This window comes from Glutamicibacter sp. (genome assembly GCF_050701915.1).
In the GTDB taxonomy this organism is placed as follows: Bacteria; Actinomycetota; Actinomycetes; order Actinomycetales; family Micrococcaceae; genus Glutamicibacter.
Window position 1 is genome coordinate 1 of record NZ_JBOGEG010000020.1, and the last position, 57113, is coordinate 57113.

Genomic DNA, 57113 nt, shown 5'->3' on the forward strand with positions numbered 1-57113 from the left:
CTTCAGCGCTGGGCGGTCCTTTGGCGTGCCCCGTGCGATGATCAGAGGTTAATTGATCCTTCCGAGGGTGAAAGTGGGACTGTCCTTGCAGGGTCCTGGCGTGCGGGGTTCACTTGAGTATCGAGAGTCCATCACTTCGGCTTGGGGACCGGGCAGAATTGAGAAACGAGCACCACGTGGCACAACGCAAGACCGAACGGAAGAACCTGCAGGGCGAGGAAACCCGAACCAGGATTCTTGAGAAGACCATGCGTCTGGTCGCGGTCCACGGATACGCCGGAACCAGCCTCAGCATGGTGCGCAGGGCCTGCAATGTCTCCGCAAGTTCCATCTACTGGCACTATTCGGGCAAGGAAGAGCTGATCGCTGCAGCCCTGGACTACGCCTACCGCACCCAGGCGCAGCGGCTGCCGAACTGGCTGGATACCCCGCCCTCCTCCTCCCGTGCCAACGACCTGTACTCGCAGCTCATGCGCTCGCCCAGTGGCGAAGGCGAAATGGGGTACTGGCGTGCTGGGCTGCAGCTGGCGCTGACCAAGCCAGAGGTCCCGATCCTGGCACGGGAGCATTTCCTGCAGATCCGTGCCGAAGGTATCGAATGGACCGCTGACTGGTGGGAGCGCACCTTCCCGGAGAACATGCCGCAGCGGCGCGCCGCGGCTGTGCTCATGGGTACTCTGACGGTCGCCGAGCGAGAAAGCAGCTTCCTGAAGCTTCGCGGACCGCGGGCAACAGACACCGCCCGGCTGATCCGGATGAACGCCACGGCACTGGATGCGGTGGCAGGGCAGCTGGTGGCCCTGGCCGAAACCAGGGATCTTGCGCCAGCTAGCCCGGCTCCGCCGCAGATCACGCTGCTGCCGTCGGCCGATGACCCGGAATCCGGCCGTGAAGCGATCATTCGCGCTGCGCAGGAAGTCATTGGCCAGTCGGGATATGACGGGGTGAGCATCGCCAAGGTCTGCGAACGCGCAGGGCTTCCCGCCAGCTCGTTGTACTGGATCTTCAAGGACAAGGACGCGCTGATTTCTACCGTCATCTCCAACGCCTGTGCGGGATGGAAGCTGCTGCGTGAGAAGGAATTCGCGTTGCCGCCGGGGGAGCACTGGGCCGAGCAGATCCGCGCATTCATCCTGCCTTCCCTGGACGGGGCAGAGCACCGGCAGGGCGCGGTGCCGATGAGCCTGCTGCTGCTCCTGCAGCGTGCAGAGCACGTCCACGCCGGGCGCAGCGAATTAGAAAGTGTCCTGCAGGAGACCTTCGAAGCGACCGTCGACTGGTTCGATGCGCTGATGGGCCATGGAGCGGCAGCTGAGCGCCGGCATGCCCAGGATGTGGCCACCTGCCTGTTCCGCATGCTTGACGGGATGCTGATCAGCCGTCGCGTCGCAGAACAATTTTACGATCCGCAGCTGCTCGCCTCACTGATCAGCAACGCCATCGTGCAGATCGCGCGGCAGGGATCCAAGGCCGCCTAGGTTTGCCGATAGCGAACCACTCGATGTCCGGTTGGTGCAATGCGAAAGCCCTCGACGGAATTTTCCGCCGAGGGCCTTCGCCAATGGTGCAATCGGTAATGCAGGCAGTGGCCTAGTCTTCCGCTCCGCTCATCTGCTCTGCGGTGCATACCAGCTCTTGTGCCCAGGCGAGCACCTGGCGGCCGGAGGCGCCTTGCGGCAATCCGGAGGCGCGCAGCACCAAGCGGACCTTACCCGCGGCATCGCGGACCGGGGCCAGCAGCGAATCCACGTCGTAGCTGCCGGAATCGGCGAAATCCACCGGTGCGTAGCCGGAAGAAGTCTGCGCGATGATTTCGCGCAGCCTGCGCTCCTGGGCCGGGGTGTACAGGCCTGAGGAGTATTCGCGCAGCACCGAGTAGACCTCGTCGTCCGCGTGGTCCCCGCGCATGGTCACCGACCAGCCGCGGTCGCGGGCCACCTGCAGGCGGGCGCGGTAGTCTTCGGCGGTGCATTCATCCGTCGGCAGGGCGCGAGCCAGCCAGCGCTCGATGGTTTCCTCGTCCTCCCAGGCCAGGCACATTTCGCCCATGGGCGGCATCAGCGGGATGCGTTCGCCCAGGCGCTGTCCGTCATGGAATTCCCTGGTGCCTGCCACGATGACCGCCATCTCGTCGCCGATGACCGCCATGGTAGAGATTTCTGCGTCCATTGATGCCGCGAGCTGCTTCATTTTCGGGCGGTGGCGTTCGGCGCGGCGCACGCCGCGGATCAGGTCGGTCTCGAATGGCGCATGCAGCGACAGCGGGGCGAAGCGTCCGTAGCCGCCCTGGAAGAACAGCAGCGGGGCCACCGGGGAGCAGACCTGCAACTCCTGCACCGCACCGACCACGATGTGGTGGTCGCCGGCGTCGGTAATGGATTCGAAGGTGCAGTCGATGTAGGCGACCGCGCCGTCCAGCACCGGCGCGCCGGAGGGAGCCGGGCTCCACGCAATGTCCTCGAACTTGTTCGGCGCGCGGCTGGCGAAGCGGCGGCACAGCTCTTCCTGGTCGGCAGCCAGCACGTTCACGCAGAACGAGCTGGCGGTGCGCAGCTTCTTGAAGGTGGAGGAAGCTACCGTGGGCAGGAAGCCCACCAGCGGCGGATCCAGCGACACCGAGGTGAAGGACCCGACGATCATGCCGACCGGCTCGCCGTCCCCGGTGAGGCCGGTGATCAGCACGACGCCGGTCGGGAAGTGCCCCAGGACGTTGCGGAACTCCATCGGATCCGAGACGGGCGGGGTCTGTGCCCCCAGTGCTACTGCATTCACGGTCTTTTCCTTTCAGTACGTCGCTGGCGCAGCTACTTTTGGCCGATGAGGTCCAGGGCGACGTCAACGATCATGTCCTCCTGGCCGCCGACCATGCGGCGCTTGCCCAGTTCCATGAGGATGTCGGTGGTCGGGATGCCGTAGCGCTCGCTGGCGGCTTCGGCATGGCGCAGGAAGCTGGAATACACCCCGGCGTAGCCCAGCGAGAGGGTTTCGCGGTCGACGCGCACTGGCCGGTCCTGCAGCGGGCGGACCAGGTCATCGGCGGCATTCATCAGGGTGGCCAGGTCGCAACCGTGCTCGAAGCCGTACTTGTCAGCGGCGGCGATGAACGCCTCCAGCGGGGCATTGCCCGCGCCCGCACCCATGCCGGCCAGCGAGGCGTCTAACCGGTTCGCGCCGTGCTCCACGGCGGCCAGCGAGTTGGCGATGCTCAGCGAGAGGTTCTCGTGGGCGTGGATGCCGATCTCGGTGGCCGGATCCAGCACCTGGCGGAAGGCATCGATGCGTTCGGCTACCCCTTTGGGGGTCATCGCTCCGCCGGAGTCCACCACGTACACGCAGGTCGCTCCGTAGCTTTCCATGAGCTTGGCCTGGCGGGCCAGCTCGGCCGGCGCGGTCATATGCGACATCATCAAGAAGCCCACGGTGTCCATGCCGAGGTCGCGCGCGGCGGCGATGTGCTGCGCGGAGACGTCGGCCTCGGTGCTGTGGGTGGCGATGCGCACGACGGTGGCACCGGCCGAGTTGGCGGCCCTCAAATCCGTGATGGTGGCGATGCCCGGCAGCGCCAGGGTGGCGACCTTGGCGTTCTTCACCGCGGCGGCCACCGCGGAGATCCACTCCAGGTCGGTGTGGGCGCCGAACCCGTAGACGCAGGAGGAGCCGTTGATGCCATCCCCGTGTGCGACCTCGATGGAAGCGACCCCTGCCTGGTCGAGGGCGGTGGCGATGGCGACCGCCTGTTCGACGCTGTACTGGTGGCGGATGGCGTGCATGCCATCGCGCAGGGTGACATCTGAGATGTAGAGCTTGCTCATGCCCGGGCCTCCTGGAGTTCTGGGTTTTCGGCGGTGGTTGAGTGGTGCTGCGCCCAGCGTTCGGCCACGGCCATGGCGGCCGAGGTCATGATGTCCAGGTTGCCCGCGTAGGCCGGCAGGTAGTGCGCGGCGCCGGTGACCTCGAGCATCACGGTGACGCGCACGCCGGTGAAGTTTCCGGATTCCGGCTGGTACAGCGGGTTCTGCTCGGTGAAGGTCTCGAACTGCACAGCCTGCTTGAGCTGGTAGCCCGGGACGTAGCCCTGTATCTTGGCGGCCATATCGAGGATCGAGGATTCGATCTGGCCCAGGTCCGGATCTCCCTCGACAAGCGCGTAGACGGTGTTGCGCATGAGCATCGGCGGCTCGGCGGGATTCAGGATCATGATCGCCTTGCCTCGTCCCGCGCCGCCGATGTCCACCAGCGCCTGCGAGGTGGTCTCGGTGAATTCGTCGATGTTGGCGCGGGTGCCGGGGCCGGCGGACTTCGAGGAGACCGAGGAGACGATCTCCGCGTAGGGCACCGGGGCGACGGCGCTGATGGCCGCGACCATCGGCACGGTGGCTTGGCCACCGCAGGTGACCATGTTGAGGTTCGAGTCATCCAGATGGTCCTCCAGATTGACCACCGGTATGCAGGACGGACCGACGGCAGCCGGTGTCAGATCCAGCACGCGTACCCCGGTGTCCTTCAGCTTCTCCCAGTTGGCGCGGTGCGCGCCGGCGCTGGTTGCGTCGAAGATGACCTTGATGTCCTTGAAATTCGGCAGGGCCAGCAGCCCGTCGATGCCCTCGGCGGTGGTGGCCACCCCGAACTTGGCCGCGCGGCGCAGGCCGTCGGATTCCGGGTCGATGCCCACCATGGCACCCATTTCCAGGCGCGTCGAGCCGCGCATGACCTTGATCATCAGGTCCGTGCCGATATTGCCGGAGCCGATGATGGCCACCGGCCAGCGATTGCGCTGTTCCATTAGTTCTCCTCGTGCGTGATGCGGACCTGTCCGAGGCCCTGGATGGTTGCCACCGCGTTGGCTCCGGCGGGGAAGTCGACCATCGGGCCCAGTGCCCCGGTCATCAGGATTTCTCCGGCACGCAGCGGCCTGCCGAGCGAAGCCATCCGGCGCACCAGCCAGAGCGCGGCGCGGTACGGATGGCCTAGGCAGGCGGCGCCTGACCCGACTGAACGCACCTTGCCGTTGACTTCCATGGCCATGCCGGCGGCCGACAGATCCAGCGCCGTGGGCAGTACCGGGACCGTGCCGGTGACGATCCGCCCGCAGGAGGCGTTGTCCGCGATCGTATCCAGGATCGAGATATCCCAGTTCTCGATCCGGGAGCCGACGATTTCAATGGCCGGAAGCAGGTGGTCGACCGCGGAAATCAGCTCGTTGATGGTGGTGTCCGGGTGCGGCAAGTCCTTGTTCAGGACCAGCGCGATTTCCGCCTCGACGCGCGGCTGAAGCACCGCATTGGCGGCCAGCGTCTCGCCGTCGGCCAGGCACATGTCTGCGAACAGCGCCCCGAAGTCCGGCTGGTCCACACCCATTTGGGCTTGGACGGACGGCGATGTCAGCCCGATCTTGCGGCCGATAACCCGTCGTCCTGCGCTGATGGCATGGTCCTCGTTCAGGCGCTGGACCTCGTAGGCGGCGTCGATGCCGCCGGCCGCCAGCTCGTCCCGGATGGGGTTGATGGCAATGCCGTTGAGCTCAGCTTCGCGCAGACGCAGGGCGAGATCCGCCAGTTCTTCTGGCCGTGCGCGAACCGTTTGAGTGTGTGTGGTCATCCGTCCTCCAAAGTGAAATCCCAGTATCTACAGCTTTGTTTCGGCCGCGATCGGGTTGTCTCAGAGAGCGGGATAAAATTAGGAATCTAGTTCTAGTTTTTGCCTGTAGTGAGGTGTACAGTGAATGAAAGCAAATAGTGGCCGACGTCACACATGAGGCTAGTGATGGCTTCGGGACCGTTGGCAAACACGCAAACCGCACGAATTTGCGTACCCAAAGATTTGAATCCCTTTACCCCAGGAAGGTTTCCAAATGAGCATTCTGACCTCTGCCCCTGCCACTGAATGTTTGCCGGCATCCCCGTCGAACTCGCAGGCACCGTCCATGGTTTCCCGGATGACAATGATCATGGAGGCCTTTGAACCGCAGGACGCGCGATTGCTGCTGGATGAGATCACAGTTCGCGCGGGCCTGCCGAGATCAACCACCCACCGGATCCTCGACCAGTTGGTACAGATTGGGTGGTTGGAGCACAACCCCGACGGTTATGGCATGGGCTGGCGTTCGCTGAAGTATCGCAACAATGACTCAATCAGCAGCCGGATCCGCACCGAGGCGGCCCCCTTGCTGCATGACCTGCATATCCGAACCGGCAGGGTGGTGCACTTGGCGGTCTTGGAAGGGGCGAATATTCGCTACCTCGACAAGCTGGGAGGCGCAAACGCCACGGCAGTACCTTCCCGCGTAGGCGGGATCAATCCTGCCCACACTACCGCCTTGGGCAAGTCGATGCTGGCGTGGATGGATCCTGAGGACCTCGACGAGATTTTCTCCAATGGGGTGGGCCAGAAAGCTGGCAAGACGTTGAATGATTCGAGCTTGCTGTATTCGGAACTAGCACGAATCCGCCGTCGCGGAGGACTGGCCTACGAAACTGGAGAAAGCTATGAAGGCATCACTTGCGTTGCCTCGGCCATAAAAATCAGGCGTAATCCCGTTGCGGCGCTGTCGCTCGTGGGACGCGGACGGGATGCCATGGAGTTGCTTGCCCCGCTGGTGCAGCAGGCCGCGCGCAGAATCTCCGAATCGCTCAGCGCCCCGGCATCGATGACTGCCTGACCGGCAGTCGTTGGCATTCCGCCAGCTTCGCGATGCGAGCGCGGGAACTGACCGCGAACGCATCCGGGAAGCAGCTATCTGCTGGTGTCCTGAGAGGAGCCCAGAACCACAGTTTCGATTCTGATCGCCGAATCGCTTGCCCGGGCGGGCATGAAAACTCCCCAAAGGGCGGGCTGCAAAGTTGCAGTCCGGCCTTTGGGGAGTCAATAAGTAGGGACGACTGTCGAACTAGCTGCTTGCTCAGCCGGTCCTAGACTTCCGAGCCTCCGTCAAGCGCGGCCCCATCTGGAGTCGCTCCGCCTTCATCGGTCCAGTCCTGGCCAACTTCATCATTCAAGGCAGGGTCGGAAATGGTATCGGGCTGTTCAGCTTCTGCCTTGTGCAGCAGGGCTTCAGGGTTGTTCTCGCTCATAAATCCATCCCTCTCGTTGCTTGGAATGCCAACCTAACAAGGATCAGCGAGCTTCAGGACCCGGCTGGAGCCTTTTCCAGCAAGTCTTGAGCTATCCATCAGTGCGCACTAACCGGCTTCACGGCCAGGACAAACTTCCTCAGGCTTTGCGCTGCACGAATACCACGGCATCGTCCAGGGTTGCCGGATTACCGTCGGGCCCGATGACGGTGCGTTCGCGGACCTCGGCGCACAGCACGTCCCACTGCGCCGGATCCAGAGCCAAAGCTTCCAGTTCCTCTTCGGGGCTGGGGAACATCGGCATCTGGTGATCGGGCTTGTTGGCAAAGGACGGCATGGAGGCATGGGACAGGGCAAGCAGGTGGCCGCCTTGCGCGACCAGCGTCGCCGCCTTGCGCAGGAAGTCAGCACGAGGGAATTCAAAGGGTGCCTGGAAGAAGCTCAAGGTCACCAGATCAAAGGTTTCCCCGGTATTCCACGCAGCCAGATCTGAAGCGATGAAGCGGGTTTGCCCCGCGTCCAGGCCATGCTTGGCGGCTTCTTCCTGCGCGCGCTTCACCGCGGTGGGCGAGATGTCGACACCGGTAGCCTTCCAGCCATTGGTGGCCAGCCAAAGCGCATCGCCTCCCTCGCCGCAGCCGATATCCAGCGACGTGCCGGGGGCCAGCGGGGCAACAAGGTTCTCGATGACCTGGTTGACCTTGCCTGACCAGACCCGCTCGGACTGGCCGTAGTGGTTCTCCCAGAAGGCGACGTCGTCATGTTCTTTGGTGTGGTGTTCGTGGTGGTGGCTCATTTTCGGTGTTCCCCATTCGTCAGTAAGGCCGTTGTTAAAGACCCTACTGACGATGGGCCTCATGCGCGATCACTTTTGCGCCAGAGGCAAGAATCGCTGCTATTACCTTGCGCTGACCTTGCCGAAGAGCCGGGCAATGGATGCAAGAATCACTGGCCGGCAGGCCAGCCAAGCTCCGGCGATTACCAGCAGCGAGAGTGCGAAGAAGAGCAGTCCGGTCCAGTTATCCGCATACTCGGCTGGGTCTGTGGAACCCTGTGCCGCGTACATGTGGTTCAGGTTGCGCAGCGCCCCGGTAGAGAACACCAGGATCACGTGCACGAGGATGAACAATACGAAGTACAGCATGGTTGGGAAGTGCAGGGCGCGCGCAACCTCGATCGGGTACTTCCTGGTCAGCGCTGGCATGTTCTTTGGCCAGAATGCACTGAGCCGGAAGCCGGTAATTGCCGCTACCGGGGCCGCAATGAACACGGTGGTGAAGTAGGCCAGCTGCTGCAGCGAGTTGTAGTTCACCCAGCCGTTTTCGGTCGGCCAATCCAGCGTCAGGTACTGCAAGGCCGCCGAAATCGCATTGGGGAAGACCTCCCACGACGTCGGGACGATGCGCATCCAGTGGCCGGTGGCGAACAGCAGCACGAGGAACACCAAGCCATTGATGATCCACAGCAGGTCAAGGCCCTGATGCAGCCAGAGGTTGATGCTCACCTTCGGGCTGCGCTTCGAGGACAAATAGGCAGGCGGCTTCTTCTGATGCCTGACCAGCATGCCAGAGCGGATGATCAGGACCATCAGGAAGAAGTTGAAGAAGTGGTTCCATGCCAGCCAACCGGGGAAGCCAATGGGTGCCGATTCTGGCAGATGGTATTCGCCCGGGTAGCGTTCCAAGAAGGACTCGACCGCGTCGATGCCGGCAATGCCACGGGCAATGAGCACCACGGCGGTGGCCAAACCCAGTGCGGCGAACGCGCCGACGATTGCAGCGAGCACCCATTGCTTGGTGGTCAGCGGACCATGCTTGACCGCTTCCTGCTTGCTCTTTGGAGCGGCCTGGGGTTGCGGTGCGCTCGCAGGCTTGGCGGCCGATGCTTTCTCTGCCGGAGCTGCGGCTGAAGCAGCAGGCTGCTGCACGCCCATGCGCGTCCGCGCGGGGGCAGCCGGTGCTTCGTCCGCCGGCGCTGCAGGAGTTGGCTTCGCTTCCGGCATGGCGGACGGTGTGGCCTCGGCGGCTTCCGCAGCCGGAGCCGGTGGAACCGGAGCGGCAGCAACAACGCTTTCTGGTGCGCTGGCTGCGGGTGCCTCAGGTGCTGCTGTGGGCGCCGCGGCAATAGGTGCCGCCACGAATGAACTTGGCGGCCAGGCTTCTGCGCCGGCGGTCCGCGGAAGTCCACGGCGAACTGCTGGTGCATCTGCACTGGGAACCGCCGCGGCCGGTGCTGCACTGGCAGGTGGAACTGGTTCGCTGGCTGCCGGCGCTAGTTCGGTGGCCGGCGCCATGGACTGTTCGACCACCGGTTCGGCTATCGGCGCGGCAACCGGTTCGGAGGCTGGTTCAGCCGTTGCTGTCTTAAGCGCGGCGGGAACGCTCGCGACAGCAGAAATTCCTGCAGGCGGCCACGGCTCGCCGCCGGCAACACGTGGCAGGCCTCGGCGCACAGGTCCAGCAGCCGGTGCCTGATCTGCAACAGCTTCCGTGGACGGAGCGTCGGCCGCGGAAGCAGCAGGTGCTTCGGCAAACGCCAGCTCAGCTGGATCAGGTGAAACTACGGCCTGTTCGTGAACGGGCTCGGCCACGGGCTCATCCGTAACTGGTTCGGCGACGGTCTCGGACGCGGCGACCGGCACGGAATCGAACAGCTCGGCCGGAGGCCAAGGATCGCCGCCCGCGACGCGGGGCAGCCCCTGGCGGATGGATTGGCTAGGTGCGTTCATGGCGATTAGGCCTTGCGTGCTTCCAGTGCGGAAATCAGCTGGGGGACGACCTTGAAGACATCCCCAACCACACCGAAGTCGGCGATCTCGAAGATCGGCGCATCGGCATCCTTGTTGATGGCGACGATGGTCTTGGCGGTCTGCATGCCCGCCTTGTGCTGGATGGCTCCGGAAATGCCCAGCGCCACGTACAACTGGGGGGAGACTGCGACGCCGGTCTGGCCTACCTGGGCAGCATGCTCGACGTAGCCAGCATCCACCGCTGCACGCGATGCGCCCACGGCAGCGCCCAAGGCATCGGCCAGCTGGTGCACCAGGTCGAACTGCTCGGCGCTGCCCAAGCCGCGACCACCTGAGACCACGCGTGCCGCGGAACGCAGCTCGGGACGGGTGGATGCCGCTTCGGCCGTTTTCAGTTCCTTGACCTCGATCTCCGGCTTGCCGCTTGCGGCTACCGCCAGCGAGATGGCGCTCGCCGGCTGGGCTTGGGCGCGCTCTTCGATGCTGCCCACGCGCACGGTGATCACCGGCGCGCCGAAGGTCGGGGCACTGTGGGTCGAGTACGCGCCACCGTAGATCGAGTGGGCTGCGATGATTCCCTGGTCATCGCGCGAAACGCCGAGGGCATCGACGCTCAACGCCAAGCGGTTGCGCACAGCGAAGCGCGCGGCCACTTCACGCGAGGTCAGGGTATGCCCGAGCAGCACGGCTTGTGGCTGGACCTGTGCGAAGGCCTGCTGCAGCGCGTCAGCCATCGGCGCGGTCAGCACCGGAGAGTCGACGGCGGCGGTGAGCACCTGCGCGGCGCCAGCCTCGCTGGCTTGCGCCGCCAGGGAATCAATGGATCCGGCCGGGGCAGTGACCAGTGCTACCGGGGTGCCCACGGCGCAGGCGGCGCCGAGCAGTTCCGCGTGGTTCTTGGCCAGCGTTCCAGTAGCGGTGGTCTCGAGGAAAACAAGAATTGAATCAGAAGCAAAGGCAGTCATGGTCTTCTTTCCGCTCACACCAGGTTGTTCTTGACGAGGAATTCGGCCAACGCGTTACCGGCCTCGCCGTCATCGGCCACGACAGTTCCAGCGGTGCGAGGCGGGCGCTGGGCCACCGAAACCATGATGGAACGCGCGGTATCCGTTGGCAGGGACTCGACGCCCAAATCCGCTAGGGACAGGGACTCGACCGGTTTCTTCTTCGCGGCCATGATGCCCTTGAAGTTCGGGAAGCGGGCATCTGGCAATGCCTCGGTGATCGAAGCGACCGCCGGCAATGGGGCGCTGATCTGAGCGGCAGCGCCATCCAGCTCGCGCAATCCGCTGATCGCGCCGTCGGCAATTTCCACCGAGGACAACGAGGTCGCCGCCGGAAGATCAAGCAGCTCGGCCAGCATGACCGGGAGCATGCCTGCAGAGCCGTCGGTGGACATGTTGCCGGTGAGGACCAGATCGTAATTGCCTCGGCGCAAAGCCGCCGCCAGGACCTGTGCGGTGAGTACCAGATCGGCGCCGAGAAGCTCCTCGTCGCTGATATGCACGGCGCTGGCAGCGCCCATGGCCAAACCCTTGCGCAAGGTGGCCTGAGCCGAATCCGGGCCCATGGTCAGCACGGTGATTTCAGTTCCAGGGTTCGCATCAGCATGCTTCAACGCGACTTCCAGGGTCCGCTCGCTGATTTCATCGAGCACCACTTCTGAAGCGGCACGGTCAGCCAGGCCGGTTTCCAGATCCAGCAGACGGTCCTCTCCGGTATCTGGGACTTCTTTGATCAGAACCGCGATCTTCATTATTTTCTCCCTCTTATCGCAGTAGATTCTGCCAGGACATCCGATGGCCGGAAATCATCAATGATTCCGGGCCCCGCGGACCATTGAAATGGCCCCCGCCGAAACTACTAGGAAATCCAAGTTCATTAATGGGCCACGGCGCAGATTTTCTGCAGAACTCGAAGCATTGTGTCGTAGGCTACATCTGTCTTTGCTGTTCATCTTGTCGGATCCAGCGCCATTGGTCAATGAAAGTGGACAAGAAAACAGCAAGTGAGCACCTTGAACAACAAAAGGTCCACGGTTCGGCCGGGTTACCCGGGCACACTTCCACGCAGGTGAGCCGCATCGCGCTATTCCCCCGGATTCGGGCGGGCACCGTAGGCTTTAACCAGAGACCAATTTCGGAACCAAAGGACGGCTCATGGCCAGCAAAAAGCGTCAAGGCAAGAAGAACTCAGGCGCAGGCAATCCTGCCAAGGCGGCAGCGCGCGGTCGCAGCGTGTTCCGGATCCAGGCTGAACAGCAGATCGATGCGCTTCGCCATGACTACACGGCTTGGGTAGCTGACCAGGTTCCTGCTTTCTCGCCCGAACAGGCGGCGCAGGCTGCGGGCATGCAGCTGGACGTCATTGGGCAGATCGCCGGCCAGTACGCCGAAAACGCCCGCAGTTCGAACCTGTTCGACCTGGACATCGATGTCTTCGGCGAGACCCTGGCCGAGCACCTGGGCAACCTGCCGGAATCTGTGGCTCCGGAGCCGATCTTCACCACGTGGCTGGAATACTTCAGCTTCATCGAGCAGGGCAAGCTCTGGCAGGGCCCGGCGGAAAACCTCGAAGCCCTGCGCGAGATGCTGGACGATACCCTCAACGGCTTTGCCGAAGGCGACGCGGAACTGTGCGAATTGCTGCGCGGAACCAAGCTGTTCACCCAGGTCAAGGCCTATGCCCAGGCATTGACCGAGGGCGTGGACATGGAGGACTTCTCTCCAGAGGCCGAAGCGCCGCGCTCCAAGGTATTGACTGCCGTGGGCCTGGATGCCGAAACCTTCGACCCGGAAGGTCCGGCGCCGCTAGCCTTCAACTACATCTGGAGCGCCGGCCGCATGTCCGTCGTGGAGTCCGAAGGCTCGGTCATGCGCACCGACCCGGAGGCCTATGATTTGCTGGTCGCCGGCGAGGAAGCGGCCAGCGCGCAGCTGCTCTTCGAGATGGCTGTCGGCTGCGTCCAGGCGCACCTGAACCCGACCTTCGATGTCACCTTGCGAGATGAAGCCCACTACCTGGTGTTGCGCAACCTGCTGGTCACCGCATCCACCGGCCGCGAAGGGGACCGGGAAGGCCTGCGCCGCAACTGCGGTCCGAAGATCTACGATGCCGTGCTGCCAGAAGCCCGAACCGCCATGGATTCATTGGCCGGCTACGGCCTGATTTCCAAGGACGGCGAGCACTACAGCATCGACGAGCGTCTGGTTCCGGTCATCTCTGCGGGCATCACCGAGGTTGAGGCCTTCTTCGAAGAAGCCGAATAATTCAGCGCGGGATACCCGCAGCAGTACGGCTCTGCGGGTATCAGCCAACGCAAGAAGATGTTCTCCAGTTGCAGGCAGGCGGGCGGCAATGGGCAGGGAAAATGGCAGGCCATTGAGGTGGCTAGCTACAGCCAGCGGAATCCTCTTCGCTGTGCTGCTGCTTTTCGTGGATCCCCTGATCGCAGGGGCTCAATGGTGGTCCGTTCCCGGCCTCTGGCTGCCCTTGGCTTTCCCGATGCTTCCATGGCTTGCCGTTGCCGGCGTCATGGCATGGCTGGGAAGTGCAACCGGGCGTTGGCTGCATGCGCTGGTGTTCAGCCTCGTTTCCTTGGCGGCCGGCGCGATTCCGGGCTTGATCTGGACGCTGCTGCTGTTTGATGCCTTCCCCGATTCCGCCAGCCCGCAGCTGCCCATGGCTGTCTCGCTATTCTCGGGGGCGGCAGCGATTGCGCTGGGGGCAATTGCAGCTTCAACCGCCATCCTCAGGCGCTTGAGGAAGGCCCGGCCGGCTGCCGCCGCGAACTAGGCGGGCGCAGCGCCCACCATCGAGCAGGCCAGTGCCGCTACTTCGCAGCTATCGAGCCTGGTCGTCCTGCCGCGAGGCCGCAATGGAGATCAGTTTCCGCAGCACGTCCAGGTCGATGTCCTCCAGTTTCTTCACGTACACGCAGCCGGCCCCTTCGGTGTACTTGCCCAGCTGCGGCAAGAGCTGGGCGCCTTCGGGAAGGTCCTTCAGGCCGTAGAGGGAGAGCTGGGCCTTGCGCGGCGAGAAACCGGTCTTGGGCCAGATACCCGTTGTGCGCGCATTGGCGGGGGAGATGTAGGTGTAGCTTCCGTAGCCGACTATGCTCGGCCCCCACATCACCGGCTGCTCGCCGGTGGCTTCCCGGAAGATGCGGTCCAGTTCTTGGCCGTCGATCCGTCGTTTGGCCGGGGTGGCCGCCTCAATGAATTCCTCCACGCTGGCATCAGTTGGAAGGGTCTTCTGACTTGTTGGCAAGTGATGTCTCCTCGGGTGCGCCAGGTGATTCGGCCTGGAAAATTGTCGAAAGCTTGCGGTACTGGCTGGTGCCCAGGGCCAGCAACGCCACCACAATCATGATCAGCCCACCGGCTAAGAAGATCAAGGCGATGCCGCGCGCCTGGCCTTGCCCGACCAGCCAGCCGAATCGGGCATCGCCCGCTGGCGAGCGCATGAAGGGGATGATCAGGTACTGGGCTATCGGTGCGATCAGGAAGGCGGTAATCGGGGCCGCGGCGGCTTCCATCATCTGGGCGAAGCCGAACACCCGGCCCTGGCGGCGGAAGGCGACCACCTTCTGGATCACCGTTTGCTCCGAGGCTTCCACCGCCGGAATCAGCATCATGTAGAGCCAGATGCCAAGCACATAGAGCCAGATCCACTCGCGAATGGTGAAGATCGCGCCGAGGAATCCCATGATGGCAACCAGCAGGAGCATGGTGCGGATCGGGTTGGACCCCAGTCCGAACTTCGCAATGGCCAGGCCGCCGATGATGAAGCCGGTGGAGGCCAGCCCGAAGGTGATGCCCCAGGCTTCGACCGGCATGATGGTCAGTCCGTAGGGGTCCATCAGTGCCATGTAGGTGCCGCCGATGAAGTTGTTGAACATCGAGAAGATGATCAGCGCGAACAGTCCCGGGATGGCCATCACCGTCGTGAAGCCCAAGCGCAGGTCGCTGGTCTTGGTCCGCCCTTCCTCCTTTTCCGGTTCCTCCTCCGGGATGGAGATGCCCAATAGGTGCAGCATCGTGACCACCACCATCACGATGGCAATAGCCAGCGTCCACCCCATCCCCAGCAGCCCGATGGACAGCCCGGAGAACACGCTGGTGATGATGAAGGCGATGCCCTGCACCGTGCCCACCAGCCCGTTGGCATTGGCGTGGCGCTCGACCGGGATCAGCAAGGTGACAGTCGTGGACAGCGCGATGCCGCGCATCTGCTCCACGATCGCGCCGAACAGGATCACCAGGCAGAAGATCCAGAACTGCCATCCGCCGATATCCAGGATGTCCTTCGTGGGTAGCCAGAGGTAGATCAGCCCGGCCAGGGAAAAGGCCACGGCGGTGATCATCGCGGAGAAGACGAAGACCGATTTCTTGCGGTGGTTGTCCACGATGGTCCCGAAAACCATGGAGAACACGGAGATCAGCAGCATGAATGCTCCGCCGATGATGCCGGTGGCCATGACGTTCTCGGTCTCCAGGTACACCCAGAAGGTCAGCGCGAACCACAGATAGCTGGTGGTGAGGTTCGCGACGGCGGTGTTGGCCAGTATATGCATGAAGGAGCGTTGGCCCTGCGGCGGAACTTCGGGGTTCTGGCCACGGGTCAGCGAGGGATCCGGGGGTCCTTCATTGTGCATGGGCAAGCCTGCTTCAAAAAAGTGGGCTGGTGGTCGTAGCAAAAGAATACGCCGATGCATTGATAGGCAACAGGTGTGGATTCAGACGTTCGAAAACATAGTAGTCAGATGCCTAGCCCAAGCCTAGGCATAACCCTAGTGTGACCGCCCGCACTTTCTGCCAAGGTTGAATCCATGCAAACCGGCTGCAGCGGTTTTCCCCTTTAAACGAGCATTGAATGGACGGAGCACACCACGCCATGACCGAGACCCTGAACGAGGTATCCAGCCTGCTGGATAACGCCCTGGTTGACAGCCCGGAAACCGGAGAGTTCCGCGCCAATCGAAATATCTTCACCGACGAAGAGATCTTCGAGATGGAAATGAAGCACATCTGGGAAGGCAACTGGGTGTACCTGGCCCACGAATCCCAGATCCCGAACATCGGCGACTACTACACCACCAACATCGGCCGCCAGCCCATCATCATCTCGCGCAACAAGCAGGGCGAACTGAATGCCCTGATCAACGCCTGCAGCCACCGCGGAGCCATGCTCTGCCGGCGCAAGACCGATAACCGCACCACCTTCACCTGTCCGTTCCATGGCTGGACCTTCAACAACTCCGGCAAGCTGCTCAAGGTCAAGGATTCGCGCGGAGCTGGCTACCCGGAGCAGTTCAACAAGGACGGCTCCCACGATTTGACCAAGGTTGCCCGCTTCGAGAACTACCGCGGTTTCCTCTTCGGCTCGCTGAACGCCGACGTCCTGCCCCTTGAAGAGCACCTGGGCGAAGCCACCAAGATCATCGACATGATGGTTGACCAGTCCGAAGATGGCCTGGAAGTGCTGCGCGGGGCCTCCACCTACACCTATGACGGCAACTGGAAGTTGCAGGCAGAGAACGGCGCCGACGGCTACCACGTATCGGCCACGCACTGGAACTACGCCGCCACCCAGGCCCGCCGCGCCAACGGCGAATCCTCCAACGACACCAAGACCATGGACGCCGGCGGCTGGGACAAGCAGAAGGGCGGCTACTACTCCTTCGAGCACGGCCACCTGCTGCTGTGGACCGAATGGCTGGACCCGGCCAACCGCCCGCTGGCCGAGAAGCGCGACGAGCTGGTCGCCAAGTTCGGCGAAGCCAAGGCCGACTGGATGATCGGCATCTCCCGCAACCTGTGCCTGTACCCGAACGTGTACCTGATGGACCAGTTCGGCTCGCAGATCCGCGTCTTCCGGCCGGTGGCAGTGGACAAGACCGAGGTGACCATCTACTGCTTCGCCCCGGTGGGCGAGTCGGACACCGCGCGCGCGGCCCGCATCCGCCAGTACGAGGACTTCTTCAACGCCTCGGGCATGGCCACCCCGGATGACCTGGAAGAATTCCGCTCCTGCCAGAAGACCTACCTGGCCACCTCTGCGCAGTGGAATGACCTCTCGCGCGGCCAGGCCCACCAGATCACCGGTCCGGATGAGAACGCGGACAAGGTCGGCCTCAAGCCGATCTCCTCCGGCGCCCGCACCGAGGACGAGGGCCTGTACCCGATCCAGCACGGCTACTGGCTGCAGACCATGCGCCAAGCCGTGGACAACGAACGCGAAGCACAGAACTAAGGCCGAAGGGACAAGACAGATGAGCACCATCGCACTGACCGAGGCGCCGACTTCCAACGGCGCAGTCACCACCACGGATATCGCGCAGTTCCTCTACCAGGAAGCCCGCTTCCTCGATGACCGCGACTTCGACCGCTGGCTGGACTGCTACCACCCGGAAGCCACCTTCTGGATGCCGGCCTGGGCCGACGACGAGCAGCTGACCGAAGATCCGCAGCGCGAGATCTCGCTGATCTACTACGCGAACCGCGGGGGCCTGGAAGACCGCGTCTTCCGCATCAAGACGGACCGCTCCTCGGCCACTTCGCTGCCCGAGCCGCGCACCGGACACAACATCACCAACGTGGAGATCGTGTCCGTGGACGGCGACAAGGTGGACATCCGCTTCAACTGGTTCACCCTGTACTACCGCTACCAGAACGTGGACACCTACTTCGGCACCTCGTTCTACACGATCGACTACTCCGGCACCGCGCCGGTGATCACCGCGAAGAAGGTCGTTCTGAAGAACGACTACATCCACCACGTGGTGGACATCTACCACATCTAAGCGACACCACCATGGGCGGCGGGGCCAGTGCAGGCCCCGCCGACTCACCCATCCCCAGATTTCTTGAAATGAGCAAGCCATGTCCCATCAGGTAGCCCTCGCCTTTGAAGACGGAATCACCCGCTTCATCAAGGTCGGCGCGAACGAAACCGTCGCCGACGCCTCCTACAAAGCCCGCATCAACATCCCGCTAGACTGCCGCGACGGTGCCTGCGGCACCTGCAAGGCCTTCTGCGAGTCCGGCAAGTACGACGGCGGCGACTACATCGAAGAAGCGCTGACCGACGACGAAGCAGAGGCCGGCTACTGCCTGCCATGCCAGATGGTCCCCGAATCCGACCTCGTGCTGCAGATCCCGACCACCTCGGATGTCGCCAAGACCTCGGCCACCACCTTCGAGTCCACGCTGAGCGAGATCCGCCGCATCTCCGAAACCACCTACGCTTTCAGCCTCGAGGTGGACAAGCGCGAGGACCTCTCCTTCCTGCCGGGCCAGTACGTGAACATCGAGGTGCCCGGCTCCGGCGGGCAGACCCGTTCCTACTCCTTCAGCTCGGGCCCGGAAGTTCAGATCGTCTCCTTCCTGATCCGCATCACCGACGGCGGTCTGATGTCCACCTACATGCGCGATACCGCGCAGGTGGGCGACCGCATTACCTTCACCGGCCCGATGGGCAGCTTCTTCCTGCGCGAACCCAAGCGCCAATCGCTGCTGCTTGCCGGCGGCACCGGCCTGGCCCCGCTGCTGGCCATCCTGGAGAAGCTGGCTGGCATGGACAACCCGCACCCGGTGCACCTGATCTACGGCGTGAACACCGACATCGACCTGGTCGAACTGGATGTGCTGCAGGACTACACCCAGCGCATCGAGGGCTTCAGCTTCGACACCGTGGTGGGCGACCCGGACAGTGCTTCGCCGAAGAAGGGCTACGTCACCAACCACTTCGAACCGCAGCACCTGGCCGAGGGCGACGTGGACATCTACCTGTGCGGCCCGCCTCCAATGGTGGAGGGCGTGCGCCGCCACTTGGAAGACGAAGGCCTCAAGCCGCAGAATTTCTACTACGAGAAGTTCGCGCTGGCCGTCGTGCCCGACGCCGAGCCTGCCGCCCCGGCTGCCGACGCACCGGCCGAGGCACCCGCCGAGGCACCTGCCGCCCAGGGCTACGAAATCGGCGAGGAACACGCCAGCTTCGAGGCCCAGTTCGATGCCCGCATGGCACTGGAACTGGCCGTCGTCGAGCTGACCATGGGCAAGCTGACCGAGGGCCAGCTGGGCGAATTCAAGGTCCTGGCCGAATTGGCCGGCAAGACCCTGGACGGCGAGAAGTTCATCAACGCCGAGGAATTCACCGTCACCAATGACGCCTTCCACGAATTCCTGTTCAAGGCCGTGGGCAACGAGCACCTGCTGCAGGCTTACCGCCGGCTGGACGTGCCCGCGCTGATGGCCGCGGTGCTGCGCCAGGAGCACTGGATCGACGGGGCCGTGGACGCCGACCACCTGGGCATTGTCGCCGCATTCGAGAAGCAGGACATCGCCGCCGCCCGCGCGGCGATCACCGCGCACAACCAGCACGCCAAGGCCACCATGGCCGCCGCCTCCAAGGCAGCGGCCCAGTGAGCGCCACGCAGAGCCCGGTGAACCAGACCGAGGCCGCCGGGCTGCCCGGGTCCTTCCACCCGGGCCGCTTTGCCGGCAAGGTCGTCATGGTCACCGGCGCCGCCCAGGGCATCGGCTGGTCCGTGGCCCGGCGCATCGCCGCCGAGGGCGGGGAACTGGTGCTCGTTGACCGCGCGCCGCTGATCCATGAGGTGGCCGAGGGCCTGCGCGCCCACGGCGCCACCGCGCTGAGCGTGACCGCAGACCTGGAAACCTATGAGGGGGCGCTGGCCGCGGTCACCGCCGCCAAGGACCAGTTCGGCCGTATCGACGTGCTGGTCAACAACGTGGGTGGAACCATTTGGGCCAAGCCCTACGAGCACTACGCGCCGGAGGAGATCAGCAAGGAAATCCAGCGTTCGCTCTTCCCGACCCTGTGGATGTGCCGCGCGGTGTTCGAGGAAATGGCCAAGGCCAATTCCGGAACCATCGTGAACGTCTCCTCGGTGGCCACCCGCGGCATGAACCGCGTTCCCTATGCGGCGGCCAAGGGCGGGGTCAAGGCCATCACCTCGGCGCTGGCCATGGAGGGCGCGGCCAAGAATATCCGTGTGGTCGCCACCGCACCGGGCGGCACCGAAGCCCCTGAGCGGGTAGTCAAGCGCGGCCCGGCGCCCACCGGCGAACAGGAAGAGGCCTGGTACCAGGCCATCGTGGACCAGACGGTGGACTCCACCTTGCTCAAGCGCTACGGCACCTTGGACGAGCAGAGCGCACCCATCGTGTTCCTGGCCTCCGATGAGGCCTCCTACATCACCGGATCCACCCTCGCGGTGGCCGGAGGGGACCTCGGCTAGCCAACGCGCTGGAATACAACTATTGCTTGCAGGCGGCGGGATCCCCGCCGCCTGCGTGCTCTGAAAAACCCGCCGCCCGACGCAATTTCGGGCCACGGTTCCCCACGCTGCGCCCCCGGGCGCGGTACCTCCCAGAGACCCGATACCCGCACAACGATGTGCGCCCGGGCCCATGAAAGATGGAGCAACTCGTGAATACTTCGGAAGCAAGCACCAACAGGAAACAGCAAAGCACGGTCCGCTGGGTGGTGGCCATCGCCACCCTGTCCCTGATCTTCGACGGCTACGACCTGGTCGTCTACGGCACTATCGTGCCGCTGCTGCTGGGCGACCCCACGCAGCTGGGTACGGTCACCGCGACCACCGCCGGCGCCCTGGGCAGTTGGGCCCTGACCGGCATGATGGTCGGCGCGCTGGTCGCCGGCGCGATCGGCGACTACCTGGGCCGCCGCAAGATCATGATCACCGGGATCATCTGGTTCTCCGTGGCCATGGGCCTGACCGCGCTGACCGACGACGTCACCGCCTTCGGAGCACTGCGTTTCGCCACCGGTATCGGTGTGGGCGCGCTGGTCGCCACCGCCGGTGCGGTAGTTGCCGAATTCGCCCCCAAGGGAAAGCGCAACTTCTACAATGCGATCGTCTATTCCGGAGTGCCCATCGGCGGAGTGCTCGCCTCCCTGCTGGCCATCATCCTGCTCGACGCCATCGGCTGGCGCGGGTTGTTCCTGATCGGCGCGACCCCGTTGCTCTTCCTGCTGCCGATGGCGCTGGTGAAGCTGCCCGAATCCCCGGAGTGGCTACTGGCTCGCGGGCGCACCGCAGAAGCCGAGCGCGTCTCGGCTCGCACCGGAGTCCCGCTGCACTCGCTGGAACCGGTGGCCGGTTCGGACCACGCCGCGGTGCCCGCCGACAAGATCGGGTTCCGGGCGCTGGCCACCAAGAAGTACGCCTTCCCGACCTTCCTGCTGGGTTTCATGAGCTTCACCGGCCTGATGCTGACCTATGGGCTGAACACCTGGCTGCCGCAGATCATGTCGCAGTTCGGCTACGGCAAGGACTTCTCGCTGACCTTCCTGCTGGTCTTCAATGCCGGCGCGATCTTCGGCGGCCTGATTGCCTCCGTCGGCGCCGACCGTTTCGGCGTCAAGCGCACCGTGTGCACCACCTTCTTCCTCGCCGCAGTGGCCATGGTGCTGCTGACCATGCACCTGCCGCTGGGCATCCTGCTCGCGTTGGTGGCCGTGGCCGGCGTCGGAACTATCGGCACCCAGGTGCTGATCTACGGTTTCGTTTCCAATTACTACAACAGCGCTGCGCGTGGTGCCGGTGTAGCTTGGTGTGCCGGATTCGGCAGGTTGGGTGGTATTTTCGGCCCGCTGTTCGGTGGCCTGCTGATGGCAGCCGGCGTCGAGAACCATGTCGCTTTCTATGTTTTCTCCGGGGTTGCTATCGTTGGTGCATTGATCACCGCCGGCGTACCATTGCGCAATTCCGAAATCGCCGCCAAGTTGCGACCGGCACGTGAGCAGCAGGCGACTGCGGGCGTGGCAAAGTAGCGGTACATCGAAGCGCAACACAGCAACGCAGAAAGGTCGGTGAACGCCATGCTCAGTGCCCAGCAGGGTCAAGACGCGCTCGCCGACCTTTCCCGCGAAGTCCAGCAAACTGGCAGCACCCTAGCCGTGCTGAAGGGTCCGCGCGGCAGCGGCAAGAGCACCATCATCAAGGCCCTGCTTACCCGGTTGGCCAGCCAATCGGTGCAGCTGGTGACCGCCTCGCGCTGGGAAACCGCGCAGCCCGGAGCCGCCCTGGGCCCGTTGCTGCAACGCAGCCACGCAGGCTCGGCCGGGGCGCTGGGCGAGGCGTTGCTGGAGTACCTGCGCAGGGATGCGCAGCAACCCCGGGTGCTGGTGCTGGAAAATGCGCAGTGGGTCGATGACCTCAGCTTCCAGGCGCTGCACTACGCGTGGCGCCGCTTGCGCAATGAACCGTTACTCATCGTGCTGGTGATGCGCGACCAGAACCTGGCCAGGCTTTCACCGGAAACCCGCGAATTCCTGGCTGACAGCCAATTGAAGATCCTGCAGCTGGAAGTGCCCAACCCAACGCATGCGCGCGAGATCGTCTTCGCCAGAACGGGGATCGACCTGCCGCCAACGGCCGCCGAGCAGCTGGTGAATTACACCCAGGGCAACCTGCAGGTGGTCATCGAGCTGGCCCAAGAGAATCCGGAGCACAGCTGGGAGCAGTTCGATCGCTGGCCGCCTGCCCCTCGCGCCCTGTCGTTGCACGTCATCGAGCTATTGGATGGGTTGGAGCCGCGGGCGCGGGCGCTGGTGGAAGCGGCCGCGGTGCTCGGCCTGCAGGCCAGGATCGACAATATCGCCAAGCTGGTCGGCGAGGACGATCCGCTGCTGCCGATCCAGCAGATTCTCGACTCCTCGCTGGCGCAAACCCACGGCCATAGCGGGAAGGTGCGGCTCGGGTTCGAGAATGCTTTGACCCAAATGGCTGTCTACCACCAGATCCCGCTGAGTAGCCGCATCCGGTTGCATGCTTGCGCCGCGGACATCGTCGAGGACCAGGGGGCGAAGCTGGGCCATCGGGCCGATGCGAGCATCCTGCCCGATGGCAGCTTGTCGATGGAACTGCAAGACTACGCGCGGGCACAGGGCAAGCGGGGCGAGTGGTCTTCGGCCGCCGCCGCGTTCTTCCGTGCCATGCATTTATCCCCGGACCCGATGCGCCGCGACTCCCTGCTGCTCAACGCAGTGGATGCGATTGTCGCCGCCGGCGAGCTGCCGCGGGCGCAAACCTTCGCACATCAGCTTTCGAGCTTGGAAAGCAGCCCGGAGCGCGACGTGCTTTCCGGATATATCTCCATTCTGCAAGGCCGCGCGAACACCGCGCAGCGCTGGCTATCCAGTGCCTGGCACAACGCGGTCCAGGATCAGGACAACGATGTGATGGCCGTGATCGCCCAACGCCAAGTCCTCGATTCACTGTGCCGTTTGAAGGGGCAGAAGATCATTGACTGGGCCGAGCAATCGCTGCACCTTGCCCAGGTGGGCAGCCCGCTAGCCATTGAAAATGCGGCCATCCAAGGGCTTGGCCTGGCAATGATGGGCCGGGCTGATGAGGGGGAGCAGGTCTTGATGGACCTGCTGGCCACCCTTCCGGCAGGAGCACAGCGCCAGCGCGCAGAAATGTCACTGGGCTGGGTCTACCTCGCGACCGATCGCGTGGAGCTTGCCCGGCACGAGCTCTCCGCGGCCAGCTCCACGGACTTCAGCGATGGATCCCTGCGCATCTCGCTGTGGGCCAAAGCTTGGTCGGCGCGCGCTGAATTCCTCATGGGTGACTGGGACCAAGCGCTGGAGACGGTTCGATCCGCGCAGGCCCTGCAGGAGCGTTCTGAAATCCAGATCCTGCGTCCGCTGATCCAGCTGACCGCGGTGCAGATTCACGCATTGCGCGGCAACTGGGAGCAGGCGGATCTGCACCTTCGCAAGTCGTGGGCACGCACGGGCAGCTATGCCATCATGGAGATGCCTTACCGGATGGCGCGGGCCGAGATTGCCCGGGCGCAGGCAAACCATGAAGAGGTTGTGCGGGCGCTGGAACCATTGCTTCGGCTGGACCGCACGCAGGGCATAGACCAGGCAGGTTTCTGGACCTGGCAGGATACATATGCCTTGGCGCTCATACGTTGCGAACGCCTTGATGAGGCAGAGAAGTTCATTCAGCCGTTGCTGGAGAGCGCTGTCGCTTCAGGCCACCAAAGTGGAGTCGCTCGATTCCTGAGCGTGCAAGCCAACTTGCTGGCAGCCCGCGGAGATATCGGCGCGGCCCGCTTGGTCTTTGAAGATGCCATCCGCCGTTTGGAAGGCATCGGGTCGGTCTACCACCGGGCAAAAATTGATTTCTACTACGGGCAATGCCTGCGCCGAGCCGGCAAGCGGGCTGAATGCGTTGCTCCGTTGACTCGCGCGCTGGCGATTTTCACGCACTTCGATGCAACCGTGTACATCGACCGCTGCACGCGTGAGCTTCAGGCAAGCGGCACCGGGATGCTCCGAAGGGAGAGTGCCGACTGGTCGACGCTGACAGCACAAGAACAAGCCGTGGCCAAGCTGGTTTGCGAAGGTGCAAGCAATCGACGTGTCGCAGAAGAGCTATATATAGGTACCAAGACGGTGCAGTACCACCTGACCAAGATCTACACGAAGCTGGCGGTGTCCAACCGTACTGAGCTCGCTGCGCTCGCGCGCTTCGATCTTGAAGGATAGTGCTTTCCGACTGGGAAAAAGTTTCATTCCCGAAGGGCAGCTAGGGCCATGCCGAGTGCGGGTTAACCTGCGCGCAGTGACTGTAAATTTTTTTCATTCGGCCGATTCGCTTGATTGGGACGAAGCCGGGATTCCTGATTCTGGCCGCAACCAGCCTTGCAATCGGGCTCATTCCCTTTGCTCCTGTGGGGTATCGGTGGTGTGGTGTTGCTAGTGACTGAAAAAATTTGTCACTCAAAACTCAAGCCGGGGGACTGGCTCTAGCCAGTTCCGGTGTCGGACAGGTCCTCATCTTGGCCAAGGCCCAGCACGCGCCGCACTTCGGGAGTCAACTGCACCTTGTAGGCCGTTGCGTCCTGGGGGCGCCGAGGACAATGATCGTTGACATGATCAAATTTCTCCACGTTGTCCACGCTTGCGGGAATCGTGATTGACCGCAATCCGTGCGGAGATACCCACGTCTTGGAGCCATCCGGGCAAGCGAAGACCTTCCAGCCTAGGGCGTGCTTGAACATCTGATGCTGCTTACACAAGAGATGGGTGTTTTCCCGGGTAGTGTGGCCGCCCTGTCCATACGCTTCAATATGATCAATTTCTGAACGGTCGGCTGGGCGGCGGCAACCAGGGAAACCGCAATGCTGGTCGCGGTGGCGCAGCAAATCACGCAACCCCTGGGAAGGGCGATATTTCTTGGGCTCCACATCAATTGCGGCTCCCGTCCATGGATCGGTCAGAACGCGCTGGAACGACGGAGCGTCCGCGGCGATTTCCAACGCCACCCCGATAGGGATCGGCCCGTAACCTTCCAAATCAGCGAGGGCGCGAGTGGGGTTCGCGAGCATTTCCATGGCAGGGATCGTGATGGCGACCCGTGGCTTCAGTGGCATGCATTCCATTCCGGGCCATCCATGAAGATATACGTCTACAAGGGCATCGGCTTCAACCTGGGATTGGGTACGTGGATCTTTGGGATCCGTGATCTGGGTGGCGACATGCTTTATCGAGTTACGGATCGAATGGATGACATCAGCGCGGTGATGCAGCTGCAAGATGGCCATGCCATTCTCGTCATTCCACACCTTGACGTTGCGGGCGGCTAGTGCGTTCTTCTGCCGGTTCTCGGCCGAATCGGGGTTCATCCGGTCGTGGAGGCGACGTGCCCGCTGGTAGATGGTCTCGTCGCTGGCCGTCTTCGCCAGGGGCAGCAAGATCTGTTCCATGCGGGTGATCTGCTCAGCGGAGAGATCCTGGGAGTACTTGACGATGTCGCGGGCGGCCTTGGCGGTGATCTCACCGGCGGCCAAGGCGATGAGGGTGGCTTTGCAGACGTGGCGCAAGCCTTTAGCGTGGAACATCCGCTTGCTGACCTTGCGGCTGCTCTCCCGCAAAGCGATGGCTGACTCGGCGATGAAGTTGGAGTTAATGATCTGCTCGCTTCCGCGGTCCACGCCGTAGTATTCGGCGCTCTTGCGGGCTTCGGCTTCTTCCTTGGCGGTGTGGGCGTGTTCGGCAGCAATCAGATTGTTGAAGGATTCGCTGACCTGCTCGACTGCGTCTGCTAGCAAAACGCAGATAACGGCTTCGGTGCTGCTCTGCAGGCGTTGGATTTTCTTCAAGCGTTCCAATGCGTCTCCGGGGCCGTTGACGGGGCCGGCATCGAAGAGCTCGTCGGCAACTTGCTTGAGAGGTCCGAAGAAAACCTGGTGTTCGCGATGGGCATCGAGCGGGGAGGTTTTGTGCGATTCTGTGCGGGTGCCTGGTGGGCGCAGGGGAAGGCGATGTTCACCGTCGTTGTCTTCTAGGTATGCGGGAGTAGTCATAGTTAACTTTCCCGCAGAGTATCGACTCTTTGTTCTGGTTATATGCCGACTGTGGACAAGTTATAGAAAGTTTCTACGAATGATCTTCGGTGCGATTCTGGAACGAAAATCGCTGGATCAGGGAAAGCGGTAATGGGTGCCGTGCTAGCTGCTAGTTGGACGCAGGGGGCGTGGCGGACGGGTGAAAGCAGCCCGGACGCCAAGGGCTCCCGTGGCTGCGAGCATGGCGAAGGCGAGGATGCTGGTGATGTATAGAGGTGCTGCCAGGGCGGCGGACGCTCCGGCGTTCCAATCGGCAAAGGTGTCGCCCACAGAGTTCATATTGGCGAAGGAAGCGAAGAAATAGCCCGGTGCGCCCAGGGCAATGATCAGGCTCCATCCTCCGACAGTCGCCCAGGCGGGCAGCTTGCGCCCGCGGGAAACTACCGGAACGAGCCAAGAGGCGGCAAGGGCGATTCCAATGGCCGCGAAGACCCAACCGCCGAGCAAGTCGTAATCCTGGTCCATTGCGGCCATCTCGGCGATGGTTTCATCCAGGGGAACGCCGCTGGCAGCAACCACGGCCCAATTGTTCATGAGCAGCGCGCCATAGGCTGCATAGGCGGCGATGATGGCGAACCCGAAGATAACTAGAAGTTTACGCATGTCAGTAGCGTAACAGCGCACTAGTCAACTAAATGAAATAATCAAGAAATTTATGAATTGGGCATCTGTGGCACTTCCACGTCTGAAGTACTTTTCGAGGAGCGAGGCATGCGCCGCAAGGCCGTCTGGCAATTCCCTGCATGGGACCGGACTGAAAGGCAAGAAGCAGTGCTGGAAGTGCCAGGCGGGAAGCGCGGCCAGATCAGTGCTCGCTGATGCCTGAAAAGTTGGGAATTCCCACGGATTCGCCTCCGCCACTGGTTGGCATCCATTTGGGATGGCGCCGGCCCGGGAAAGGATCTTGACAGGCAGGACTCCAAAGAATCGCACGCCCGGTGGGGTGTGGGCGACAGCTCAAGCTGTCCTGGTATCAGTTCTCGGTATTTCAGTGCAAGAATCCGTGAAGTAGAGGCCCTTGGTCGGTAAGGTGCATTATGTGCCGATTGGGAGCCCAAAGCGATCGCGCGAGCGATACCACCAAGCGCCGCAATGCAGCGCCAACTGTTTGAAGGAGACTAGGAATGATCTTCACCAAGAAGGGCGACGCGGCTGTTCTCGCCAAGCTCAGCACAGCTCCAGCACCTTATCGCGAGATTGCCGAACGGCTTCATGCCATAATCGTGCAGAGCGCACCATCGCTGGAGCCGATTGTGCGCTGGGGACTTCCGTTTTACGTCCGGGATGGCAAGGACGTCTGCTACATCAAACCTGACAAGGACTTCGTTGCCTTCGGTTTTGGAGAAGTCGTGAATCCAGCCTATGAGGAAGGCTCCCACATGCATCCAGTTGCATGGACTATCACCTCGCTGGATTCTGCAACGGAAGAAAAGATTCGGGAACTGGTGAAGAAGGCCGCGGGCTGATTCCGAGCAAGCCAACTGGCAGCAAGATGAACAGGGCGCCCGCTACGGGCAGCCGTGTCGCCCGGAGCCCGTCCTCAAGCGCACGGAAGGCCCCGGCAGCGCCATTGCTGTCGGGACCTTCCTTAGCGTCGGTAGTGCTGAGGGCGGAAGCCTAGGCGGCAAGCATCGAGGTGCCGAGTTCATCTTCTGGCATCCACCCGGTCCAGGCCCAGTGGTTCCGGGGTTCGCGGGTGACGGCAACGCGCCGCGTGGTGGTTCCGGTCTGGACCTCAGTAGCTGGCTGGGTCAGTGTTGAAGCATTCATGATGCGCTCCCATGGGATTGGCTGGTGCGAGGATGGCCAGCGGTTGCTCGCCAGTTCGGCGAGGTGGACTAGGCGCTGCGGCGAATTGGCCTTGAAGCCGCGGACGGTCCGCAAGAACGTCTCCTGGCCCTGGTCGGCGCAAGGTTTCTGGTACGGCAACGGCGGGGTGCCCGACAGTGCTGCCGGGACCCCGCCGCGAGGAGATGCGCTAGGACCTACTTGACTGGGTCAAGCACGAAGTCGTAGGTGACCTGCTTGCCGTTGCCGGATTCGGCTGGCTGCACGTCCAGCATCAGTTCCGGCTTCACCGCGGTGGCGATGTCGTCGTCGTTGTGCGCGTCGCCCGGGAAGTACAGCTGGGCGGTGAGCAGCTCGTGGCCCTCGGCCGAGACCTTCAGGTGCAGGTGGGCCGGGCGCCATGCGTGCCAGCCGGCGGCGGCGATCAGCTGGCCGCAGGCACCGTCGGTAGGGATCTGGTACGGAGCTGGCTGCATGGTGTTGATCTGGAAGTTGCCTACCGCATCGGCGATGAAGGTGCCGCGCAGGTTCCACTCCGGGATGCCAGGAGCGAACTGCGAGTAGAAGCCCTCTTCATCTGCGTGCCACAGCTCGATCTTCGCGTTCTTCAGCGCGCTGCCGTCGGTGGAACGGACCTGGCCCTGGAAGAGCAGGTTGGTGCCCTTCTCGTCCTCGCGCATTGAGATGGTGGCGGGGGTGTTCTGCGAAGGCGCTTCGGGCACGTAGTAAGGGCCCTCGATGGAACCCTTGTTGCCTTCGCGGTGGTCGGTAGCGACCTCTTCCACCGAGTGCTCCAGCCATACGTCCATGAACAGCGGCCATTCGCCATCGTCGCCGACCTTGATCAGCCATGCCTTGAGGGCGTTGAACTCGTCGTAGCTCACGCGCTCTTCGAGGATGATGTCGGTGGCGGCCTTGACGAGCTTGGAAGCAAGCAGGTTCACGCGCTCGGTGGAGGTCGCGATGCTGCCGAGCTTGCCGGAGTTGCGGAAGCTGTCGGTGGCGGCGTTGCCGGACTTAGCTGCAGTTGCGTCTGCTGGAGTTTCAGTGGTCATGGTGACTCCCCTAAATTGTGTGGTGTGACGTATGCGGATCCATATTGTGACCCCCATCATCCCGGGTGATTGATATTCAATGTAGTGCAGTGTCTATGCCGAGTGAAATACTTATTTGGTGGTCATTGGGATGATTTGAATATCAATACTTGTGGGCTGGGACACGGATGGATTCCGCCGGCCCGGAAAAGTCCTAGACCAGCGAATTCGGGTGCTTGGCCAGCGCGGTGACCTTGATCTTCATGTACGGGTACATCGGGAAGCCGCTGAGGATTTCGTGCAGTTCGTCATTGGACTCGACGTTGTACAGCGAGTGGTTCGCGTACTCGCCGACCACGCGCCAGATGCCCTGCATCTTGCCGCTGCGCTGCAGGCTTGCGGAGTACTCCTTTTCCCGGGCCTGGAAGTCAGCGACCTGCTCGGCGGTCAGGTGGTCCGGGAAAACAACGTCCATACGGGCGAGGAACAACATGGGGATTTCCTTTAGTTCGAGGTGGAAAGTACTTGGTCCTGGCGGTAGCGCGCCAGCTTGGATTCGTCGATGGCGGCGCCCACGCCGGGCACGGTGCGCACCGAAATGCGGCCGTCGATGATCTGCAGCGGCTCGGCGAGCAGGTCATCGGACATGTCCAGGAAGTTGGACAGTTCGCCGGCGCGGCGGCTGGTGGCCTCGAAGGCCGCACCGAAGGTCACGGTGGCCAGCGAGCCGACCTGGGTGTCGATCTGGTTGCCCATGGTGACATCCACGCCCAGCCCGGTGCACAGGCCCAGGATTTCCGTGGCTTCGGTGAAGCCCGAGCGGGCGGTCTTGATGCAGATCGCGTTGGCGCCGCCGGAGAGCAGCTCGCGCGAGGCATCGCCCGCGGTTGGCGCGGACTCGTCGGCGACGATCGGGATCGGGGAGCGCTCGACCAGGCGGCGGCGGCTCATCGCTTCCTTGGCATCGCACGGCTCTTCGAGCATGGTCAGGCCCAAGCCCTCGGTCTGGCGCAGCACCTCCATGGACTCGTTCGCACTCCAGCCGCGGTTGGCGTCCAGGTAGATCTCCATGTCCTGGCCCAGCCCTTCGCGCAGCACGCGGCAGGCTTCGATGTCCAGGGCGAGCGGGCGGCGGCCGACCTTGAGCTTGAAGGTGGTGATGCCGTACTGCTCGCCGAAGCGCAGGGCCTCGTCAAGCAGCTCCTGGGCTGGCTTGAAGCCGAGCATGTGGCTCACGCGCATCGAGTCCGTGTAGCCGCCGAGCATCTTGTGCACCGGGGTGCCCAGCGCCTGGCCGATGGCGTCCCAGACGGCGATGTCGATCGCGCCCTTGGCCACCTGGTTGTGGATGGTCCTATCCAGCACCTGGCGGATCTTCGCGCGGTCCATGATATCCAGGCCGATCAGCTGCGGGGCGAAGACATCCTGCACGATCGCGACGATGGACTTCTGCGTCTCGCCGTAGGTGTACGGGCGCGGAGGGGCATCGGCCGTGCCGATCACTCCTTCATCGGTGTGCACGCGGATGAGCACGTGGTCCGCAGTGTGCACCTCTCCGCTGGCAAAGCGCAGCGGGTGGTTGTACGGGATGGCGTAGGGGATTGTTTCAATCCGCTGGATTCGCATCGGGGTCCAGCCTTTCTAGGGGGTCATTTTCTTGGGGATGAGTTCTTTGCACAGTTCCAGGAAGTTGCGCACCAGCGCCGACTCGTTGCCGGCCTTCCAGGCGATCGCCAGGTCGACTTCGGGTGCGTTGCGCAGCGGGCGGAAGGTGATCCGGGTGCTGTGCGGCAGGTAGTGGGTAGTGGGCAGCAACCCGATGCCCAGGCCCGCGGCGACGAAGGTGAGCAGGGTGGAAGTCTCGCTGGCCACCTGCGCGATCTGCGGGGCGAAGCCCACGCGGCGGCAGGAATCCATGATGATGTTGTTCACCGCGGAGGATGGCGGGTAGCAGATGAACCTCTCGCCAGCCAGCTGTTCCAGGTCCAGCTCATCGTGGGCGGCGAGCGGGTGGTCCAGCGGCAGGGCCACGGCCAGGTGGTCGCGGTCAAGCAGCATGTAGTCCACCTCGGTGCCGCGCACCGGCGGGCGCAGGATGGCCAGGTCCAGGCGCCCCTCGACCAGCCCCTCGACCATCTGCGGGGTGAGCATTTCGCCCTGCACATTCAACTGCAGGCCGGGCATCTGCTGGGAGCTGGCTTCGATGAGCTTGGGCATGATGCGCGAGGTGGCGCTGCCGGTTGAGCCCAGGCGCAGCACGCCCAGTGCCCCTTCGCCCACGGTGCGCACGTCGCGGGAGAGCTGGTCGAGCTCTGCGAGCAGGATGCGGCCGCGGCGCAGCAGCAGCTCCCCGGCGTTGGTCAGTTCCACCTTGCGCGTGGTGCGGATCAGCAGCTGGGTATTCAGGGTCTCTTCAAGCTGCTTGATCTGCTGGGAGAGCGGGGGCTGCGCGATATGCAGGCGCGCCGCCGCGCGGCCGAAATGGCGTTCTTCGGCGACAGCGACAAAGTAGCGAAGTAGTCTCGTGTCCATGGTGCTCCGATCGTCGGACCGCGCGTCGGATGCGCAGAAGACGCTTGCTGGCAACTCTAACGCGGCGGTCCAAGAGGGTGAAATACTTATTCTGGGTCGATTGAGAGTCTACAAGTATGAATGGGTGGGGCGTGTTGTGTTCGTCGGTTAGTTTCCGGGTCGAGGATCTCGTCGGGTGGCGCTGAACTGCCCCGGGACCCTTGTTGCCAGCTGGCAACCAGCATGGTCCCTTCTGCCGCCGTCACAGGGGAGGCCCCCTCCTGGCGCTTGGCAGCGGGGGAGGTCGCGGCTAGGGTGTGAATATGACGCTGGGCACATCTTTTGCGCCCGCGCAGATTCCGATGACGTGATCCATGAAGGGGTACACAGATGAAGGCCTATGCCCAGGGCGAGAGCGAACCGCAGCTGATCGAAGAGACCATCGGCGCCAACTTCGAGCGCACTGCAGCCCGCTTTGGCCCGGCAGCAGCCCTGGTGGAATCGGCCACCGGGCGGCGTTGGAGCTGGAGCGAGCTGGATGCGCAGATCAACCAGCTGGCCAAGGGCCTGCTGGCCGCCGGCCTGGAGGCAGGAGACCGGGTGGGCATCTGGGCCCCGAACTGCGCAGAATGGGTGTTCGCGCAGTACGCCACCGCGAAAATCGGCGTCATCCTGGTCAATGTCAATCCGGCCTACCGCACCCACGAATACGCCTACGCGGTCAACCATTCCGGGTTGCGCCTGCTGCTGGCGGTCTCCGAATTCAAGACCAGCAACTACCGTTCGATGGTGGAGGCAACCCGCGCCGACACCCCGACCCTTGAACGCGTGGTCTACGTGGATACTGGGGACTACGCGCAATTGCTGGCTGAAGGCGAACAGGTCAGCGACGAGGAGCTGGCCCGGCACCTGGCGGCCACCAAGCCCGGGGACCCGATCAACATCCAGTACACCTCGGGCACCACCGGCTACCCCAAGGGCGCGGTGCTCAGCCACCGCAACATCCTGAACAACGGCTACCAGGTCACCGGCATGATCGACCTGGACGAGCATGACCGGCTGTGCATCCCGGTGCCGTTCTACCACTGCTTCGGCATGGTCATGGGCAATCTGGGCTGCACCAGCCGGGGCGCGGCCATCGTCATCCCGGCCCCGGGCTTCGACGCCGAAACCACGCTGCGTGTGGTGGCCGAGGAGAAGTGCACGGGCCTGTACGGGGTGCCCACGATGTTCATCGCCATGCAGAACCTCCCCAATTTCAAGGACCACGACCTCTCGGCGCTGCGCACCGGCATCATGGCCGGATCCATCTGCCCGGTCGAGGTGATGCGCCGCTGCGTCGATGACATGGGGATGAGCGCGGTATCCATCGCCTACGGCATGACCGAGACTTCGCCGGTGTCCTGCCAGACCCGCAGCGACGACGATATCGAACGCCGCACCTCCACCATCGGACGGGTGCACCCGCATGTGGAAATCAAGGTGGTGGACCCGGTGAGCGGGGAAACCCTCCAGCGCGGGGAAACCGGCGAATACTGCACCCGCGGCTACTCGGTAATGCTTGGCTACTGGAACGACGTGGAGAAGACCCGTGCGGCCATCGACGACGAGGGCTGGATGCACACCGGGGACCTGGCGGTGATGCGCGAGGATGGCTACTGCACCATTGTCGGGCGCATCAAGGACATGGTGATCCGCGGCGGGGAGAACATCTACCCGGCGGAGATCGAGGAATTCCTCTACAAGCACCCGGACATCGAGGACGTCTCGGTGGTGGGCGTGCCGGATGCGAAGTACGGCGAGGCGATCTGCGCCTGCATCCGCATGAAGGCCGGCCGCGAACCCCTGGGCGTGGAGGAGATCCGCGAATATTCCTCCGGGCATCTGGCGCACTACAAGATCCCTGCCTACGTGCAGATCCTCCAGGATTTCCCGACCACTGTCACCGGGAAGATCCGCAAGAACCAGCTGCGCGAGGACGCGGCGAAATTGATCGAGCTGTAGCCAAGTAGCGCCAAGCGGGGGACTGAGGCGAAGCGTTGCTGTCGGTGGAGGTGACCTTGGACATAAATACTGCATCAGGGATTTTATTGACTGCTAGTTTTTCCAAGTAACTTCCTTGGGCAACCCTGGCATGATCCGCTGACCGGGATCAGATCCGGACCAGGCGTTGCCAAGGATTTCTTAACGTGATTGGGGCACGTACTTGCAGAAACATTTCAGCCGCTTGGTGGGCATCGCTGTCATTTTGATCGTCGTTCTCGCGGCCTCGCTATTGGTGTGGGCCTTGAGCATGAGCGAGAAGCCCGCGCTGATGTGGAACCCGATTCGGGTCCAGATCGGAGCTCTCTGGACAACTTTCTACAGCACCGAGCTGCCTGATCTGTCCATCCTCGTTTTCGCCGTTGCCGCCGCAGTGGTCCTGGTGCTGCTGGTGGTCCTGGGCGAACGCTTTGTCACCTGGCGCTATCGCCGGACGCCGATCCAGAAATCGAGCCGGCCGCTGGCGCCCAAGGCGGTGATGGCCCGCACGCGGGGCATCTACGCCGGGCCGGTCACCGTAACCGTGCTGATTCCGGCGCACAATGAAGAAGCCTCCCTGCCTTACACCCTCAAAGCCCTGGAGGAGCAGAGCTTTGCTCCCTCGCGCATCATCGTGGTTGCCGACAACTGCACCGACCGGACCGTGCAAGTTGCCGGCGAGCACGGGGTCGAGGTGTTCGAATCGGTGGAGAACAAGCATAAGAAAGGCGGCGCACTGAACCAGGCGCTGCACTCCATCCTGCCCGGGATGGGCGATAACGACTGCGTCATGGTGATGGATGCCGACAGCCAGATCGGCGCGGACTTCTTGGAAACCGCCCGGGACCGCTTCACGTGGGACCGCGCGCTGATGTCCGTGGGCGGGCTGTTCCATGGCGAAGAGGGCCATGGGCTGATCGGCCAATTCCAGCGCAATGAATACACCCGCTACCAACGCGAAATCGGCCGACGCGACGGCCGGGTCTTCGTGCTGACCGGTACGGCCTCGGTATTCCGCGCCACTGCCCTGCGCGAAGTGGCTGCGGCACGCGGGAGCATGCTTCCGGGCCCCCCTGGCGAAGTCTATGACACGGCCGCCTTGACCGAAGACAACGAACTGACAATCGCACTGAAAACCCTCGGCGCGCTGACTACTTCGCCGCAGGACTGCACGGTGGTCACCGAGCTGATGCCCAACTGGAAGATGCTGTGGGCGCAGCGGCTGCGCTGGCAGCGCGGCGCCTTGGAGAACCTGGGAGCCTACGGAGTCACCCCGCAGACTTTGCGGTACTGGGCACAGCAGATCGGCATCGGCTATGGCGTGATCGCGCTGTTCAGCTATTTCGCGCTGATGATCATCATGCTGATCTCCATGGACACTTGGGTGTGGTTCCCATTCTGGATGCTGCTTGGAGCGCTCTTCGCTGTCGAGCGCGTGGTTACGGTCTGGCACGGCGGCTGGAAGGCCAGGATCATCGCCGCGCTGGTGATTCCGGAATTGGTCTATGACGCCTTCTTGGACCTTGCGTTCCTCAAGGGCGTGGGGGATATTGCTTTTGCCCGAAGCGCGGACTGGAAGCACGTCGACCACGCGGGTGCCGCACGGAAGGAAAGCATCTCATGATGAATCACATCGTCCAGATCCCACGGGGAATCATTCTTCCCGAAAGCGTTCTGCTCAGTGATTGGTTCGCCGTGCTCGCTTCGTTCGTCGCGATCAACACCGTGCTCTATCTGGTTCTGGGACTGGCCAAGCTGCTGCCGGTGATCCGGATCCGCAGCTCGCGGGGGCGGGAACGGCGCTCAGAAACCCGGAATATCGATCCCGAGGCGTCCGTGTAGCTCATGCATCGCTGCCGGCAGGTCCGCCAGCTCCACGCCGGGGCTGAAATAGAAGCCCTGCGCATAGTCGAAGTCCAGCTTCCGGGCCAGATCGAGATGCTCACCGGTTTCGATCCCCTCGACGAGAGTCCTGGCACCGATCTCACGGGCAGCGGCCAGCAGGATGTCCACGTGTTCGCGAGCCTGCGTCGATGCCAGGTAGTGGATGAAAAGCGAACGGTCCAGCTTCACGATGTGCGGCTTCAGCCGGAGGATGCGCCCCCGCGTTGCGTAGCCGATGCCTGCATCGTCAACCAGCAGCAGGCAGCCGAGCTCATCTGCATTGATGCGGGCGGCATCGCAAACTTCGGGTGCGGACAGCTCATGCAGTTCCAGGCCCCAGGCCAGCCGGGGATCAAGCGCCGGCTCGGAATCCGCGAACGCCTTGATCGCTGGACCCGAAGCATTCATGGTGAGCAGCAACCCGTCGGGGAGGGCTTGGCTGGCCTGGACAATGCGGTCCAGGGCGCGAAGCTCCAATGCAACCAGGTTGCCTTCGGCCCGGGCTTCGGCGAAATGCTCGTCCGGGCGGCGCCCGTCGCCGAAGCGCGCCAGTGCCTCAAAACCCAGCAGCGTTTTGGAGCGCAGGTCGATCAGTGGCTGGAATACGAACTTCATGGTCAACCTAACCTGGCGATATGGGCTGGCAACTTGGGCGCTGATTAGGCGGCTGCTACGAATGAGATTTTACCGCGCCGCTGGCCTGGAACGCGCGGTAACGATGAATTTACGAGAAAGCGGGGAGATGGCATGCCGAGGACAACGGACCGGCGGGCAGATGACGAGGGAATTTGGTGGAGCCGGTTCCTGCCAGCCAGGCTCCGCCGGATCAAGCGCCTGGAAGTGGCTGTCACAGGGATGGTGGCAGTTTTCCTGCTGCTTTTCTATGCGGTCAACCTGGGCAATGATTTCAGTTCTCCGCTTGTCCAGAAGCTGGCGTTAGCCAGGGTTGCCGGAGCGCTGGCCCTGGTGATCGCCGTGTGGGCGATGCTGGACCGTTTCCCGTTGTGGATTGCCTATCTCGGGGCCCTGGCCGAACTGTCTGCTTTCGTTGCCTTTGTGGGATTCTCGGTCAACCACGAGCAGATCGTCTTCAGGCTCCAGGAGTTTCCGCTCATCGCACTGTATTTGTCGTGGCTCTTTCCACCGGCTGTCACCCGGTGGACCATTTATCCGATCATGGCTTTCACCATTCCCTGCTCGGTGTTCTTCGGTCCTGCTGCAGGCACCGAGCACCAAAGCGGGCTGTTGAACGTGCTGAGCTTGGTCTTCTTCACCGTCGCCGGGATGTTCGTCGGCCTCTACGTCAAGCGCCGCTTCCGCCAGCAAACCCAGATCGACGCACTGACCGGAGCATTGAACCGCGTCGGGCTGGCGGTGCGCGGAGATGCCGCTTTGCTCGCATCGCGGAAATACCGCAGGCCCCTGGCGGTGGCGCTGCTGGACCTGGATGGATTCAAGGAGATCAATGACCAGGGCGGCCACGAAGCCGGGGACCTGGCCTTGAGGGAACTGGTGCGGCATCTGCGCAGCGTGACGCGTGCCGGGGATCTCGTCTGCCGATTGGGCGGCGACGAATTCGTGCTGGTGTTCCCCAATACGACCCGGGGCCAGGCGCAGCTGTTGATGGAGCGCATCGAGCGGTCATCGCAGTTGGCGTGGAGCTTCGGAACGGCAGAAGCCCGCACGAATGACAACCTGAGCACGATGATCCTGCGTGCCGACCGCGACATGTACTCCTGCAAGCGCCAGCGTACTGCCGAACGCGGCAATGGCGGAGAGGAAAGCTGAGCTCCTAGGGCTAGGCGAGCTTGCCGCCCAGGCGGTCCTGCATCTTCTGGCTGGCCTCGTTCAGGCCGTGGATTTCCACGGTTTTCCCGTAGTTCTGGTACTTCGCGCGGATCGAGTCCAGGGCGGCGATGGTCGAGGCATCCCACAGGTGCGAATCGGACATGTCGATGATGACCTTCTCGGGGTCCTGCGCGTAGTCGAACTGGGTGTACAGGTCGTTCGAGGAGGCGAAGAACAGCTCGCCGTTGACCTTGTACACGGCGGCATCCGGGGTTGAGCTGCGGTCCACGGTGACCATATGCGCCACGCGATTGGCGAAGAGCACCATCGCCGAGAGGATGCCCGCGCCCACGCCGATGGCCAGGTTGCTGGTGATCACGGTGAGCGCCACGGTGATGGCCATGACGAAGGTTTCGCTCTTGGGCATCATCTTCAGCGTGCTCGGGCGGATGGAATGCCAGTCGAAGGTGGTTGCCGAAACCACGATCATCACCGCCACCAGCGCGGCCATCGGAATCTGTGCCACGATGTCCCCGAGCAGCACCGCCAGCAGCAGCATGAAGATGCCGGCGAAGGCTGTGGAGATGCGGGTACGCCCTCCGGAGACCTTCACGCCCACCATGGTCTGGCCGATCATCGCGCAGCCGCAGATGCCGCCGAAGAACCCGGTGACAATGTTCGCGGTGCCCTGCGCCCAGGACTCGCGGGTCTTGCTCGACGGGGTATCGGTGATGTCATCGACCAGCTTGGCGGTCAGCAGCGATTCGAGCAGCCCCACGAAGGCCACCGCGATCGCATAGGGCGCGATGATCTGCAGGGTCTCCATGTTCAATGGCACGCCGGGCAGGTGGAAGATCGGCAGCGAATCGGGCAGTTCGCCCTTGTCTCCCACGGTCGGAACGGCGACCTTGGCAAAGATGGTGATCGCGGTGAGCACCACGATCGCGATCAGCGGTGCCGGAACCGCCTTGGTGATCTTCGGGAAGTAGCAGACGATGGCCACCCCGAGGATCACCAGCGGGTAGACCATCCATGGGACATTGCGCAGCTCGGGCATCTGCGCCCAGAAAATCGAGATGGCCAGGCCGTTGACGAAGCCGATCATCACCTGGCGCGGGATGAAGCGCAGGAGCTTGGCCACGCCCAGCAGGGCCAGGGATACCTGGATGATGCCGGCCAGGACCACCGCCGCGAAGAGGTATTCCACCCCGTGGGTGCGCACCAGCGGGGCGACCACCAGGGCTACCGCACCGGCAGCAGCTGAAATCATGGCTGGGCGCCCGCCGGTGATCGCGATGACCACTGACATCGTGAAGGACGCGAAGATGCCCACGCGCGGGTCGACTCCGGCGATCACGGTGAAGGCGATGACCTCGGGGATCAGCGCCAGGGATACCACCAGGCCGGCGAGCAGCTCGGTTTTCAGCAACCGCGGGGACTTCAGGGTGCGCAGCACCGACTGTCGTTGCAGGGGCGTCAGTTCAGCGGTCGCGGTACTCACCGGGGCTCCGTTCCGTCAGGGGTCCCAGGGATAGGAAAGCGGGATCCCGTCTACGTTATCGCACCGGAGGTTGGCTATGCTCGGCGGAGCTGGAGATCTGCGCTACAAAAGGTGCGCCATGATCTTAAATTCGAATTCCCGGCCGAAAGCTTCGGCCGGGAATTCTCGATCATCACTCGCACCTCCATGAGGTACTTATCAATCTAGGGCGCGAAGCTATGCTGGCGCTGAGCGCTGGCTGCAGGTTTGGGGAGCACCTTGCCGCCGCAGGAATACGGGCAAGAAAACCATTCAGGAGCTACCGTGGCAGAAAACATCAAGCATGCGCGCAAGGCAGTGAATTGGGCATTGCTAGCCATCACGGCGCTAGGGCTGTTCGTTCCGGTTTTCCTCTGCATGCTACTGATCCAGTCCAACTGCGGATCGACAGGCGCGATAAGTTTCTTCAGCGACGTTCGCGCATTCCACAGTTCCGCGAGCTGTTGAGAAGCAGGCAAATAGTTCTGGATACAGAAACTGGCACTGTCGCAAGACCGACAGTGCCAGTTTCTACGTCATCACTCGCACCTTCATGAGGTACTTACTACTCTAAGTTGGCATTCTGTGGAAGCGATAAGCATGCACTGCGCGTAGGCCATGCATCCTGATTCCATTGCGCCGGGAGCATCAGACTAGCGACGATTGGGTTCCGGCTTTCGGCAGGTCCGTGAAGGCTGAGGCGACACCTGAGTAGGCAATGCGTCCGCCGCGAGTATTGACACCCTTGGCCAAGGCCGGATTCGATGCCAACGCCTGCTCGACGCCCTGATTCGCCAGCTGCAGCAGGTAGGGCAGGGTGGCGTTGGTCAGCGCCTTGGTGGAAGTCTGCGGAACTCCGCCTGGCATATTTGCTACGCAGTAGTGCCGGATCCCGTCCACTTCGAAGATCGGATCTTGGTAGGTGGTTGCGTGCGAAGTTTCGAAGGCACCGCCCTGGTCGATGGCGACGTCCACCAGCAGCGACCCGGGCTTGAGCAGGCCCAGCTGTTCGCGGGTGACTACTTTAGGCGCAGCGCGACCGGGAACCAGTACGGCGCCGATGATCACGTCGGCCTGGGACAGCTCGTTTTCCAGAGTCAGCGGGTCATTCATCAGGACCCGTGCCCGGTTGCCGAGCAGGTCGCCAAGTTGGCGGATGCGCGACGGCGACATTTCCAGGATGGTGACTTCAGCCTGCATGCCCAATGCCAGTTGCGCGGCCTGGGTTCCGACCACACCGCCGCCGATGACCAGAACCCGGCTCGGGGCCACGCCTGGCGAACCGCCCAGCAGCTTGCCTGGTCCTCCTTCAGGGCCGGTCAGGTAGGTGGCTGCCGCATGCGCCGCCAAGCGGCCTGCGATTTCGCTCATCGGCGTCAGCAGCGGCAAACCAGTGTGGTCCTGGACGGTTTCGTACGCGATGGACAGTGTGCCGGCATCCAGCAGCGCTTCGGTCAGGGGGCGGTCGGCCGCCAGATGCAGGTAGGTGAACAGCGCCAAGTCCTCGCGCAGGAACTGGTATTCGGCGGCAATCGGTTCCTTGACCTTGACCAGCAGTTCCGCGCTGGCCCAAGCTTCGGCTTGGGTGGCGAGGATGGCCCCGGCAGCAGCGTACTGCTCATCGCTGAAACCGGCATCCTCTCCCGCGCCGAACTCGACGTGAACTGCATGCCCCTTGGCGGTCAGCGCTGCGGCACCGGCAGGTGTGATGGCAACGCGCTGCTCGGCTGGCTTGATTTCCTTGACAACTGAGATGTGCATCGTCGGACTCTCTTCTTTGTATTGGTAGTGGTTTGGGATCCAAAACCCGGTTAGCGGGTGGTGGTACGGCGGGAAATATTGTAAAAGCGCACGGACTGGTATTCCTCCAGGCCTTCGCTGGCTCCTTCGCGCCCCAAGCCGGACTGCTTGACTCCGCCAAATGGCGCGGCCGCGTTGGAGGGCACGCCTTGGTTGATGCCAACAATGCCGGTTTGCAGCTGGTCGGCGACATTCATCGCGCGGTCCAGGTCTTGGGTGAACACATAGCCGGCGAGTCCGAACTGCGTGTTGTTGGCCCAGCCCAGAACCTGCTGCTCGGTATCGAAGCGGCGGATCGCTGCAATCGGGCCGAAGATCTCTTCCCGGGCGACTTGTGCGGAAGCGTCGACATGGTCCAGTACCGTGGGAGCATAGAAGTGTCCGATGCTGCCATAGCCGTGGCCGCCCGTGAGCAGCTGGGCGCCTCGGTCCAGGGCATCTTCGGTGAAGGCCTGCATCTGCGAAACGGCCCGGCCATCGATCAGCGCGCCGATCCCGGACGTATCGCTGAGTCCGGCGCCGACCTTCACTGCGGCAAAGCGGCGGGCGAGCTCGGCAGCGAACTCGTCGGCAATGCCGGACTGGACGTAGATGCGGTTGGCACCAATGCAGGATTGGCCGCCATTGCGCAGCTTTGCAGCGATGGTTCCCTCGATGGCGCGTTCGAAATCCGCATCGTCGAAGACCAGCAGCGGGGCGTTGCCGCCCAGTTCCATGGAGCTGCGCAGCACATTCTTCGAGGCGAGTTCAAGCAGCGTTCGGCCTACCGGTGTGGAGCCGGTGAATGACACTTTGCGCACACGCTGATCGGAAAGTACAGCTGTGCTGAAACCGGGGGAATCCGAGGTGGAAACCACCTGGAGCAGTTGCTCGGGCACTCCTGCTTGGATGGCCAGCTGCACGGCGTAGTATGTGGTCAGAGGAGTGGCGGTGGCAGGCTTGATGACCACCGGGCAGCCCGCGGCCAGGGCCGGGGCGATCTTGCGGGTGGCCATGGCCAGTGGGAAGTTCCAAGGGGTGATCAGTACGGCCAGCCCCACCGGGGCGCGCCGGGTGAGGATATCGGCTCCGCCATCGGGGGCCGGCTGGAAGCTGCCTGCCGGGCGAACCGCCTCCTCTGCGTACCAGCGCACAAAGTCTGTTCCGTACTTCACCTCGCCGCGCGCTTCCGCCAGCGGCTTGCCCATTTCCCGGGAGATCAGCTTGGCGATTTGCTCTCCGTGCTCGATGAGCAGCTCGTACCAGCTGTGCAGTGTTTGGGCACGGTGCCGGGGGCTTTGGGCGGCCCAGTCGGCGCCGGCCGCATCGGCGCGGCCGACCGCGGCCAGAGCATCTTCAGTCGAAGAATCCGGGATGCGGGCGATCAGTTCACCGGTGGCCGGATCATGGACCGCGATGCCCTGCGCGGGGCCATCCAGCGTGGCGATGGCTGCATCGGCCTCGGCCGTGTAACGCGGATCAGCGGCGATCAGCTGCGTCCCTTGCTGCGTTGAGGTGCTCACTTGCCGCTCCTTGCATTGATGGCTTCGCCGATGGCGTTGATGAAAGTGGACAGCTCGCCGTCGGTGACGATGAACGGTGGGCTGATCTGGATTGTGTTGCCGCGCAGCGGGCGTCCGATAAATCCCAGCTCCACCAAGTCGTCGCAGACCTGCTCGGCGGACAGTGACTCGTGCAGGCAGACCCCGCCCAGCAGGCCTGCGCTGCGCACTTCGGTGACAGCTTCGCTTCGACCCGCCAGTGCGTCGAGCTCTGTGCGTAAGGTGGATTCGAGCTGGGCCACCCTTGGCACTAGTTGGTCGCGTTCCAGGATCTCCAAGTGCTTGAGCGCAACCGCGCTCGCGGTGGCGTGCCCGGCGTACGTGGCTCCATGGCGGAAGATCGGGGTATCTCTGGAATCGAGGTAGAACGGCTCCCAGAGGTGCGGGGCAACCATGACGCCACCCAGTGGAGCGTAGCCGCTGGTCACTCCCTTGGCGAAGGTGATCATGTCTGGTTCCATGCCGTAGTACTCGGCGGCGAACATCGTGCCCATGCGTCCGAACCCGGTAATGACCTCGTCGAGGATCAGCAGGATGTCGTTCTCCCGGCAGATCCGCGCGATGGCTTCGAGATATCCGGGGGCCGGGGGATTGACGCCGCCGGTTCCCTGCACTGCCTCGGTGACCAGAGCGGCGATATTCTCTGCTCCGATGCGGTTGACCATTTGCTCGACCTGGGCCGGGTCGTTGAAGGAGACGCGAGCGGTCTCCGGGACCAGGGATTCGGTGCCGTAGCCCTCGCGGTTGAACTCGAGCCCGGCAATCGAGGTGCCATAAGCGTGAAGCCCATGGTAGGCGAACTCGCGCGAGAGAATGACCTTCTTCGAATCCCGGCCTTCGCGCTGCCAGTGGCGGCGGGCGAGCTTGCAGGCCACATCGATGGCATCCGAACCGCCCGAGTTCAAGATGATCTTGGCGCGGTCGATGGGGCTGAGCTCTGCTAGCTTCTCGCCCAGGGCAAGTGCCTTGTCGTTCGAATAGCGCGCGAAGATGTGATAGGTCTCCAGCTGCAGCATCTGTTCGTAGGCTGCTTGGGCGAGCTCGGTATTTCCATGCCCGACGTTGGCGTGCCACAGGCCGGCAGTACCGTCGAAGAGCTTGCGGCCATCTTGGGTGTAGAGCCAGGACCCTGCCCCGCGTTCGACTACCAGCTGGCGTCCGCTAACGGTGGGCAGATGGGCCTGTGCTGGCCAGAGTGCTGGCGACTCCAGGACGCTCGCGCTGGTGCTCGAGCCCGGCAGGGTCAGATTATTCAGTGTCATGCGGATTCGCTCCGTTCCGGTCAAGGGTGATTGGTATTGATACCAATCTAGAAATCAAAACCGGTTATGAAAAGCGAAAGATTTCGACAGATTCCTGTCAGTTTTACTTACATATTTTCGGGTTGGCGAAGTTCCTCCTCCAGCGCCCGCTGCACGGCGTTCAGGGCCAGATTGCGCTCCGATCCCTTGCGGGCGATGAACAGGATGGTGCGGCTCTGGTCGGCCGGCAGCCAGTTGCTGGGCTGCAACCGGCTGCCGGTCTCCTGGATGAGCATGTCCGGCAGGAATGCTGCTGCCAGACCGCGCTCGACCATGCGCAGGTGGAAGAGCAGATCGGAGGAAACATGCTGGACCCGGGGCTCGAAACCGCGTTCCCGGCAAACTCGAAGTGCCCATTGGGCCGAAGCGGACTCGGCTGGTTCCATGACCCACGGCAGGGTGGCTGCGGCCTCGGCGTCGGGAACCTGAAGTCCCGTTGGAAGGTATCCGCGGATCGGATCCTGGCCGATGATCGTGGTGTGCAGTCCGTTGGCGCTGCCCGAGGAGGTGCCCGGGAAGGAGTCGGTGATGATCGCGTCGACCTGGCGCGAGGCCAAGCGCATAATAGCGTCCTCCGGTTCGTAGCGCTGGATGCGCACCTCAAGGCCGGGATGCGCGTCGATGATGCGAGTCAGTGCGGCCGGAATGGCTGCCCGGCTGATACTGGCGAAAGCCGCGACCGTGACGGCGCCTTGGGCACGTTGGTGCGAGCTGGCCAAATCGGCTTCGGCCTTTTCCATCGCGGCAAGGACCGTTTCAGTATTGCGCACCAATTCCAGCCCTGCCTTGGTCAGCTGCACATTGCGCCCTGCACGCTCCAGCAGCTTGACCCCGGTCTCGCGTTCGAGCTGGCCCAGCTGCTGGGAAATTGCCGAGTGGCTGTATGACAGGCTGCGAGCCGCAGCGCTCATGCTTCCGCGCAAACTGACCTCGCGCAGTAGCCGAAGGCGATTCAGGTCAAGCATGTGTTTTCCTCCGGGCGGTTCATTCTAGGCGGCAACGGTCTTCAAGATGTGCAGGAAGCTCTTGACTGCGGGACGCAGGTTGCTGCCGCGGCGTCCCACGGCGTAGATTTCCCGGAACATTGGAGGTGGCGCGGGGCTCTTTGTCGGCGCGAATCGGGTGACGTTATCCAGGGTCGGGCCCAGTCGGTTGAACACCATGCTGGGCAAGAAAGCGGCAGCAACACCGGCAGCAACCAGCTCGTAGTGCAGCCTGGGATCGGGCGAGTCGAAGAGCACCCGGGGCTCGAAGCCCAGCGCACGGCAGTAGTTGCGGGAGAACACGTGGGCATCGGTGCCATGGGGTTCGAAGGCCCAGCCGAAAGCGGCCAGATCCGCGACGCTCGAGACCGGGTGCGGCAGGAAGATATCCAACTGGTCAGTGGTGATCAATGTGCGAACCAATCCAGAGTCCGCCCTGCGCGGCACATGGGTGAATTCATCGACAATGGCGATATCCGCGCGCCGGCCGGACACAGCGTCCAACGCCTCGCTGGGTTCGAGCTGCGCGAATTCAATCACCACATCGGGGTGAACCATGGCCATGTTCCGCAAGGCATCTGGAAGGTAGGTTCGGGCAAAGGTGCTGAAAGCCGCGAAGCGGATAACCCCCTGGATCCGGCTGCGCCGGGTTTCCAGCTCGGCGCTGGCTGCTTCCAGCACCGAAACTGCCTCGTCCACGCTGGCAATCAGGTGCTGCGCGGCCGGGGTCAGCCTGATGCTGCGGCCGACCTGTTCGAGCAGCGGCAACCCGGCTTCTGCCTCGAGTTTGGCCAACTGCTGGGACACCGCGGACGGGCTGATGCCGAGCATCCGGGCGGTGCCCGCGATGCTTCCGCGCGAGTGCAGTTCTCGCAGCAGAGTGAGCCTTTTGAAATCGAGCATGGCCTTCTTCCTGCGCAGATTCACCCACGGTACAACCCGTAAGTTCTGCTTAACGATACGAACAAGATGCACCCACTTTATCTGATCCAACCCCAGTCTTATGGTGTAGATCACAAGATAATTTTCCATGAAATCGCAAGGAGCCGAAAAGCAGAAATGGTGCAGCCCCAAGTAGGCCTCAGTAGCCAGGAGAATGCCGAGTTCGCCGCCCGGCAGCAACGCGTGAAAGCGCGCATGGTAGAACAGGGCTTGGATCTGCTGCTGATCAGCGATCCGGCGAACCTCCACTACCTGACCGGATACAACGCCTGGTCCTTCTATACCGCGCAGCTGATGGTTCTTCCCCTTGACGGGGAACCGCTGCTGTACATGCGCCATATGGATGCGCACGGTGCGCACCGGACGGCCAGCGGGATCGCCCCGGATCGGGTCTTCGGCTATCCCGAGGAAATCGTCCACCGCCCCGAGATCCATCCGGGGGACTGGGTGGCCAAGCACCTGAGGGAGCTTGGCTTCGGGCGGAAGCTCGCCGTTGGGTATGAGGGGGATTCGCACTTCTTCTCGGTGCGCATGTATCAGGCCTTGGCAGAAACGCTGGGGGAATGGGAGTTGCGCGAATCGCGCGAACTGGTCAACTGGGTACGGCTGGTCAAATCCCCTTACGAGATCGAGCTGATGCGGGTCGCCGGTCGTGTCGCCTCGCAATCCATGCGCACCGCGCTCGCGGCGCTGGCCCCCGGCCGGCCGCAGAATCATGTGGCAGCGGAGATCATGGCGGCGCAGGCCCGGGGAGTCACTGGCTATGCCGGGGATTACCCCTCGATCGTGCCGATGCTTCCTACCGGTGCCGGCGCGGATACGCCGCACCTGACTTGGAATGCAGACCCGATGCCGTCCCACGCGCCGATCTCCATCGAGCTGGCCGGGGTGCATCGCCGCTACCATGCGCCGCTGGCCCGGACCGCGGTGCTGGGCAAGCCAAGCAACATGCTGCAGCGCGTGGCCGGGGCGACGATCGAGGGGCTGGAAGCCGCCTTCGCCCGGGTGCGCCCGGGCGCCACGCCCGATGAAGTAACCCGGGCCTTCACCCGGGTCATCAATGCACGGGGATTCGAGAAGGAATCCCGGCTGGGCTATTCAGTCGGTATCGGCTTTCCGCCGGATTGGGGCGAACGGACCATCAGTTTCCGGTCCGGCGAGCACACCGAGCTGCAAGAGAATATGACCTTCCACCTGATCGCGGGAATGTGGCTGGATGGATTCGGCTTCGAAGTCTCGGAACCCATTCGCGTGGCCGCCAACGGCATTGAATTCCTGGCCGATCTTCCACGAGAACTTACCATCATCAACCAGAGGAGCTCCACCGATGACTACGCAATCCTTCCTGACGCCGGTATCAACACGCCTTGCTGCCCGAACCAGCCAGCTTAAGGGGTCGGTGATCGATTCGTCGACCTCGTTGCTGGCCAGCCAGAGCCACGACATCGTGCGTTTCGCCATGGGTGCGCCCAATGCGGAATTGATTCCCGAGGCCGAGCTGGCCCTGCTGTACGGCCAGCCAGCCGAGGGGCGGTACGACTATGCGGCCACCGAAGGCAACCCCCAGCTCATCGAGCAGATAGTGGCCAGCGGAGCCAGGCAGTCCCGGAAGATCGATCCGGAGCGGATCCTGGTAACGACAGGTGGCATGCAGGGGCTTGATATCGCGTTCAAGCTGATGGTGGACCCCGGTGATTTGATCGTCGTCGAATCTCCCACCTACACCAACGGCATTGCCACGGCCCTGAGCTACCAGGGGCAGATCCTGGAAGCGCCGGTGGATGATGACGGGCTGATCGTCGAGGCGTTGCCAGAACTGGTCGCGGCCAGCGGCAAGATCCCCAAGGTGATCTATGTGATTCCGAACTTCCAGAACCCATCGGGGCGTACGCTCAGCGAAGCGCGGCGCCGGAAGCTGATCGAGCTCGCTGAGCAGTGGGAAGCGTTCATCATCGATGACGATCCTTATGGCTCGTTGCGCTTTGCTGGCCAGGATGTCCCGGGTTTCAGCGAGTTGAGCCCGGGCAATCCCCGGATCGTCTCGGTGCGCACCTTCTCCAAGGTGCTGGCGCCCGGGTTGCGCGTGGGATGGATGGAGCTGGATCCTGCGCTGCGCGATTTGGCCATCAGCGCGAAGCAATCCATGGATACCTGCACCAACGCCCCGATGCAGCAGCTGGTGGCGGACTTCCTGGCTCAAGGCCGCTTGGAAACCCACGTGGGGACCCTGCGCAGCGTCTACCTGGAGCGCAAACAGGCCATGCGCCGGGCCTTGGCCGAAACTTTCGGCGACGATGTCGAGGCCACTGACCCCGAAGGCGGATTCTTCCTCTGGCTGACCTTGAAAGGCCGCTACGCGCAGATCAACACCCAGGAGCTGTTCCCGGTAGCCCTGGCGCATGGCGTGGCCTATATCCCGGGCCCGGCCTTTGCAGATTCCGGAGCCTTCACCGATGCGCTGCGCCTGTGCTTCGCGACCTCCACGCCGGAGCGGATAGGGCAGGGAGTGCAGCGCCTGCACGCGGCGATTGAAGACATGCTCCAGCGCGGGGCCGGGGCGTGAGCTTGGCGATGCAGTCGGTGACCGAACTGGAGCGGTCGGTCCTGGCCCGAATCGACCAGGATCGGCTGGTCGGCCGATGCGTGCAGCTGATCGAAGCACCCAGCGAGAATCCCGGCGGCCACGAAGAGCTCACTGTGCAGCTACTATGCGGGATGCTCGAGCGGTTGGGGGCAACGGTGCACCTGCAGCAGGTAGCCGAGGGGCGCCCGAACCTCGTGGCTCACCTCGGTGGCGGCAAGAACGGAGGCGGGATGCTGTTCCTTGGGCACAGCGATGTAGTACCTGCCGGAAGCGGCTGGCATGCCGACGCATTCACTGCCCGGCGGGAAGGCGATAGGCTGATCGGCCGCGGGGCAACGGATATGAAAGGCGGCCTGGCTGCGATCATCGAGGCCATGGCAGTAGTCCACCAGCAAGCACCGCAGATCCCGCTGACCTTGATCTGCACGGTGGACGAGGAAGCCGACGCGCTGGGAATATCCCACTACGTCAACACGGTGCCCTCCACCGCCTATGCCGCCTGCATCGTCGCCGAGCCTACCGATTTGGTGGCCATTATTGGTTGCCGTGCAGCCGCGAATATGGAGGTGCGCATCAGCGGATCCAGCGCCCACGCCGGCCGCCCGGCAGATGGCGCCAGCGCCATCGAAGCCGCGGCGAAGTTGGTAGCGCTCATCGGACGGGACAAGCAGCGCCTCGCGCAGCACGGACATCCAATCCTGGGCCCGGCGACTTGGAATGTGGGCACGCTGCACGCCGGACACGGCACCTCCATCGTTCCGGATGCGGCGTTGATGGGCATCGACCGCCGGCTGCTGCCGGGAGAGAATGCGCAGCAGGTGCTCGACGAGCTGCTCGTGGCGGCACGCCAGGAACTCGATAGCGCCGAGGACCTCGATGGCCAACAGATCGGGCTGGAGGGGTCGGTGCAGATGTTCATGCCCGGTTTCCTGGTTGAACCTGAGGCGCCCCTGGTACGCCAAGCCTGCCAGTCACTGCGCGACCTAGGGGCGGCGGGAGCCTCTGGAATCTGGACGGCATCCTGCGAGGCGGGATTCATTGCGCAGCACCACCTGGTGCCAGCGGTTGTGCTGGGGCCAGGCGAAATCAATTCCCAGGCGCACCAGCCCAACGAAAGTGTTTCCATCCGAGACTTGTGCACCGCGGCGGGCGCTTATGCGCTCATTGCGTTGCGCACCTTTGAAGCGTCCCAGAGCTAAGGACAAGACCATGACTACCCAAGCGCAACTGCCCAAGATCCGCAGCGAAGCGGATTTCACGCCGGAAGAAAAGAAGCAAGCACGCAAATCCGTGGCTGGTTCGGCCATTGGCAACGCGATTGAATGGTTCGATTACGGAATCTATGGATACCTGATCGTCTACATCTCGCAGCTGTTCTTCACTTTCGGTGAAGATGCAGGCGCCATGCCTCGGATCCTGGCCTTTTCCACCTTCGCGATCTCCTTTATCGTCCGGCCCTTGGGCGGCATGGTGCTGGGGCCGCTGGGGGACCGGATCGGGCGAAGGACGATCTTGATCTTCACGATTGTGATGATCAGCGTTTCCACTGCTTGCATCGCCCTGTTGCCAACCTTCGAGCAGGCAGGCTATTTGGCGCCCGCGTTGCTGGTGTTGCTGCGCATGATCCAGGGATTCTCCGCCGGAGGCGAGTATGCCGGTGCAGCGGTTTTCATGAGCGAGCATGCGCCGGATAACAAGCGCGGCAAGTACGGTTCGTTCCTGGAATTCGGAACGCTGGCCGGGTTCAGCGCTGCCGCGATCTTGTGCACGATGCTCACCCTTGCGGTGGGCGAGGAGGGCATGATGGCTGGCTGGTGGCGGTTGCCGTTCGCATTGACTCTGGTCTTGGGCGGGATCGCGCTGTGGATGCGGCGGCATCTGGAAGAATCCGAGACTTTCACCGATGATTCCAGCAAGGGGAACACCGTTAGCTCTGCGCCCCAGGCGCTGCGCGCATTGCTGCTCCAATACCCGTGGCAGCTGCTCAAGCTCTTCGGTTTCATAGTTCTGGTCAATGTGGCATTCTACCTGGTGCTGACGTACATGCCCAGTTACCTCACGGCAACACTGGGCCATGATGGGACCCAAGCCAACCTGACCCTCGTTCTCATCCAGCTGGTCATGATCACCCTGATCGTCCCGCTCGGGGCATTGAGCGATCGGATTGGCCGAAAGCCGCTGCTGGTCACCGCAAGCGCGGGTTTCGTGCTGCTTTCGGTTCCGGCTGTCCAGCTGATGCAAGCGGGAGGGCTGTGGGGCCAGATCGCCGGAATCGGAACTTTGGGTCTTTTGCTGGTCGTATTGCTGTCCACAATTTCGTCCGCCCTTCCAGCCCTCTTCCCCACCTCCGTTAGGTACTCCGGATTCGCTATTGGGTACAACCTGTCCACCGCAGTCTTCGGCGGGACCGCAGCGGTAGCCAACGAGGCAATCATTGGAGCCACCGGAAATGATCTGGTCCCCGGATGGTATCTGATGGGAGCCGGCATCATCGGGCTCGTCTCAGTGCTCACTTTCCGGGAAACTGCGGGTCGCTCGCTGCGCGGCAATGTGATTCCTGGCAGCGACGACCGGCTGCGTCTGGAGCGCGGCGAAAACCTGGTGGGCGCCTCCAAGCGCCGGACCGGGCCGACGGCAAACAAGTAATCAGCGGAATCAAGGGAGATACATTCGTGGAACTGACCCAGCATGTGGCATTGGTAACGGGCGCAACTTCGGGAATCGGTATAGCGATTGCCCGGCGATTGGTCAAAGACGGGTTTTACGTCGTGATCAGCGGAAGGAATGCCGAACGCGGCAAGGAGGTCGCGAGCGAATTGGGCGAAAATGGGTGCTTTATCCAGGCTGATCTAGTTGCTCCCGGGGCCCCCGAGAGCTTGGTCGACGGTGTCCTGGACAAGGCCGGCAGGCTGGATGTGCTGGTCAATAACGCGGCCATCGACCACATCAACTGGGTCCTGGACTCACCCCAAGAAGAGATCCGCGAGGCGTTCGAGATCAATACCTTCTCGGCAATTTTTTGCCTGCAAGCCGCGGGTCGGGCGATGCGCGATTCTGGTGGCGGGTCGATTATCAACATCACTTCGCGGTTGGCGAGCATAGGTGTCCCCACCATGAGCCTTTACAGCGCCAGCAAGGGAGCGATGCTCGCCCTGACCAAAGCCGCCGCCGTGGAGCTGGCCGAGCATAATATCCGGGTTAACGCAGTGGCCCCCGGGATGACCAGAACACAGATGTTCAAGGACTGGCTGGCCTCCCAAGAGGACCCCGAGGCTACAGAGCGCGAAGTATCGGCTGCGATCCCGTTGGGGCGGGTTGCGCTGCCAGAAGACGTTGCGGGCGCCGTGGCCTATTTCGCTGATCCGGCCAACAGCTACGTCACTGGCACCTCGTTGCCCGTTGATGGCGGCTATCTGGCCAAGTAGGCGGTATCGCAGCCAGTTGCGGTCTCGGATAAGGGCCTCGTTAACAAGCAACTCCCGCTGGTTGCCCAGCGGGAGTTGCCCGATCATCACTCGCACCTTCATGAGGTGCTTTCAACTCTAAGGGCGCTTCCTATGCGCCGCCTAGGCTGAAGCATCGGATTGCTTGAAAGCCGGGACGAGGCCTATTTGGCGCTGGCCAGCTGCTCCGGCTGGTCAACGCTTTCGAGCTTCGGCTTGGGCATCGCCGGAATGCAGGCGGCGATAATCGCGGCCACCAGGCAGATGCCGGCGCCAAGCCACAAGGTCATGTGGAAGCCCGCTTCAGAGGGCAAGACGACGCCATGGAAATCAATGGTCATGTCCGCAAGGACCAGGCCGATGATGGCCGCGCCCGAGGTGGTGCCCAAGGAGCGCATCAGGGTGTTGAAGCCATTGGTGGCACCAGTTTCGCTGCGCGGCACTGCGCCCATGATGATAGCCGGCATGGCGCCGTAGGCCAGGGCGACACCGCTGTTGATGACCAGGCTGGTCACCAGCAGGCCCCATGTGCTGGACATGCCCAGCGGTCCTACCGCATAGCCGATGGCCATGATGGCAATGCCCAGTACAAGCGTGAACTTGGGGCCCTTGGCGCTAGTCAGCCGTCCGCCCACGGGGGAGAGGACCAGCATCATCAAGCCTGCCGGTGCCATCCACAGGCCGGCGGCCAGGATTCCTTGCCCCAGGCCGTAACCGGCTTCAGTGGGCATCTGCAGAATCTGCGGCATGACCAGCGAGCTGGAATACATGCCGAAGCCCACGAAGATCGACGCGATGTTCGTCAGCAGCACGCGGGGGATTGCGGCGGTGCGCAGGTCCACCAGCGGGCTGGCGGTCTTCAGTTCCCAGAAGCCCCAGAGGACGAAAATGGCCACTGCGGCAATCAGCAAGGTGAGAACCTGGGCCGATCCCCAGCCCCAGGTCGAGCCCTTGGAAACGCCGAGCATCAGGCAGATCAAGCCGATGGCTAAGCAGATGGCTCCGGGCCAGTCGAAGCGGCTATTGCGGCTGGGGGTGCCAACTGCCGGGATGTACTTGAGAATCAGCAGGACCACGATCAGCGTGATGGCTGCACCGAAGTAGAAAAGCACGCGCCACGAGGAAAACTGGATGATGGCTGCCGACAGGGGCAGGCCGATGGCCCCGCCGACACCCAGGGTGGCCGAAACCGTGGCGATCGCCGCCGGCAACCGCTCCTTGTCGACCAGGTCGCGGAGCATGGCGATCCCCAGCGGGATCATGCCCGAGCCGAAACCCTGGAGGGTGCGCCCAAGGATCATCACCGCGATATTCGGCGCGAGCGCGCAGACGAGGCCGCCGAGGATCAGCGGAATGGCCAGGATGAGCAGGATGCGGCGCTTGCCGAACATGTCTCCCAGCCGTCCCGAGATCGGCATGACCACTGCGGCCGCCAGCAAGGTAGCGGTAATGATCCACGCGGTGTTGTCCGGTGAGGTGCTGAAGATTTCCGGCAATTGCGGGATGAGCGGGGCCACCATCGTTTGCGTGAGCGATGAGGCGATGCCTGCGGTGGCAAGGATGCCAACGATGAATCCAGGGCTGGATTTTCCGGCGGGGAGGGTTTTGGGCACGAGAGCCTTCCGAAGTGAATATGTAACCTACATACCATATGTATCTTACATACCAAGGGTATGATGGAGAAATGCCAGAAGGAAGGGCCGGGATGAAGCGCCGCATCGCAGATATCGAATATGAGCAGATGATGCTCAGCCGCTACACCATCGCTCATCAGCGCCATTCGGGAGAACTGGACCGCAGCGTGTACCTGCTGATGAGCCGCATTGACGGGCAGGGGCCCATGACCATCGCGGAACTGAGCCATGCGCTGCGCCTGGATAATTCAACCCTGCAGCGCCAGGTGACCGCGGCCATCAAGGACGGGCACCTGGAACGCATTGCCGATCCCCAGGGGAATGTAGCCCGCAAGATCTGCCTGACCGCCAGCGGCTCCGAGAAGCTTTCAGACGCCCGCGCGCTTTCCATCACCGCGCTGGAGCAGATCCTGGGGGATTGGAGTTCTGCGGACGTCGAGCAGTTCGCCCAGTACCTGAATCGCTTCAACAGCTCGATCGAAGAGTACAGCGAAGCCAAAAGGGCTTAAAGAGAAGTTCCCGCTGGGCAATATCCAACGGGAACTTCTACGATCATCACTCGCACCTTCAAGAGGTGTTTTCAACAATACTGGCGATTTCTGTGCCCGCCCTTTGGCCCAGCTACGCATATTCGATGCTTCGGCACCGCTCGCCCGAGAAGCGGTTGGGCGAAATGCACATAGATCCGCGCGCCGCTCGGCGCCAACTTCGGTCAAATCGCCATAGGCCCACGCAGCGGACCTCCCTAAGGTGGGAAGCATGACTTCAATGCAGAATCCAGCGCCGGCAACTACCCGTCCCCTGAACGTGGCCATTGTGCCTGATTCCTTCAAGGGCAGTGCGCGGGCGAGCGAAGTGGCCGCGGCCTTGGCCGACGGTTTCGCCAAGGGGGCAGCCAGCCGCAAGCGCGATGTCGAGATTACTGCAGTGCCCTTTGCCGATGGCGGGGAAGGCACGCTCGAAGCCTTGATCGACGCCTGGGGAACCGAAGCGATTAGCGTGCAGACTACCGACGCCCTGGGGCGCCCCGTCGTTTCCCGCTTGGGGCTGTCTGCCGATGGGAAGATTGCCGTTGTCGAAGCCGCTGAAGCCGCCGGGCTGCCCCAGGTCAGCGACGTCGAGCGCCAGCCGCTGGGGGCCACCACCTACGGCCTGGGTGCGCTGGTTTCCCGGGCCCTGGAACTTGGGGTCAACCAAATCATCTTGTGCCTGGGCGGTTCAGCCACCACCGATGGCGGCACCGGGTTGCTCGCTGCGCTGGGTGCCAACTTCCTCGACAGCGCGGGCGCGAAGCTGCCCGCTGGCGGCGGCGCGCTGAACGGACTTTCCGCGATAGACGTCTCCGGGCTCGACCCGCGTGCGGCCAACGTCCAATGGCAGATCGCCTGCGATGTCACCAATCCGCTCCTGGGGGCCAAGGGCGCGGCAGCGATTTTCGGCCCGCAAAAAGGTGCCAGCAAGGACGAGGTGCAAGTCCTTGACGCCGGCCTGGCCCGGCTGGCCGACGTGCTGGAAGCCGATACCGGGCGCATGCTGCGCGACCAGCCGGGCATGGGCGCCGCCGGCGGCCTGGCCATCAGCCTCGGGTCCTACTTCCAGGTGGATCTGGTGCCCGGCTGGGAGCTGGTGGCGCACGTGCTCGGCGCCCACGGAATCCTGCAGGGGGCGGATCTGGTGCTGACCGGAGAAGGGCGCCTGGACTCGCAGTCGCTGGACGGGAAGGTGGTTTCCGGGGTGCTGCAGGCCGCCGGCGAACGGTCTGAGGTGATCGTGGTCGCCGGGTCGGTGGACCTGTCGGATGACGAGCTGGCTGAGTCCGGGATCCTGGCCGCCTATTCCATCGCCCCGGGTCCGGCAACCCTCGCCGAGCTTTCCGCGGATGCCTTGTCCCTGGTGGAGCGCACCGCCTTCAGCGTGGCGCGCACCTACCTGCGCTAGGAAGCGGCGCCGTCCGCCCTCGCGGACTGCAGGAACTGCTCCAGGGCCAGGGGAGCCGTACCGGTGAGGATCTCGACGTGGTTGCTCACCCTGGACATCGCATTGCTGGCGATGGCCGTGTAGGTGCTGACCCAGGCATCAAGCTGCCAGTCGGGGGCGCCAAAGGCCGCACGCGAGGCGTAGGCCTCTTCGGCAGTTTCATCCAGGAACACGATCTCCTTGCCGCCTGATTCGCTGAGGATGCGTGCCACATCGGCCATGTCCAGAGATTGGGGCCCGGTCAGCTCGTAGGTGGCGCTGGCATGCTCTGCGGGAGCTGCGAGCACTGCCGCCGCGGCCCGCGCCACATCGGCTCGGGCGACTGGAACGAAGCGTCCCTCGCCTGCCGGCCCGCGTATGATCCCGTCCGGCCCGACAAGATGCGGCATGAGGTCCTGGTAGAAGCTGTCGCGCAGGAAGGTCCAGCGCATTGTGGAGTCCCGGAGGTATTGCTCGGTGGCGTGGTGCTCGCGGGCGAGAGTGAACTGCGCATCGGGTGCGGCAGCGGCGAAGGAAGTGTAGACAACCTGCTTGACCCCGGCGTCCTTGGCGGCGTCGATGAAGGAGCGGTGCAGATCCAGCCGGCGCGGGCCCTCGGGCGCAGAGACCATGAAGAGCACCTCGACACCGTCCAGGGCTTCGCGGCTGGAGGCCTGGTCGGCATAATCGAATTGCCGGACCTCGGCCTGGGGCAACTCCGGGGCCTTCGAAGCAGTGCGCACCAGCAGCCTCTGGGAGATCCCGCGTTGGGCTAGGTTCCGGGCCACCAGGGCGCCGAGAGCTCCGGTGGAGCCGGTGACTGCAATGCGTTGCGTGGGTCCCATGGCCGATCACTCCCCGTCTGCTCCTGCGGTACGTGCAAGCCTAGGCGAAGCGGGGAGCACGCGGTAGGGCAAGGCTAGGAATTTTCCAGCTTCAGCAGGCCGGCATCGAGGATCACCTGGGCCGTTGCCTCATAGTGGGCGCGCAGGCGCTCGCCGAGATCCCCGGCATCGCGATCCAAGGCCGCCTGGAGCAAGCCTTCGTGCTCGGCCTCCACATTCCGATGCGTGGCCGCTTCGGAAGCCGCGGCCCAGCGGCGGTAGAGCAGGGTGGAATTGGCCAGGTTGGCCGACAGATCGAGAATCGGCGGGCAGGCGCAAGGGGCGAGCAGCAGCTGGTGGAAGTCACGGTGCGCCCTGCCCCACTGGGCGGTGAATTGCGCAGGGTTCCCGGCCTGGCGACGCGGCGCCTTGGCCAGCCTGTAGTGCGCGGCAATCAGCGCCGATTCCCATTCCAGGTCGCCGCGCTCGATCGCAAGCGTGGCGGCCAGCTCTTCGGTGACGCAACGCAGCTCGGTCTGGTCGCGCAACTGGCGCAGGTTCAGCTCCGGAACGAAGAATCCGCGATTGGGGATCGCCGCCACCAGGCCCTCGCCGGCCAGGCGGGTGAGCGATTCGCGGATGACGGTGGTGCTGGTGGAGAAGCGCTGCGCCAGATGCGGGGGAGCAAGGCGCTCGCCGGGCATCCACGCGCCATCGAGGATGGCCTCGCGGATTCCGGATAGCGCTGCTTCGGCCGGCCTAGCCACGGGTTCCTTGCCTTGCCGTCCCGAAGCCAGCCAGCACGGTGGCCTTGGCGCTCAGTTCCCCGAGCAGCTTGTCGCGGTCCTTGGATGGTGCAATGCCTGCGACATAGTAGTCCGGGCGGATCAGCAGGACGGTGCCGGTGGCGGCATCGAAGGCGCGCGAGGTGTCCGTGGCGGTGACGGTGCTGCCGTCCTGGCTGGTGAAGACCAGCTGGTGGCCAGCGGCCACCTCGATGGTGTTCCAGCCCTCGGAAAGCAGGTCATCAAGCTTGGTGATCGCGCCGTTGGCGTTCACCTCGGGCTGCGGGAGCATGCGTCCGGCGAAGTCCTGCGCCAGGTGCGGAACCCCGGCCAGCGGGGCAATCACGGTGCCGGTGGTGTAGTGCGGCTGCTTGAGGAAGCGCATGCCGGTCAGCCAGCGGTTCAATGGCGGGATGATCCGGGTGCCGATGACCACCGCATCGCGGATGCGGGTGATGAGCGGGTTGGTATTCATGACCACCCAGCCGATGCGCTTGGAGAGCTTGACCATTTCTGCCGCGTGCGGGCGGCGCTCGC

The 57113-nt window shown here is 63.3% G+C and carries 51 protein-coding genes (1 of these 51 running past the window's edge); 22 read left to right on the forward strand and 29 right to left on the reverse strand.

Annotation, left to right across the window (positions count from 1 at the left end):
• The first annotated feature begins 176 nt into the window (after positions 1-176).
• Positions 177-1478: a TetR/AcrR family transcriptional regulator gene (locus ACRDT3_RS12260; RefSeq protein WP_431493240.1), complete on the forward strand. Its 1302-nt coding sequence runs from the start codon at positions 177-179 to the stop codon at positions 1476-1478.
• A 112-nt stretch (positions 1479-1590) separates the two neighbouring features.
• On the opposite strand, the gene ACRDT3_RS12265 is transcribed toward ACRDT3_RS12260, so the two are convergent.
• From ACRDT3_RS12265 to ACRDT3_RS12280, 4 genes are read right to left on the reverse strand one after another with little or no spacing between them, the layout of a single operon-like run.
• Positions 1591-2772: a flavin reductase gene (locus ACRDT3_RS12265; protein WP_431493241.1), complete on the reverse strand. Its 1182-nt coding sequence runs from the start codon at positions 2770-2772 to the stop codon at positions 1591-1593.
• A gap of 32 nt (positions 2773-2804) precedes the next feature.
• Positions 2805-3812, reverse strand: a complete 1008-nt coding sequence (gene dmpG / locus ACRDT3_RS12270) for a 4-hydroxy-2-oxovalerate aldolase (RefSeq protein ID WP_431493242.1) — start codon at positions 3810-3812, stop codon at positions 2805-2807.
• The gene (locus ACRDT3_RS12275; RefSeq protein WP_431493243.1) at positions 3809-4783 is read right to left on the reverse strand and encodes an acetaldehyde dehydrogenase (acetylating); all 975 of its coding nucleotides are present in this window, start codon (positions 4781-4783) and stop codon (positions 3809-3811) included. Before ACRDT3_RS12275 ends, dmpG begins: the two co-directional genes overlap by 4 nt.
• Positions 4783-5598: a fumarylacetoacetate hydrolase family protein gene (locus tag ACRDT3_RS12280; RefSeq protein WP_431493244.1), complete on the reverse strand. Its 816-nt coding sequence runs from the start codon at positions 5596-5598 to the stop codon at positions 4783-4785. The genes ACRDT3_RS12275 and ACRDT3_RS12280 overlap by 1 nt, the downstream gene beginning before the upstream one ends.
• Before the next feature lie 253 nt (positions 5599-5851).
• Here ACRDT3_RS12280 and ACRDT3_RS12285 point away from each other — a divergent pair, with 253 nt between their 5' ends.
• Positions 5852-6658 carry an IclR family transcriptional regulator gene (locus ACRDT3_RS12285; RefSeq protein WP_431493245.1) on the forward strand — a complete coding sequence of 269 codons (807 nt, stop codon included), beginning with the start codon at positions 5852-5854 and terminating at the stop codon, positions 6656-6658.
• Positions 6659-6908: 250 nt separating this feature from the next.
• Here ACRDT3_RS12285 and ACRDT3_RS12290 read toward each other — a convergent pair whose 3' ends face one another.
• From ACRDT3_RS12290 to ACRDT3_RS12310, 5 genes are all read right to left on the reverse strand, one after another.
• The gene (locus tag ACRDT3_RS12290; protein ID WP_431493246.1) at positions 6909-7070 is read right to left on the reverse strand and encodes a hypothetical protein; all 162 of its coding nucleotides are present in this window, start codon (positions 7068-7070) and stop codon (positions 6909-6911) included.
• 139 nt (positions 7071-7209) lie between these two features.
• Positions 7210-7866 (reverse strand): class I SAM-dependent methyltransferase, encoded by a 657-nt coding sequence (locus tag ACRDT3_RS12295; protein WP_431493247.1) that lies wholly within the window; start codon positions 7864-7866, stop codon positions 7210-7212.
• Between the two features lie 102 nt (positions 7867-7968).
• A complete protein-coding gene (locus ACRDT3_RS12300; RefSeq protein WP_431493248.1) occupies positions 7969-9798 on the reverse strand; it encodes a cytochrome b/b6 domain-containing protein in 1830 nt (609 codons plus the stop codon).
• 5 nt (positions 9799-9803) lie between these two features.
• Positions 9804-10784, reverse strand: coding sequence for an electron transfer flavoprotein subunit alpha/FixB family protein (locus ACRDT3_RS12305; RefSeq protein ID WP_431493291.1), 981 nt, complete (start codon positions 10782-10784; stop codon positions 9804-9806).
• Between the two features lie 14 nt (positions 10785-10798).
• Positions 10799-11575, reverse strand: coding sequence for an electron transfer flavoprotein subunit beta/FixA family protein (locus ACRDT3_RS12310; protein ID WP_431493249.1), 777 nt, complete (start codon positions 11573-11575; stop codon positions 10799-10801).
• A 403-nt stretch (positions 11576-11978) separates the two neighbouring features.
• Here ACRDT3_RS12310 and ACRDT3_RS12315 point away from each other — a divergent pair, with 403 nt between their 5' ends.
• Both ACRDT3_RS12315 and ACRDT3_RS12320 read left to right on the forward strand, forming a co-directional pair.
• Positions 11979-13088 (forward strand): hypothetical protein, encoded by a 1110-nt coding sequence (locus ACRDT3_RS12315; RefSeq protein WP_431493250.1) that lies wholly within the window; start codon positions 11979-11981, stop codon positions 13086-13088.
• Positions 13089-13176: 88 nt separating this feature from the next.
• Complete coding sequence (locus ACRDT3_RS12320) at positions 13177-13614, forward strand: hypothetical protein (protein ID WP_431493251.1); 438 nt, start codon at positions 13177-13179, stop codon at positions 13612-13614.
• Between the two features lie 48 nt (positions 13615-13662).
• Here ACRDT3_RS12320 and ACRDT3_RS12325 read toward each other — a convergent pair whose 3' ends face one another.
• Positions 13663-14088: a DUF1801 domain-containing protein gene (locus ACRDT3_RS12325; RefSeq protein WP_431493252.1), complete on the reverse strand. Its 426-nt coding sequence runs from the start codon at positions 14086-14088 to the stop codon at positions 13663-13665.
• Positions 14057-15475, reverse strand: a complete 1419-nt coding sequence (locus ACRDT3_RS12330) for an MFS transporter (protein WP_431493253.1) — start codon at positions 15473-15475, stop codon at positions 14057-14059. Before ACRDT3_RS12330 ends, ACRDT3_RS12325 begins: the two co-directional genes overlap by 32 nt.
• A gap of 218 nt (positions 15476-15693) precedes the next feature.
• On the opposite strand from ACRDT3_RS12330, the gene benA reads away from it, so the two are divergent.
• The 6 genes from benA to ACRDT3_RS12360 all read left to right on the forward strand — a co-directional run bounded on the left by benA (position 15694) and on the right by ACRDT3_RS12360 (position 24375).
• Complete coding sequence (gene benA, locus ACRDT3_RS12335; RefSeq protein ID WP_431493254.1) at positions 15694-17073, forward strand: benzoate 1,2-dioxygenase large subunit; 1380 nt, start codon at positions 15694-15696, stop codon at positions 17071-17073.
• Positions 17074-17092: 19 nt separating this feature from the next.
• Positions 17093-17623, forward strand: coding sequence for a benzoate 1,2-dioxygenase small subunit (benB, locus tag ACRDT3_RS12340; RefSeq protein ID WP_431493255.1), 531 nt, complete (start codon positions 17093-17095; stop codon positions 17621-17623).
• 79 nt (positions 17624-17702) lie between these two features.
• Positions 17703-19247, forward strand: coding sequence for a benzoate 1,2-dioxygenase electron transfer component BenC (gene benC, locus ACRDT3_RS12345; RefSeq protein WP_431493256.1), 1545 nt, complete (start codon positions 17703-17705; stop codon positions 19245-19247).
• Positions 19244-20083 (forward strand): 1,6-dihydroxycyclohexa-2,4-diene-1-carboxylate dehydrogenase, encoded by an 840-nt coding sequence (locus ACRDT3_RS12350; RefSeq protein WP_431493257.1) that lies wholly within the window; start codon positions 19244-19246, stop codon positions 20081-20083. Before benC ends, ACRDT3_RS12350 begins: the two co-directional genes overlap by 4 nt.
• Positions 20084-20274: 191 nt before the next feature.
• Complete coding sequence (locus tag ACRDT3_RS12355) at positions 20275-21642, forward strand: MFS transporter (RefSeq protein WP_431493258.1); 1368 nt, start codon at positions 20275-20277, stop codon at positions 21640-21642.
• A gap of 48 nt (positions 21643-21690) precedes the next feature.
• On the forward strand, positions 21691-24375 hold the full coding sequence (locus tag ACRDT3_RS12360; protein ID WP_431493292.1) for a LuxR C-terminal-related transcriptional regulator: 2685 nt from the start codon (positions 21691-21693) through the stop codon (positions 24373-24375).
• Positions 24376-24635: 260 nt separating this feature from the next.
• On the opposite strand, the gene ACRDT3_RS12365 is transcribed toward ACRDT3_RS12360, so the two are convergent.
• Together ACRDT3_RS12365 and ACRDT3_RS12370 are read right to left on the reverse strand one after the other, a co-directional pair.
• On the reverse strand, positions 24636-26195 hold the full coding sequence (locus tag ACRDT3_RS12365) for a DUF222 domain-containing protein (protein ID WP_431493259.1): 1560 nt from the start codon (positions 26193-26195) through the stop codon (positions 24636-24638).
• Positions 26196-26339: 144 nt separating this feature from the next.
• Complete coding sequence (locus ACRDT3_RS12370) at positions 26340-26840, reverse strand: hypothetical protein (RefSeq protein ID WP_431493260.1); 501 nt, start codon at positions 26838-26840, stop codon at positions 26340-26342.
• 521 nt (positions 26841-27361) lie between these two features.
• On the opposite strand from ACRDT3_RS12370, the gene ACRDT3_RS12375 reads away from it, so the two are divergent.
• The gene (locus tag ACRDT3_RS12375) at positions 27362-27703 is read left to right on the forward strand and encodes a DUF1801 domain-containing protein (RefSeq protein WP_431493261.1); all 342 of its coding nucleotides are present in this window, start codon (positions 27362-27364) and stop codon (positions 27701-27703) included.
• A 151-nt stretch (positions 27704-27854) separates the two neighbouring features.
• Here ACRDT3_RS12375 and ACRDT3_RS12380 read toward each other — a convergent pair whose 3' ends face one another.
• The 5 genes from ACRDT3_RS12380 to ACRDT3_RS12400 form a co-directional block, all read right to left on the reverse strand.
• Positions 27855-28121 (reverse strand): hypothetical protein, encoded by a 267-nt coding sequence (locus ACRDT3_RS12380; RefSeq protein ID WP_431493262.1) that lies wholly within the window; start codon positions 28119-28121, stop codon positions 27855-27857.
• 101 nt (positions 28122-28222) lie between these two features.
• A complete protein-coding gene (gene catA / locus ACRDT3_RS12385; RefSeq protein ID WP_431493263.1) occupies positions 28223-29080 on the reverse strand; it encodes a catechol 1,2-dioxygenase in 858 nt (285 codons plus the stop codon).
• Between the two features lie 193 nt (positions 29081-29273).
• Positions 29274-29552, reverse strand: coding sequence for a muconolactone Delta-isomerase (catC, locus tag ACRDT3_RS12390; protein ID WP_134779117.1), 279 nt, complete (start codon positions 29550-29552; stop codon positions 29274-29276).
• Between the two features lie 11 nt (positions 29553-29563).
• Positions 29564-30685 carry an enolase C-terminal domain-like protein gene (locus tag ACRDT3_RS12395; RefSeq protein WP_431493264.1) on the reverse strand — a complete coding sequence of 374 codons (1122 nt, stop codon included), beginning with the start codon at positions 30683-30685 and terminating at the stop codon, positions 29564-29566.
• A gap of 15 nt (positions 30686-30700) precedes the next feature.
• A complete protein-coding gene (locus ACRDT3_RS12400; protein WP_431493265.1) occupies positions 30701-31591 on the reverse strand; it encodes a LysR substrate-binding domain-containing protein in 891 nt (296 codons plus the stop codon).
• Between the two features lie 369 nt (positions 31592-31960).
• On the opposite strand from ACRDT3_RS12400, the gene ACRDT3_RS12405 reads away from it, so the two are divergent.
• The 3 genes from ACRDT3_RS12405 (at position 31961) to ACRDT3_RS12415 (ending at position 35434) form a co-directional block, all read left to right on the forward strand.
• Positions 31961-33574, forward strand: a complete 1614-nt coding sequence (locus tag ACRDT3_RS12405; RefSeq protein ID WP_431493266.1) for an AMP-binding protein — start codon at positions 31961-31963, stop codon at positions 33572-33574.
• A 202-nt stretch (positions 33575-33776) separates the two neighbouring features.
• The gene (locus ACRDT3_RS12410) at positions 33777-35216 is read left to right on the forward strand and encodes a glycosyltransferase family 2 protein (protein WP_431493267.1); all 1440 of its coding nucleotides are present in this window, start codon (positions 33777-33779) and stop codon (positions 35214-35216) included.
• Positions 35213-35434 (forward strand): hypothetical protein, encoded by a 222-nt coding sequence (locus ACRDT3_RS12415; RefSeq protein ID WP_431493268.1) that lies wholly within the window; start codon positions 35213-35215, stop codon positions 35432-35434. Before ACRDT3_RS12410 ends, ACRDT3_RS12415 begins: the two co-directional genes overlap by 4 nt.
• Here ACRDT3_RS12415 and ACRDT3_RS12420 read toward each other — a convergent pair.
• The gene (locus ACRDT3_RS12420; RefSeq protein ID WP_431493269.1) at positions 35396-36091 is read right to left on the reverse strand and encodes an EAL domain-containing protein; all 696 of its coding nucleotides are present in this window, start codon (positions 36089-36091) and stop codon (positions 35396-35398) included. The two genes, ACRDT3_RS12415 and ACRDT3_RS12420, sit on opposite strands and share 39 nt — an antisense overlap.
• A 132-nt stretch (positions 36092-36223) precedes the next feature.
• Between ACRDT3_RS12420 and ACRDT3_RS12425 the strand changes: the two genes are divergently transcribed.
• Positions 36224-37264 (forward strand): diguanylate cyclase domain-containing protein, encoded by a 1041-nt coding sequence (locus ACRDT3_RS12425; RefSeq protein WP_431493270.1) that lies wholly within the window; start codon positions 36224-36226, stop codon positions 37262-37264.
• 10 nt (positions 37265-37274) lie between these two features.
• Here the strand turns inward: ACRDT3_RS12425 and ACRDT3_RS12430 are convergent, their stop codons facing one another.
• The 6 genes from ACRDT3_RS12430 to ACRDT3_RS12455 all read right to left on the reverse strand — a co-directional run bounded on the left by ACRDT3_RS12430 (position 37275) and on the right by ACRDT3_RS12455 (position 45311).
• The gene (locus ACRDT3_RS12430) at positions 37275-38765 is read right to left on the reverse strand and encodes a SulP family inorganic anion transporter (RefSeq protein WP_431493271.1); all 1491 of its coding nucleotides are present in this window, start codon (positions 38763-38765) and stop codon (positions 37275-37277) included.
• 666 nt (positions 38766-39431) lie between these two features.
• Positions 39432-40544, reverse strand: a complete 1113-nt coding sequence (gene ald / locus ACRDT3_RS12435; RefSeq protein WP_431493272.1) for an alanine dehydrogenase — start codon at positions 40542-40544, stop codon at positions 39432-39434.
• 50 nt (positions 40545-40594) lie between these two features.
• Positions 40595-42085, reverse strand: coding sequence for an NAD-dependent succinate-semialdehyde dehydrogenase (locus ACRDT3_RS12440; protein WP_431493273.1), 1491 nt, complete (start codon positions 42083-42085; stop codon positions 40595-40597).
• Positions 42082-43386, reverse strand: coding sequence for an aspartate aminotransferase family protein (locus tag ACRDT3_RS12445; protein WP_431493274.1), 1305 nt, complete (start codon positions 43384-43386; stop codon positions 42082-42084). Before ACRDT3_RS12445 ends, ACRDT3_RS12440 begins: the two co-directional genes overlap by 4 nt.
• 107 nt (positions 43387-43493) lie before the next feature.
• Entirely contained in the window at positions 43494-44390 is an 897-nt protein-coding gene (locus ACRDT3_RS12450; protein WP_431493275.1) for a LysR family transcriptional regulator, read from the reverse strand.
• Between the two features lie 24 nt (positions 44391-44414).
• Positions 44415-45311: a LysR family transcriptional regulator gene (locus tag ACRDT3_RS12455; RefSeq protein WP_431493276.1), complete on the reverse strand. Its 897-nt coding sequence runs from the start codon at positions 45309-45311 to the stop codon at positions 44415-44417.
• Between the two features lie 156 nt (positions 45312-45467).
• Here ACRDT3_RS12455 and ACRDT3_RS12460 point away from each other — a divergent pair, with 156 nt between their 5' ends.
• From ACRDT3_RS12460 to ACRDT3_RS12480, 5 genes are read left to right on the forward strand one after another with little or no spacing between them, the layout of a single operon-like run.
• On the forward strand, positions 45468-46742 hold the full coding sequence (locus ACRDT3_RS12460; RefSeq protein WP_431493277.1) for a M24 family metallopeptidase: 1275 nt from the start codon (positions 45468-45470) through the stop codon (positions 46740-46742).
• On the forward strand, positions 46678-47913 hold the full coding sequence (locus ACRDT3_RS12465) for a PLP-dependent aminotransferase family protein (protein WP_431493278.1): 1236 nt from the start codon (positions 46678-46680) through the stop codon (positions 47911-47913). The genes ACRDT3_RS12460 and ACRDT3_RS12465 overlap by 65 nt, the downstream gene beginning before the upstream one ends.
• The gene (locus ACRDT3_RS12470) at positions 47910-49133 is read left to right on the forward strand and encodes a M20 family metallopeptidase (protein ID WP_431493279.1); all 1224 of its coding nucleotides are present in this window, start codon (positions 47910-47912) and stop codon (positions 49131-49133) included. The genes ACRDT3_RS12465 and ACRDT3_RS12470 overlap by 4 nt, the downstream gene beginning before the upstream one ends.
• 10 nt (positions 49134-49143) lie before the next feature.
• On the forward strand, positions 49144-50580 hold the full coding sequence (locus ACRDT3_RS12475) for an MFS transporter (protein ID WP_431493280.1): 1437 nt from the start codon (positions 49144-49146) through the stop codon (positions 50578-50580).
• Between the two features lie 26 nt (positions 50581-50606).
• A complete protein-coding gene (locus ACRDT3_RS12480) occupies positions 50607-51359 on the forward strand; it encodes an SDR family NAD(P)-dependent oxidoreductase (RefSeq protein WP_431493281.1) in 753 nt (250 codons plus the stop codon).
• 182 nt (positions 51360-51541) lie between these two features.
• Here the strand turns inward: ACRDT3_RS12480 and ACRDT3_RS12485 are convergent, their stop codons facing one another.
• Positions 51542-52990: an MFS transporter gene (locus ACRDT3_RS12485; RefSeq protein WP_431493282.1), complete on the reverse strand. Its 1449-nt coding sequence runs from the start codon at positions 52988-52990 to the stop codon at positions 51542-51544.
• Between the two features lie 92 nt (positions 52991-53082).
• Here ACRDT3_RS12485 and ACRDT3_RS12490 point away from each other — a divergent pair, with 92 nt between their 5' ends.
• Together ACRDT3_RS12490 and ACRDT3_RS12495 are read left to right on the forward strand one after the other, a co-directional pair.
• Positions 53083-53520, forward strand: a complete 438-nt coding sequence (locus tag ACRDT3_RS12490) for a MarR family winged helix-turn-helix transcriptional regulator (RefSeq protein ID WP_431493283.1) — start codon at positions 53083-53085, stop codon at positions 53518-53520.
• 250 nt (positions 53521-53770) lie between these two features.
• On the forward strand, positions 53771-54949 hold the full coding sequence (locus tag ACRDT3_RS12495) for a glycerate kinase (RefSeq protein ID WP_431493284.1): 1179 nt from the start codon (positions 53771-53773) through the stop codon (positions 54947-54949).
• Here the strand turns inward: ACRDT3_RS12495 and ACRDT3_RS12500 are convergent.
• The 3 genes from ACRDT3_RS12500 to ACRDT3_RS12510 all read right to left on the reverse strand — a co-directional run.
• The gene (locus ACRDT3_RS12500) at positions 54946-55812 is read right to left on the reverse strand and encodes an SDR family oxidoreductase (protein WP_431493285.1); all 867 of its coding nucleotides are present in this window, start codon (positions 55810-55812) and stop codon (positions 54946-54948) included. The genes ACRDT3_RS12495 and ACRDT3_RS12500 overlap by 4 nt on opposite strands.
• Positions 55813-55886: 74 nt before the next feature.
• Positions 55887-56558, reverse strand: coding sequence for a GntR family transcriptional regulator (locus ACRDT3_RS12505; protein ID WP_431493286.1), 672 nt, complete (start codon positions 56556-56558; stop codon positions 55887-55889).
• Positions 56551-57113 carry the 3' portion of an FAD-dependent monooxygenase gene (locus tag ACRDT3_RS12510; protein WP_431493287.1) on the reverse strand. The gene runs 1066 nt beyond the window's last position, so only the last 563 of its 1629 coding nucleotides appear in the window; its start codon lies beyond the right edge, outside the window; it ends in the stop codon at positions 56551-56553. The genes ACRDT3_RS12505 and ACRDT3_RS12510 overlap by 8 nt, the downstream gene beginning before the upstream one ends.

What these genes read in the sequence shown, in the direction of transcription:
- ACRDT3_RS12425 (WP_431493270.1), top strand. Translation starts at nt 36,224, where the DNA reads ATGCCGAGGACAACGGACCGGCGGGCAGATGACGAGGGAATTTGGTGG.
- ACRDT3_RS12495 (WP_431493284.1), top strand. Translation starts at nt 53,771, where the DNA reads ATGACTTCAATGCAGAATCCAGCGCCGGCAACTACCCGTCCCCTGAAC.
- ACRDT3_RS12400 (WP_431493265.1), bottom strand. Translation starts at nt 31,591, where the DNA reads ATGGACACGAGACTACTTCGCTACTTTGTCGCTGTCGCCGAAGAACGC.
- ACRDT3_RS12280 (WP_431493244.1), bottom strand. Translation starts at nt 5,598, where the DNA reads ATGACCACACACACTCAAACGGTTCGCGCACGGCCAGAAGAACTGGCG.
- ald (WP_431493272.1), bottom strand. Translation starts at nt 40,544, where the DNA reads ATGCACATCTCAGTTGTCAAGGAAATCAAGCCAGCCGAGCAGCGCGTT.
- ACRDT3_RS12420 (WP_431493269.1), bottom strand. Translation starts at nt 36,091, where the DNA reads ATGAAGTTCGTATTCCAGCCACTGATCGACCTGCGCTCCAAAACGCTG.
- ACRDT3_RS12455 (WP_431493276.1), bottom strand. Translation starts at nt 45,311, where the DNA reads ATGCTCGATTTCAAAAGGCTCACTCTGCTGCGAGAACTGCACTCGCGC.
- ACRDT3_RS12310 (WP_431493249.1), bottom strand. Translation starts at nt 11,575, where the DNA reads ATGAAGATCGCGGTTCTGATCAAAGAAGTCCCAGATACCGGAGAGGAC.
- dmpG (WP_431493242.1), bottom strand. Translation starts at nt 3,812, where the DNA reads ATGAGCAAGCTCTACATCTCAGATGTCACCCTGCGCGATGGCATGCAC.
- ACRDT3_RS12360 (WP_431493292.1), top strand. Translation starts at nt 21,691, where the DNA reads ATGCTCAGTGCCCAGCAGGGTCAAGACGCGCTCGCCGACCTTTCCCGC.
- ACRDT3_RS12315 (WP_431493250.1), top strand. Translation starts at nt 11,979, where the DNA reads ATGGCCAGCAAAAAGCGTCAAGGCAAGAAGAACTCAGGCGCAGGCAAT.
- ACRDT3_RS12300 (WP_431493248.1), bottom strand. Translation starts at nt 9,798, where the DNA reads ATGAACGCACCTAGCCAATCCATCCGCCAGGGGCTGCCCCGCGTCGCG.
- catA (WP_431493263.1), bottom strand. Translation starts at nt 29,080, where the DNA reads ATGACCACTGAAACTCCAGCAGACGCAACTGCAGCTAAGTCCGGCAAC.
- ACRDT3_RS12375 (WP_431493261.1), top strand. Translation starts at nt 27,362, where the DNA reads ATGATCTTCACCAAGAAGGGCGACGCGGCTGTTCTCGCCAAGCTCAGC.
- ACRDT3_RS12295 (WP_431493247.1), bottom strand. Translation starts at nt 7,866, where the DNA reads ATGAGCCACCACCACGAACACCACACCAAAGAACATGACGACGTCGCC.
- ACRDT3_RS12370 (WP_431493260.1), bottom strand. Translation starts at nt 26,840, where the DNA reads ATGCGTAAACTTCTAGTTATCTTCGGGTTCGCCATCATCGCCGCCTAT.
- ACRDT3_RS12450 (WP_431493275.1), bottom strand. Translation starts at nt 44,390, where the DNA reads ATGCTTGACCTGAATCGCCTTCGGCTACTGCGCGAGGTCAGTTTGCGC.
- ACRDT3_RS12460 (WP_431493277.1), top strand. Translation starts at nt 45,468, where the DNA reads ATGGTGCAGCCCCAAGTAGGCCTCAGTAGCCAGGAGAATGCCGAGTTC.
- ACRDT3_RS12415 (WP_431493268.1), top strand. Translation starts at nt 35,213, where the DNA reads ATGATGAATCACATCGTCCAGATCCCACGGGGAATCATTCTTCCCGAA.
- ACRDT3_RS12365 (WP_431493259.1), bottom strand. Translation starts at nt 26,195, where the DNA reads ATGACTACTCCCGCATACCTAGAAGACAACGACGGTGAACATCGCCTT.
- ACRDT3_RS12275 (WP_431493243.1), bottom strand. Translation starts at nt 4,783, where the DNA reads ATGGAACAGCGCAATCGCTGGCCGGTGGCCATCATCGGCTCCGGCAAT.
- ACRDT3_RS12405 (WP_431493266.1), top strand. Translation starts at nt 31,961, where the DNA reads ATGAAGGCCTATGCCCAGGGCGAGAGCGAACCGCAGCTGATCGAAGAG.
- benC (WP_431493256.1), top strand. Translation starts at nt 17,703, where the DNA reads ATGTCCCATCAGGTAGCCCTCGCCTTTGAAGACGGAATCACCCGCTTC.
- benA (WP_431493254.1), top strand. Translation starts at nt 15,694, where the DNA reads ATGGACGGAGCACACCACGCCATGACCGAGACCCTGAACGAGGTATCC.
- ACRDT3_RS12305 (WP_431493291.1), bottom strand. Translation starts at nt 10,784, where the DNA reads ATGACTGCCTTTGCTTCTGATTCAATTCTTGTTTTCCTCGAGACCACC.
- benB (WP_431493255.1), top strand. Translation starts at nt 17,093, where the DNA reads ATGAGCACCATCGCACTGACCGAGGCGCCGACTTCCAACGGCGCAGTC.
- ACRDT3_RS12475 (WP_431493280.1), top strand. Translation starts at nt 49,144, where the DNA reads ATGACTACCCAAGCGCAACTGCCCAAGATCCGCAGCGAAGCGGATTTC.
- ACRDT3_RS12445 (WP_431493274.1), bottom strand. Translation starts at nt 43,386, where the DNA reads ATGACACTGAATAATCTGACCCTGCCGGGCTCGAGCACCAGCGCGAGC.
- catC (WP_134779117.1), bottom strand. Translation starts at nt 29,552, where the DNA reads ATGTTGTTCCTCGCCCGTATGGACGTTGTTTTCCCGGACCACCTGACC.
- ACRDT3_RS12490 (WP_431493283.1), top strand. Translation starts at nt 53,083, where the DNA reads ATGAAGCGCCGCATCGCAGATATCGAATATGAGCAGATGATGCTCAGC.
- ACRDT3_RS12330 (WP_431493253.1), bottom strand. Translation starts at nt 15,475, where the DNA reads ATGCACAATGAAGGACCCCCGGATCCCTCGCTGACCCGTGGCCAGAAC.
- ACRDT3_RS12395 (WP_431493264.1), bottom strand. Translation starts at nt 30,685, where the DNA reads ATGCGAATCCAGCGGATTGAAACAATCCCCTACGCCATCCCGTACAAC.
- ACRDT3_RS12285 (WP_431493245.1), top strand. Translation starts at nt 5,852, where the DNA reads ATGAGCATTCTGACCTCTGCCCCTGCCACTGAATGTTTGCCGGCATCC.
- ACRDT3_RS12290 (WP_431493246.1), bottom strand. Translation starts at nt 7,070, where the DNA reads ATGAGCGAGAACAACCCTGAAGCCCTGCTGCACAAGGCAGAAGCTGAA.
- ACRDT3_RS12465 (WP_431493278.1), top strand. Translation starts at nt 46,678, where the DNA reads ATGACTACGCAATCCTTCCTGACGCCGGTATCAACACGCCTTGCTGCC.
- ACRDT3_RS12320 (WP_431493251.1), top strand. Translation starts at nt 13,177, where the DNA reads ATGGGCAGGGAAAATGGCAGGCCATTGAGGTGGCTAGCTACAGCCAGC.
- ACRDT3_RS12500 (WP_431493285.1), bottom strand. Translation starts at nt 55,812, where the DNA reads ATGGGACCCACGCAACGCATTGCAGTCACCGGCTCCACCGGAGCTCTC.